This is a genomic window from Pseudomonas sp. SAR267 (genome assembly GCF_052077595.1).
GTDB lineage: Bacteria > Pseudomonadota > Gammaproteobacteria > Pseudomonadales > Pseudomonadaceae > Aquipseudomonas > Aquipseudomonas vlassakiae.
The window spans coordinates 773,187-830,857 of record NZ_JBQIHU010000001.1 but is presented as its reverse complement, the minus strand read 5'-3'; the positions used below and the strand labels follow the sequence as shown (position 1 = coordinate 830,857).

At 63.7% G+C, this 57,671-nt stretch carries 49 protein-coding genes and 1 pseudogene (2 of these 50 cut by a window edge); 20 read left to right on the top strand and 30 right to left on the bottom strand.

Annotated elements, in window-relative coordinates; genetic code table 11:
• Positions 1-1,596 carry the 3' portion of a bifunctional diguanylate cyclase/phosphodiesterase gene (locus ACTORR_RS04230; RefSeq protein WP_313365011.1) on the top strand. Its footprint begins 951 nt before the window's first position, so the window shows 1,596 of its 2,547 coding nt (coding positions 952-2,547); its start codon lies off the left edge, out of view; the stop codon is at positions 1,594-1,596.
• Positions 1,597-1,702: 106 nt separating this feature from the next.
• Positions 1,703-2,869, top strand: a complete 1,167-nt coding sequence (locus ACTORR_RS04225) for a GGDEF domain-containing protein (protein ID WP_054885145.1) — start codon at positions 1,703-1,705, stop codon at positions 2,867-2,869.
• 124 nt (positions 2,870-2,993) lie between these two features.
• On the opposite strand, the gene ppnN is transcribed toward ACTORR_RS04225, so the two are convergent.
• Positions 2,994-4,367 (bottom strand): nucleotide 5'-monophosphate nucleosidase PpnN, encoded by a 1,374-nt coding sequence (gene ppnN / locus ACTORR_RS04220; RefSeq protein WP_441343554.1) that lies wholly within the window; start codon positions 4,365-4,367, stop codon positions 2,994-2,996.
• A gap of 63 nt (positions 4,368-4,430) precedes the next feature.
• Positions 4,431-5,492, bottom strand: a complete 1,062-nt coding sequence (locus ACTORR_RS04215; RefSeq protein WP_313365014.1) for a YeiH family protein — start codon at positions 5,490-5,492, stop codon at positions 4,431-4,433.
• Between the two features lie 110 nt (positions 5,493-5,602).
• Between ACTORR_RS04215 and ACTORR_RS04210 the strand changes: the two genes are divergently transcribed.
• A complete protein-coding gene (locus ACTORR_RS04210; protein WP_054885142.1) occupies positions 5,603-6,496 on the top strand; it encodes a LysR family transcriptional regulator in 894 nt (297 codons plus the stop codon).
• 8 nt (positions 6,497-6,504) lie between these two features.
• Here the strand turns inward: ACTORR_RS04210 and ACTORR_RS04205 are convergent.
• Both ACTORR_RS04205 and ACTORR_RS04200 read right to left on the bottom strand, forming a co-directional pair.
• A pseudogene (locus ACTORR_RS04205) lies at positions 6,505-6,873 on the bottom strand (helix-turn-helix domain-containing protein); the annotation flags it as partial.
• 74 nt (positions 6,874-6,947) lie between these two features.
• On the bottom strand, positions 6,948-7,634 hold the full coding sequence (locus ACTORR_RS04200; protein WP_054885141.1) for a hydrolase: 687 nt from the start codon (positions 7,632-7,634) through the stop codon (positions 6,948-6,950).
• Between the two features lie 205 nt (positions 7,635-7,839).
• Here ACTORR_RS04200 and ACTORR_RS04195 point away from each other — a divergent pair, with 205 nt between their 5' ends.
• Positions 7,840-8,301, top strand: coding sequence for a RidA family protein (locus ACTORR_RS04195; protein ID WP_099813387.1), 462 nt, complete (start codon positions 7,840-7,842; stop codon positions 8,299-8,301).
• A gap of 23 nt (positions 8,302-8,324) precedes the next feature.
• Here the strand turns inward: ACTORR_RS04195 and ACTORR_RS04190 are convergent, their stop codons facing one another.
• From ACTORR_RS04190 to ACTORR_RS04180, 3 genes are all read right to left on the bottom strand, one after another.
• Positions 8,325-9,308 carry a LysR family transcriptional regulator gene (locus ACTORR_RS04190; protein ID WP_313365015.1) on the bottom strand — a complete coding sequence of 328 codons (984 nt, stop codon included), beginning with the start codon at positions 9,306-9,308 and terminating at the stop codon, positions 8,325-8,327.
• Positions 9,309-9,380: 72 nt separating this feature from the next.
• On the bottom strand, positions 9,381-10,583 hold the full coding sequence (pncB, locus tag ACTORR_RS04185; RefSeq protein ID WP_313365016.1) for a nicotinate phosphoribosyltransferase: 1,203 nt from the start codon (positions 10,581-10,583) through the stop codon (positions 9,381-9,383).
• Positions 10,580-11,230, bottom strand: coding sequence for a nicotinamidase (locus ACTORR_RS04180; protein WP_313365017.1), 651 nt, complete (start codon positions 11,228-11,230; stop codon positions 10,580-10,582). The genes pncB and ACTORR_RS04180 overlap by 4 nt, the downstream gene beginning before the upstream one ends.
• Positions 11,231-11,367: 137 nt before the next feature.
• Here ACTORR_RS04180 and ACTORR_RS04175 point away from each other — a divergent pair, with 137 nt between their 5' ends.
• Positions 11,368-12,072, top strand: coding sequence for an NrtR DNA-binding winged helix domain-containing protein (locus tag ACTORR_RS04175; RefSeq protein ID WP_054885181.1), 705 nt, complete (start codon positions 11,368-11,370; stop codon positions 12,070-12,072).
• On the opposite strand, the gene ACTORR_RS04170 is transcribed toward ACTORR_RS04175, so the two are convergent.
• Together ACTORR_RS04170 and ACTORR_RS04165 are read right to left on the bottom strand one after the other, a co-directional pair.
• Entirely contained in the window at positions 12,035-13,066 is a 1,032-nt protein-coding gene (locus ACTORR_RS04170; protein WP_441343553.1) for a DMT family transporter, read from the bottom strand. The two genes, ACTORR_RS04175 and ACTORR_RS04170, sit on opposite strands and share 38 nt — an antisense overlap.
• A 293-nt stretch (positions 13,067-13,359) precedes the next feature.
• Entirely contained in the window at positions 13,360-13,953 is a 594-nt protein-coding gene (locus ACTORR_RS04165) for a helix-turn-helix domain-containing protein (RefSeq protein WP_054885137.1), read from the bottom strand.
• Positions 13,954-14,299: 346 nt separating this feature from the next.
• Between ACTORR_RS04165 and glnT the strand changes: the two genes are divergently transcribed.
• The 4 genes from glnT (at position 14,300) to ACTORR_RS04145 (ending at position 18,648) form a co-directional block, all read left to right on the top strand.
• Positions 14,300-15,634 (top strand): type III glutamate--ammonia ligase, encoded by a 1,335-nt coding sequence (gene glnT, locus ACTORR_RS04160; protein ID WP_313365305.1) that lies wholly within the window; start codon positions 14,300-14,302, stop codon positions 15,632-15,634.
• Positions 15,635-15,700: 66 nt separating this feature from the next.
• On the top strand, positions 15,701-16,606 hold the full coding sequence (locus ACTORR_RS04155; RefSeq protein WP_313365304.1) for a class II glutamine amidotransferase: 906 nt from the start codon (positions 15,701-15,703) through the stop codon (positions 16,604-16,606).
• 26 nt (positions 16,607-16,632) lie between these two features.
• Positions 16,633-17,307 carry a protein glxC gene (locus tag ACTORR_RS04150; protein ID WP_054885134.1) on the top strand — a complete coding sequence of 225 codons (675 nt, stop codon included), beginning with the start codon at positions 16,633-16,635 and terminating at the stop codon, positions 17,305-17,307.
• A gap of 15 nt (positions 17,308-17,322) precedes the next feature.
• The gene (locus tag ACTORR_RS04145) at positions 17,323-18,648 is read left to right on the top strand and encodes an FMN-binding glutamate synthase family protein (RefSeq protein ID WP_054885133.1); all 1,326 of its coding nucleotides are present in this window, start codon (positions 17,323-17,325) and stop codon (positions 18,646-18,648) included.
• A 128-nt stretch (positions 18,649-18,776) separates the two neighbouring features.
• On the opposite strand, the gene ACTORR_RS04140 is transcribed toward ACTORR_RS04145, so the two are convergent.
• Together ACTORR_RS04140 and ACTORR_RS04135 are read right to left on the bottom strand one after the other, a co-directional pair.
• Positions 18,777-20,189 (bottom strand): purine-cytosine permease family protein, encoded by a 1,413-nt coding sequence (locus tag ACTORR_RS04140; protein ID WP_262110439.1) that lies wholly within the window; start codon positions 20,187-20,189, stop codon positions 18,777-18,779.
• A gap of 351 nt (positions 20,190-20,540) precedes the next feature.
• Positions 20,541-20,993, bottom strand: a complete 453-nt coding sequence (locus tag ACTORR_RS04135) for an Lrp/AsnC family transcriptional regulator (protein WP_054885131.1) — start codon at positions 20,991-20,993, stop codon at positions 20,541-20,543.
• Positions 20,994-21,104: 111 nt separating this feature from the next.
• On the opposite strand from ACTORR_RS04135, the gene ACTORR_RS04130 reads away from it, so the two are divergent.
• Positions 21,105-21,719 carry a LysE family translocator gene (locus ACTORR_RS04130; protein WP_099813399.1) on the top strand — a complete coding sequence of 205 codons (615 nt, stop codon included), beginning with the start codon at positions 21,105-21,107 and terminating at the stop codon, positions 21,717-21,719.
• 102 nt (positions 21,720-21,821) lie between these two features.
• Positions 21,822-23,984 carry a hybrid sensor histidine kinase/response regulator gene (locus tag ACTORR_RS04125; RefSeq protein WP_313365303.1) on the top strand — a complete coding sequence of 721 codons (2,163 nt, stop codon included), beginning with the start codon at positions 21,822-21,824 and terminating at the stop codon, positions 23,982-23,984.
• Between the two features lie 31 nt (positions 23,985-24,015).
• Here ACTORR_RS04125 and ACTORR_RS04120 read toward each other — a convergent pair whose 3' ends face one another.
• The 9 genes from ACTORR_RS04120 to ACTORR_RS04080 form a co-directional block, all read right to left on the bottom strand.
• Entirely contained in the window at positions 24,016-24,579 is a 564-nt protein-coding gene (locus tag ACTORR_RS04120) for an NUDIX hydrolase (RefSeq protein WP_099813403.1), read from the bottom strand.
• A gap of 22 nt (positions 24,580-24,601) precedes the next feature.
• On the bottom strand, positions 24,602-25,348 hold the full coding sequence (locus ACTORR_RS04115; RefSeq protein ID WP_054885128.1) for a GntR family transcriptional regulator: 747 nt from the start codon (positions 25,346-25,348) through the stop codon (positions 24,602-24,604).
• A gap of 90 nt (positions 25,349-25,438) precedes the next feature.
• The gene (locus tag ACTORR_RS04110) at positions 25,439-25,828 is read right to left on the bottom strand and encodes a carboxymuconolactone decarboxylase family protein (protein WP_099813405.1); all 390 of its coding nucleotides are present in this window, start codon (positions 25,826-25,828) and stop codon (positions 25,439-25,441) included.
• A gap of 198 nt (positions 25,829-26,026) precedes the next feature.
• On the bottom strand, positions 26,027-26,512 hold the full coding sequence (locus tag ACTORR_RS04105; protein ID WP_054885126.1) for a flavin reductase family protein: 486 nt from the start codon (positions 26,510-26,512) through the stop codon (positions 26,027-26,029).
• A gap of 13 nt (positions 26,513-26,525) precedes the next feature.
• Positions 26,526-28,007, bottom strand: coding sequence for an aldehyde dehydrogenase (locus ACTORR_RS04100; protein ID WP_054885125.1), 1,482 nt, complete (start codon positions 28,005-28,007; stop codon positions 26,526-26,528).
• The gene (locus tag ACTORR_RS04095; protein ID WP_054885124.1) at positions 28,004-28,837 is read right to left on the bottom strand and encodes an alpha/beta fold hydrolase; all 834 of its coding nucleotides are present in this window, start codon (positions 28,835-28,837) and stop codon (positions 28,004-28,006) included. The genes ACTORR_RS04100 and ACTORR_RS04095 overlap by 4 nt, the downstream gene beginning before the upstream one ends.
• A gap of 68 nt (positions 28,838-28,905) precedes the next feature.
• Positions 28,906-29,502, bottom strand: coding sequence for an amino acid synthesis family protein (locus ACTORR_RS04090; RefSeq protein WP_003256068.1), 597 nt, complete (start codon positions 29,500-29,502; stop codon positions 28,906-28,908).
• Between the two features lie 547 nt (positions 29,503-30,049).
• Entirely contained in the window at positions 30,050-31,090 is a 1,041-nt protein-coding gene (locus tag ACTORR_RS04085) for an LLM class flavin-dependent oxidoreductase (protein WP_054885123.1), read from the bottom strand.
• A gap of 75 nt (positions 31,091-31,165) precedes the next feature.
• Entirely contained in the window at positions 31,166-31,651 is a 486-nt protein-coding gene (locus tag ACTORR_RS04080) for a flavin reductase family protein (protein WP_054885122.1), read from the bottom strand.
• A gap of 316 nt (positions 31,652-31,967) precedes the next feature.
• On the opposite strand from ACTORR_RS04080, the gene ACTORR_RS04075 reads away from it, so the two are divergent.
• Entirely contained in the window at positions 31,968-33,374 is a 1,407-nt protein-coding gene (locus ACTORR_RS04075) for a purine-cytosine permease family protein (protein WP_313364766.1), read from the top strand.
• A 135-nt stretch (positions 33,375-33,509) separates the two neighbouring features.
• Here ACTORR_RS04075 and ACTORR_RS04070 read toward each other — a convergent pair whose 3' ends face one another.
• Together ACTORR_RS04070 and metH are read right to left on the bottom strand one after the other, a co-directional pair.
• On the bottom strand, positions 33,510-35,135 hold the full coding sequence (locus ACTORR_RS04070; RefSeq protein WP_313364767.1) for a methyl-accepting chemotaxis protein: 1,626 nt from the start codon (positions 35,133-35,135) through the stop codon (positions 33,510-33,512).
• Positions 35,136-35,605: 470 nt separating this feature from the next.
• On the bottom strand, positions 35,606-39,313 hold the full coding sequence (metH, locus tag ACTORR_RS04065; RefSeq protein WP_054885119.1) for a methionine synthase: 3,708 nt from the start codon (positions 39,311-39,313) through the stop codon (positions 35,606-35,608).
• Positions 39,314-39,482: 169 nt separating this feature from the next.
• Between metH and ACTORR_RS04060 the strand changes: the two genes are divergently transcribed.
• The 5 genes from ACTORR_RS04060 (at position 39,483) to ACTORR_RS04040 (ending at position 45,012) form a co-directional block, all read left to right on the top strand.
• Positions 39,483-41,783, top strand: coding sequence for a fatty acid cis/trans isomerase (locus tag ACTORR_RS04060; protein ID WP_313364769.1), 2,301 nt, complete (start codon positions 39,483-39,485; stop codon positions 41,781-41,783).
• Between the two features lie 231 nt (positions 41,784-42,014).
• Positions 42,015-43,049: an acyltransferase family protein gene (locus tag ACTORR_RS04055; RefSeq protein WP_054885117.1), complete on the top strand. Its 1,035-nt coding sequence runs from the start codon at positions 42,015-42,017 to the stop codon at positions 43,047-43,049.
• Between the two features lie 58 nt (positions 43,050-43,107).
• Entirely contained in the window at positions 43,108-43,692 is a 585-nt protein-coding gene (gene nfuA, locus ACTORR_RS04050; protein ID WP_016393607.1) for a Fe-S biogenesis protein NfuA, read from the top strand.
• Positions 43,693-43,915: 223 nt separating this feature from the next.
• Positions 43,916-44,524 (top strand): SCO family protein, encoded by a 609-nt coding sequence (locus ACTORR_RS04045; protein ID WP_313364770.1) that lies wholly within the window; start codon positions 43,916-43,918, stop codon positions 44,522-44,524.
• Entirely contained in the window at positions 44,524-45,012 is a 489-nt protein-coding gene (locus ACTORR_RS04040) for a copper chaperone PCu(A)C (RefSeq protein ID WP_099813408.1), read from the top strand. The genes ACTORR_RS04045 and ACTORR_RS04040 overlap by 1 nt, the downstream gene beginning before the upstream one ends.
• Before the next feature lie 48 nt (positions 45,013-45,060).
• On the opposite strand, the gene ACTORR_RS04035 is transcribed toward ACTORR_RS04040, so the two are convergent.
• From ACTORR_RS04035 to ACTORR_RS04000, 8 genes are all read right to left on the bottom strand, one after another.
• A complete protein-coding gene (locus tag ACTORR_RS04035) occupies positions 45,061-45,288 on the bottom strand; it encodes a hypothetical protein (protein WP_012313790.1) in 228 nt (75 codons plus the stop codon).
• A 74-nt stretch (positions 45,289-45,362) separates the two neighbouring features.
• Positions 45,363-46,196 (bottom strand): AraC family transcriptional regulator, encoded by an 834-nt coding sequence (locus tag ACTORR_RS04030; protein ID WP_054885114.1) that lies wholly within the window; start codon positions 46,194-46,196, stop codon positions 45,363-45,365.
• A complete protein-coding gene (locus tag ACTORR_RS04025) occupies positions 46,193-46,507 on the bottom strand; it encodes an AzlD domain-containing protein (RefSeq protein WP_313364771.1) in 315 nt (104 codons plus the stop codon). Before ACTORR_RS04025 ends, ACTORR_RS04030 begins: the two co-directional genes overlap by 4 nt.
• On the bottom strand, positions 46,504-47,205 hold the full coding sequence (locus tag ACTORR_RS04020; protein ID WP_313364772.1) for an AzlC family ABC transporter permease: 702 nt from the start codon (positions 47,203-47,205) through the stop codon (positions 46,504-46,506). The genes ACTORR_RS04025 and ACTORR_RS04020 overlap by 4 nt, the downstream gene beginning before the upstream one ends.
• A 140-nt stretch (positions 47,206-47,345) precedes the next feature.
• Entirely contained in the window at positions 47,346-48,035 is a 690-nt protein-coding gene (locus tag ACTORR_RS04015) for a hypothetical protein (protein WP_054885111.1), read from the bottom strand.
• Positions 48,036-48,191: 156 nt separating this feature from the next.
• Positions 48,192-49,277 (bottom strand): hypothetical protein, encoded by a 1,086-nt coding sequence (locus ACTORR_RS04010; protein WP_313364773.1) that lies wholly within the window; start codon positions 49,275-49,277, stop codon positions 48,192-48,194.
• A gap of 35 nt (positions 49,278-49,312) precedes the next feature.
• Positions 49,313-49,942, bottom strand: a complete 630-nt coding sequence (locus ACTORR_RS04005) for a LysE family translocator (protein ID WP_054885109.1) — start codon at positions 49,940-49,942, stop codon at positions 49,313-49,315.
• Between the two features lie 2 nt (positions 49,943-49,944).
• Positions 49,945-50,727: a YqcI/YcgG family protein gene (locus tag ACTORR_RS04000; RefSeq protein WP_054885108.1), complete on the bottom strand. Its 783-nt coding sequence runs from the start codon at positions 50,725-50,727 to the stop codon at positions 49,945-49,947.
• Between the two features lie 161 nt (positions 50,728-50,888).
• On the opposite strand from ACTORR_RS04000, the gene ACTORR_RS03995 reads away from it, so the two are divergent.
• The 3 genes from ACTORR_RS03995 to ACTORR_RS03985 all read left to right on the top strand — a co-directional run.
• The gene (locus ACTORR_RS03995) at positions 50,889-51,809 is read left to right on the top strand and encodes a LysR substrate-binding domain-containing protein (RefSeq protein WP_054885107.1); all 921 of its coding nucleotides are present in this window, start codon (positions 50,889-50,891) and stop codon (positions 51,807-51,809) included.
• Positions 51,810-51,908: 99 nt separating this feature from the next.
• On the top strand, positions 51,909-54,269 hold the full coding sequence (locus ACTORR_RS03990) for a DNA polymerase II (RefSeq protein ID WP_054885106.1): 2,361 nt from the start codon (positions 51,909-51,911) through the stop codon (positions 54,267-54,269).
• 78 nt (positions 54,270-54,347) lie between these two features.
• On the top strand, positions 54,348-57,671 hold the 5' portion of the coding sequence (locus tag ACTORR_RS03985) for an NEL-type E3 ubiquitin ligase domain-containing protein (protein ID WP_441343552.1). Its footprint extends 1,227 nt past the window's final position; 3,324 of the gene's 4,551 nt are visible here — the first part of the coding sequence; it begins with the start codon at positions 54,348-54,350; its stop codon lies beyond the right edge, outside the window.

The window sequence follows — 57,671 nt, the reverse complement described above, 5'->3', positions numbered from 1 at the left end:
ACCGATGTCCAGCAGCACCTGACCTACCTCTCCGCACGGTTCGCCGAGCTGACCGGCCACCCTGTCGAGCAATGGCTGCAGCGCCCCCTCACGCAACTGCTGGCCTGCGACACCAGCCCTGTCGAGACCTGGCTGCATAATCTGGCAGCCACCGAAGCGACCGCCAGCCTGCGCTGCCAGTACCGCGACCGCCTGGGCCAGCAGCGCGAGTGCCGCATCGCGGCGCGGGCGATCATCGAGCAGGGTATCTGCAAAGGCTTCCGTGGTACCTGCAGTGACATTACCGACGAAGTGGCTGCCCACGCCCAGATCCAGCACCTTTCCTTGCACGATGCGCTTACCGGCCTGCCCAATCGCAACAAACTGTTCCGTTTTCTCGAGCAGGACCAGCCCGTGCCCGTGGCCGTGCTGATGCTCGACCTGGACAACTTCAAGCCGATCAATGACAGCCTCGGCCACCCGGCTGGCGATTCGGTGCTGATCGAGGTAGCCCGGCGCCTCGGCGAGGTGACCCGTGAAAGTGACCTGGTGGCGCGCCTGGGTGGGGACGAATTCATCGTCGTGCTGGTGCGGCCTGGTCAGCGAGAGGAAATGGACCGCTTCTGTGCGCGGCTGATCGACACCTTGCGTCGGCCGATCACGCTGGGTAGCCATGCCGTGCAGGTCGGCGCGAGCCTGGGGGTGGTGCTCTCGGCCGAGTACCCCGGCACCCCCGGCGACCTGATCCGCTATGCCGACGTCGCCCTCTATAGCGCCAAGCAGGCCGGCAAAAACACCTGGCGCTATTTCTCGACGCAGATGAACGCGGCGCTGCTGGAAAAACGCACGCTCGAAGGCGATCTGCGTGCGGGCATCTCGCGTGGCGAGTTGCTGTTGCATTATCAGCCACGCTTCAAGGTCGATGGCAACACGGTGGCCTCCGTCGAGGCGCTGGTGCGCTGGCATCACCCGCGCCTGGGGCTACTGCACCCGGACCGTTTCATCCCGTTGGCCGAAGAGTCGGACCTGATCGTGCAACTGGGCAGCTGGGTGCTGCATGAAGCCTGCAGCCGTGCGCGCAGCTGGCCGCTTGACGTGCTGGTCTCGGTCAACATGTCGCCGGCGCAGTTTCGCCGCAGCGATGTGGTACGTGACGTGGCGGAGGCGCTCAGGCACACCGGCCTGCCGGCGCACCGCCTGGAGCTGGAAATCACCGAAAACGTCATGCTCAACGATGTCGAGGGCGCGCTACATACCATGAATGCGCTCAAGGAACTGGGCGTGCGCCTGAACATGGACGATTTCGGCACTGGCTATTCGTCACTCGGCTACCTGCGTACCTACCCGTTCGACAGCATCAAGATCGACAAGCGTTTCGTGCAGTCGCTGGGCAAGAGCGACAGTGACCGCAGCGTGGTTCAGGCCATCATCAACCTGGGCAATGCCATGGGCATGACCGTCACTGCCGAGGGTGTCGAGACCCCGCAACAACTGGCGCTGCTCAGCGATGACCAATGCCACGAGGTGCAGGGTTTCTTGCTCAGCAAACCGGTGGAAAACCAGGCGTTGGTGCGTTTGATGGAGGCGGGGATCGCCACCGGACCTGTCGTACCTTGAACGGTTACACTCATTTGCATGCAGCGTGACCGTTCGCCCCTCTGAAAAGTCATGCCAAGCGCATACAATCGGCCTTTTCCACGTTATCAGACAGGCCAGACCGTATATGGCGCTTGATCCACCCACAATGCTGACGATCACCATCGCCCTGGCCGCTGCCGCTGCGCTGTACCTGGCGATCGAGTGGCGCAGTGTCCGCGAATCGTCGCTGCTGTTCTGGAGCGCCGGTTTCGCCACGATCACCGTCGGTTCGACCCTGGCACTGTTGCGCGGGATCGGCCTGCTGCTGATCGGTATCTGGTTCGCCAATGGCTTGTTGGTGGTTGCCCATGCGTTCTTTCTGCTGGGCGTGGTGCGTTTCACCCAGGCCCGGCTGTCGCGGGCATGGCTGCTGATCGTGGTGATCTGGTTCGGCTTGTTGCTTCTGCCCGTGGGGCCGCAGTGGTCGAAACTGATGCTGATGGTCAACTCGCTGCTGGTAGCGTCGCTCACGCTCAAGGCCAGCTACCTGCTGCGCCCGCATGGCAAGTCGCTGAGTGTGGGGGCGGTGCAACTGCGTTACGTGCTGTTGATCCATGGCCTGTTCTATGTAGCCAAGGCGGCCGTGGCGGTGATACCGGGCACGTTGATCGACCTGGCGACCTTTGGCGGCCTGATCATCCAGGTTTCGCTGGTCGAAGGGGCGATGGCGATCATGCTGATCGCGCTGTCGATGACCGGCACCGAGCGCTATCGCCGTGAAGAACGCATCGCCCGGCTGGCTGCTCGCGATCCGCTGACGGCGTTGTACAACCGTCGGGCCCTGGAAGTGCGGGCGACGCACCTGTTCAAGGCGGTCAGCCCGGCTCAGCCGGGGGCGTTGCTGCTGATCGACATCGACAACTTCAAGCTGGTCAATGACCTGCATGGACATGCGGCGGGTGACCGCCTGCTGATTGCCTTGAGCGAGATGATTCGTGCGGTGTTGCCGGAGCGTTCGTTGGCGGCAAGACTGGGCGGCGATGAGTTCGTCATCCTGCTCAATGGTGCCAGCAGCGAGAAGGTGGTGGCACTGGGCAGCCAGCTGCGCGAACAGTTCCAGCAGTTTGCCAGGGAGGCGATGCCGACCCCGCAGGCGGTGACCTTGAGTATCGGCGCCAACCTGTTCGATCAGCCACCGGCCAGCCTGGCGGCGTTGATCGAGCAGGGGGATGTGGCGTTGTACCAGTCCAAGCGGGGCGGGCGTGACAGCATCCGCCTGGTTGACCGGACCGTGGCGAGTCCGGTCAGATAGATTGATGCTGGCGCCTTCGCGGGCACGCCCGCTCCCACAGGAATACCGCTGGCTTCAATGTCTGTGAAACCCCTGTGGGAGCGGGCGTGCCCGCGAAGGGGGCGCAAAGCGGCCCCCTGCAATCTCAGGTCACGACCTGATAGCAAGGTACATAAGCAGCGCCACCTGGCAGCTTCATCCGGTGCTGGTCGACGAACGCCTGCAACAGGCGCCCCAACGGTTCCAGCACCGCCGCATCACCGCGGATCTGATACGGCCCGTGCTCCTCGATCAGCCGGATCCCTTTGTCTTTCACGTTGCCCGCAACGATGCCGGAAAACGCCCGGCGCAGATTGGCCGCCAGCTCGTGGGCTGGCAGGTCACGGCGCAGGGCCAGTTCGGCCATGTTGGCGTGGGTCGGGTCGAACGGGTGCTGGAAGCCACCGTCGATCCTCAGCAGCCAGTTGAAGTGGAACGCGTCATTGCGCTCGCGGCGGAACTGCTTGACCTGCTTGAGCCCCTCGACCATGTGCCGGGCCACTTCCGCCGGATCATCGATGATGATCTGGTAGTGGCGTTGCGCGGCCTCGCCGAGGGTGGCACCGACGAAGGCATGCAGCTGCTGCAGGAACGGTTCGGCACTGCGCGGCCCGGTGAGCACCACCGGGAAGGGCAGGTCCTGGTTGTCGGGGTGCATGAGGATGCCGAGCAGGTAGAGGAATTCCTCGGCAGTGCCGGCGCCGCCGGGGAAGATGATGATGCCGTGGCCGACGCGGACGAAGGCTTCCAGGCGCTTCTCGATGTCCGGCAGGATCACCAGCTCGTTGACGATCGGGTTCGGTGCCTCGGCGGCAATGATGCCCGGCTCGGTCAGGCCCAGGTAGCGGCTGCCGTGCATGCGTTGCTTGGCATGGGCGATGGTCGCGCCCTTCATCGGGCCCTTCATCACGCCCGGGCCGCAGCCGGTGCAGATGTCCAGTTTGCGCAGGCCCAGTTCGTGGCCGACCTTCTTGGTGTACTGGTACTCCTCGCTGCTGATCGAGTGGCCACCCCAGCACACCACCATCTTCGGCTCCACGCCAGGGCGCAGGGTCCGGGCGTTGCGCAGCAGGTGGAAGACATAGTCGGTGATGCCCTGGGAGCTTTCCAGGTCGATGCGCTGGCTGGCCAGCTCGCTTTCGGTGTAGACGATGTCCCGCAGGGCGCTGAACAGCATTTCGCGGGTGCTGGCGATCATTTCGCCATCGACGAAGGCGTCGGCTGGAGCGTTCAGCAGTTCCAGGCGCACGCCGCGGTCTTGCTGGTGGATGCGGACTTCGAAGTCCTTGTACGCTTCGAGAATGGTCTTGGCGTTGTCGACATGGGCGCCGGTGTTGAGAATGGCCAGGGCGCACTGGCGGAACAAAGTGTTGAGGCTGCCGGTACCGACTTCACTCAGTTGCTGGACTTCACGTTGCGACAGCGTCTCCAGGCTGCCTTTGGGGCTGACGGATGCATTGATGACATGGCGTTGAGGCATCTAAGTCGTTCCTGTGCAGGTAAAAACATCCTTGCAAGACAACACCATACCGATCAAGGCGCGTCAACCTAAAAGGCGTTGCACACCGAGGGTGATTGCCAGGCCACCTGCCACCAGCCACAGGTTGAGGACTGCCCCGGTGATCAGTGCCTTGGGCCCGGCCTGGCGGATCTGGCTCCAGCGGGTTTCCATGCCCAGCGCGGTCATGGCCATGGTCAGGGCGAAGGTGTCCAGGCTGTTGACCGCCTGGGTCACGCTGCCCGGCAGCACCTGCAGCGAGTTCACCAGCACCAGGGCGAGGAAACCGAAGGCGAACCAGGGCATGGCGATGCGGCCGTTGCCTTGCGCCTGGCCGGGGTGGCGCGAACGGCTGATCCACAGGCCCACCACCAGCAGCACCGGCACCAGCAGCATCACCCGGGTCATCTTGACGATGGTGGCGATGTGCGTGGCTTCGGGGCTGACATTACTGGCCGCGCCCACCACTTGCGCCACTTCGTGAATGGTCCCGCCGAGGAACAGGCCGGCGCCCAGGGTGTCCAGGTGCAGCCAGCCGGCGTTGATCGCCAGTGGATAGAGGAACATCGACAGGGTGCCGAACAGCACCACGCTACCAACGGCCATGGCGCTCTTGTGCGGGGCGCTGCGCAGTGCCGATTCGAACGCCAGCACGGCGGCAGCACCACAGATCGCGCTGCCCGCTGCGGTGAGCAGGGCAGTATCGCGGTCCAGCTTGAACAGTCTGGTGCCGCACCACAGGCCGATCAGCAAGGTGCTGGTCACGACCAGCAACGATACCGTCAAGCCGGACCAGCCGACTTCGGCGATCTCCTGCAGGCTCACGCGCAGGCCGAAGAAGGCCACGGCGATGCGCAGCAACCCACGGGCCGAGAAGTTGATACCGGCTGCCCAGCTGGCCGGCACGCCATCGCGCAGGGCATTGCCATAAAGGGCGCCGGCGACAATCCCGACGATCAGCGGGCTGATGCCCAGGCCGGCGATGGCCGGCAGGGCTGCCAACTGGGTGACGGCGAGCGCGAACAGCGCGACGAACAGGATGCCGTTGAGCCGCCCTCGGGTGGAGAGGGTAGGCGCCAACGTGGGGTTGGAAGTTGCCGTGGCCATGTGAGTCCTCCGGAAAATGTTTCGACATGACCTACGTTAATCTGGTTATAAGCTTATAAAAAATCGTAATTTAGGATGGCAAATATCCGTTTGGCTGATATTTTTACTAGATGACCCCAGAACAGCTGATAACCTTCGCCACCGTAGCCGAGCATGGCAACATCAGCCATGCGGCCCTGGCCCTGCATCTGTCGCAACCGGCGGTGTCCGGTCAGCTCAAGTTGCTGCAGGAAGACTTTGGCGAACCCCTGTACCAGCGCGCCGGCCGTGGCGTGCGCCTGACCGCTGCCGGCGAGCAACTGCTGGCCCATGCCCAGCGCCTGCGCGACACCTTCCGCCAGGCCCAGGCCTTGTGCGAGGCCATGCGCGGGCTGGAGCGCGGCACCTTGCGCATCGGCGCCAGCACCACGCCGGCCAGCTACCTGCTGCCGTACCTGATTGCCGATTTTCACAAGCGTTATCCGGACGTGCTGGTCAGCACCTCCCACGGCAACACCACGGAGATCGTCGCGGCGTTGGACAGTGTCGATATCGCCTTGATCGAGGGGCCGCCCGGGCAGGATCTGCCCTTGGGCACGCAAGTGACGGCGTGGCGCGAGGACGAGATCGTGGCCATCGTGCCGAGTGATCATCCGCTTGCCGAGGCCGAGGAGCATACCTTGGCGTCACTCGGCGCCTACCCACTGGTACTGCGCGAAAGCGGCTCGGGGGTCCGGCAGATCGTCGAGCGGGCGTTTGCCCGCTACGGCGTAGCGATGCGCGTGGCGTTGGAGATTGCCGGGGTGGAGGGGGTGAAGGAGGCGGTGCGGGCCGGGATGGGCGTTGGGTTCGTCTCGGCCATGTCGATCCGCCATGAGGACGGGGCATTGCGGCAGGTGCGGATTGCGCCAGCGCCACTGGTCAGGCGCTTTTCCATTCTGTTGCCCCATGCTGCCACGCCTTCGCGGGCGGCGGCGCGGTTCATGGAATTGTGCGTGGGGCGGCTCGATGATGCCGGGCGATGATGGGTCAGCCTTTGCCAGGCCAAAGGTGTCAGCCCTTCAGCCCTCATGAAAGCTCGGCAAAAGTGCGCTTGATCGTAGAACCCACAATCGAGCGCGATATCTGCCAGCAGCATCCTCGCGTCGAGCAGCAGTTGCTTGCTTTTCCTGATCCGTTGCTCGCGCATCCATTGCTGTGGCGGCACCCGGGTGCTTTCCTTGAACATTCTGCTGAAGTGGCTGCGCGACAGCGCGCATGCCTCGGCGAGCTCGGTCACCGATATGCCCACGTCCAGATGCGCCAGCATCATCTGCTTGGCGGTCCGCAATTGCCAAGGTTTGAGCTGCCTGGTCGATTTCAAGGCGACAGTCGCCAGCACAGTGCAATCGCCACTGTTCATGAAGGTCCATTCCTGTTCGCGAGGGAAGAACGCTCAGCGGGCAGCTGTGCCCGCTGAGGGAGGCTGATGCGGGATCAGAGAGGCGCGGCAACCGGCGCCAAGGTGGGGCCATGCTTAACGCGCTCAGGCGCCTTGTGGACCATGGTGTAGGCGTAGTCCACGCCCATGCCGTATGCGCCGGAGTGTTCTTTGACCAGCTCCATCACGGCGTCGTAGGTCGCGCGATTGTTCCAGTCGCGCTGCCACTCCAGGAGCACCTGCTGCCAGGTCACCGGCACGACGCCTGCCTGGATCATGCGCTGCATGGCGTAGTCGTGGGCCTCCTTGGTCGTGCCGCCGGAGGCATCGGCAACCATGTAGATCTCGTAGCCGGCATCGTGCATGGCGGACAGCGCGAATGTGGTGTTGCAGACCTCGGTCCACAGGCCGGAAACGATGATCTTGTTGCGGCCGTTGTTCTTCAGGGCATCACGAACCTTCTGATCGTCCCAGGAGTTCATGGAAGTCCGTTCCAGCAGCGGCGCATCAGGGAATACCGCTAGCAGCTCGGGGTAGGTGTGCCCGGAGAAACTCTCGGTCTCGACCGTGGTGAAGATGGTCGGCACGTTGAAGATCCTGGCCGCCTTGGCCAGGCCAACGGTGTTGTTCTTCAGCGTTTGTCGATCAATGCTCTGGACGCCGAAAGCCATCTGCGGTTGTTGATCGATGAAGATCAGCTGGCTGTTGAACGGGGTCAGGACTTCAGTGTTTGGCGTGCTCATTGCTAATCCCTGTGCTGGTTTGTGGCGAAAGTTTGCTCAGCGGTTGTCGCCGAGTGCCAGCAAACGATAACCAAACCATCAGCGATGCGGTGGCGCACTTTTGCGTCGCTAAAGGCGCATTAATGCGCCACCTGTTGCGCTGGGTACGGTGCTAGCCTCTGCGCTACCCGGATCACTACGATCCGTCATTCACTTGGAGAATGCAGTGGCCGCATCACGACCTTTCAACGACGACACCGCCTACTGGGGCGTCCCCTGGGAAGCAAGCTACGGCTATCCGCAAGCCCGGCGGGTAGGTAACGAGATTTTCGTATCGGGCCAGTTCAACCATGACCAGGACGGCAATCTGGTCGCTCCGGCGCCTCTGGATGCCGACGGCAGACCCAGCGATTTCTCATCGATGGGGGAACAGATGCGTGTGGCCTATGACAACATCTCGTCGTTACTCGCCCTCTACGGCGCCAGCCTTGATGATGTCGTCGAAGAAACCCTTTACGTGCTGGACATGGATGCAGCCTTCGCCGTGGTCGGCAAGGTACGCAAGGCGGCCTATGGTTCGGAACGCCCGCAGGCGGCGAGTAACATCATTGGTGTGTCGAGGCTCGCCCAACGCCCTCAGCTGATCGAAATCGCCTGCCGGGCGGTGATTGGCGCCCGAACCCGCTGACCTGCGTTCCCGCCATCAGCCTGTCAGGCCGGGACCGCCTGCTGCCCTTCGACCAGCGGTTTCAGGTCGGCAACGGCAGCCGCGCAGAATGTCATGAAGGCTTTGACCCGCCAGGACTTGCGTATGTCCTGGTGGGTCAGCAACCACAATTCGTCCTGCAGCTGCGGCACTACCGGGCCGAGGCGAACCAGGCCTGGCGTAATGTCGCCCAGCATGCAGGGCAGGAACCCGTAACCCAGGCCCGCCGCAATGGCTGCACTGGCTGCGGCCACTGAATCGGTGCGATAGGCAATGGACTCGGGCGCAACCCTGGATTCGACATAGCTTGTCGCTTTCAAACCGCACAGCGCCGCGGAATAGGAAACCCATCCGTGGCCTTCGGCAAAGGGGTTGGCAGGTAGAGGCTGCTTGATGCTGGCATAGGGCGCCCAGGCGATGTTGGCCAACTTTCGGCCGACCAGGCTTTGCGCTGGCTTACGGGTCGCACGGACGGCGATATCAGACTCATCGCGGGCAAGGCTCAGCGTCTCGTTCCCGACCAGCACTTCAATGGTTATGCCTTCATTGAGCGCTTTGAAGTCCGCGATGATCGGGGTGAGAAAGTACAGCAGCAATGAGTCGCTCGTGGTGATCCGCAGCTTGCCGAGAGGGCCTTGGCCGGCTCGGGAGACACGCCGCGTCACGCTCACGATGTCGAGTTCGACGCGCTCGGCCAGGGCACGCAATTCCGCACCTTCGGCCGTCAGCAAGTACCCAGCTTTACGGTGATCGAACAGCGCCACCCCGAGGGCTTTTTCGACCTGGGAGACCCGGCGCGATACCGTGGAAACGTTGATGCCAAGTTTCTTGGCCGTGGCGGAGCGATTGCCGCAATCACTCAAGGTCTTGATGATTCGCAGGTCGTCCCAGGACAGCTGGTTGACCGCCGCACCTGCATCCCATTTGGGCCCGGTGGCGTTGACAGGGGTCGGCAGGGCACTTCCAGGTGACGGCTTCACGGCGTTCATTCCAGGTACGGTGTGCAGATGATACGAGAAGGGGCGGGGGCAACCAAGATGGCCCACCCGCTCATCCCGGCCCTATCCATTCACCTTGAACACATGCTTCATGTAGGCCACGAAGTTCGCATCCCGGCACTGGGTCTTGCCCGGGCTGTCCGAGATCTTCGCCACTGGCGCGCCATTGCAGTCGGTCATCTTGATCACGATGTTCATCGGCTCTACCCCGGGGACATCGCAGGTCAGCCGGGTACCAATGCCGAAGCTTACGTTGATCCGCGAGTGCAATGCCCGGTACAGGCCCAGCGCCTTGGCGAAATCCAGGCCGTCGGAAAAGATCAGCGTCTTGCCTTTCGGGTCGATCCCCAGCCGCTCATAGTGGGCGATGGCTTTCTCCGCCCACACCAGCGGGTCCCCAGAGTCGTGACGCAGGCCGTCGAACAGCTTGGCGAAGTACAGGTCGAAATCTTCCAGGAAGGCGTCCATGGTGATGCAGTCGGTCAAGGCGATGCCGAGCAAGCCACGGTACTCGCGCACCCAGGCTTCCAGTGCGGCGGCCTGGCTGTCGACCAGCCGTGGTCCGAGCTGCTGGTGGGCCATGAACCATTCGTGGGCCATGGTGCCGAGCGGCTTGAGTTCGAGTTCGCGAGCCAGGTGCACGTTGCTGGTGCCGACGAAGCGGCCGGGGAAGTCGTGCTTGAGCAGGTATACCACCTCTTCCTGCACCCGGTAGGAAAAGCGCCGCCGCGTCCCGAAGTCGGCGAGCTGGAAGCCGGCCAGCTCGTCGGCACTGGCCTCGGCCTTGAGCCAGTCCATTTTCTGGTACAGGCGCTCGCCCACCTGTTCGATCGTGACATCACGATAGCGGTAGCGATTGCGTACTTCGCTGATGATCGCCAGCAAGGGGATTTCGTAGAGGATCACGTGCAGCCACGGCCCGCGCACGCGGATCGCCAATTGCCCGGCCGCGTCCAGGCCGACCTGCACGTAGCGCAGGTTGAAGCGGAACAGGCTGAGGAAGCGGATGAAGTCCGGCTTGAGGAACGGGATCTTTTCCAGGTAGGCCAGCTGGTCGTGGGTGACGGTGACTTCGCTCAGCTGCTCGATCTGGTAGCGGATCTCCGCCAGGTAAGGAGAGAGGTCTTCATTGTTGCGGCAGCGGAACTCCCACTCCACCTCGGCGTTGGGGTAGTTGTGCAGCACCGCCTGCATCATGGTGATCTTGTAGAAGTCGGTGTCCAGCAGGTTCTGGATGATCCGTGGGCCGAAAACGCTTTCGCTCATGGGCGGTCTTCCTTGATCAGTGAGAGCTGGTAGTCGAGCGCGGCTTCATCGCCGCAGAGGATAACGCCCTCGGCGGCCAGCGCACCGCAGGCGCTGATGGCGCCTTCCTGGGTCAGGGCGCGACAGGCCGGCAGGTACAGCAGCACCTGGAAGCCGGCCTGGCGCAATTGCCGGGCGGTGGTCTTGACGCAGTAGTCCAGGGCCAGGCCGCCGACGATCACCGCGCCTACTTCCTGCACCTTCAGGTATTCGATGACCCCGGTGGAGCGGCGCTCGGCGAGGTCGTGGAAGCAGGCGCCGTAGGGGTGCAAGTCGGGCTCGACACCTTTCCAGACGAAGTAGTCGTAGTCGATGGGGGCGGGCAGGCCGGGCAGCAGCTCGAAGCCGGCGGTGCCGGGGACGCAGTGGCTGACCCAGGTCAGGTCGGCGTTGGCCAGGGTCAGCGGTTGCAGCATCTGGCCGGGCTCGGCCACCACCCAGGCAGCGTTGGCCGGGTGGGCGTCCTTGCTGCCCAGGCGCAGGTCGGCGCGCAAGGCCATGGCGTTGAGGTCCGGGGCGATCTCGTTGCCTTCCGGCACCGGCAGCTCCTGAGGGGCGTTGGCGGTGAAGCCGTTCTGCGCGTCGACATCGAAACTGGCTATCTTCATGGCGGGTCTCCTCGCTGGAATGACCATATAATTCACCTGGTGTATTAAGTATGTCAAGTGACAATTGCTGTGCGTTTGCGGGTTGCCATACTTAGAAGCTCTGGTGGATTATTGCATTGATGAACAAGGAGTCCCCGGTGAGTACAGTCGAAGTTCTGGCCAGTGTCGACATCGTCGCCCTGCGCCTGGCCCCTGATGCCCAGCATCTGCAAGTGTTGTTGCACCGTCGTGAGCGCGAGCCCCATATCGGCCAGTGGGCCTTGCCCGGCGTGATCGTCAATGGCCGCACCCCGGACACCAGCCTGGAGGGCGCTGCTGAGCGTGCCCTGCGCGAGAAAGCCCAGGTACTGCCACGTTACCTCGAACAGGTGGGTACCGAAGGCAATGCTTTCCGCGACCCGCGTGGGTGGTCGTTGAGTACCTACTACCTGGCTTTGCTCGACCCGCAACAGCAGGTCGAAGGTGAGCAGCTGGCGTTTTTCGACCTGGACAGCGTGATTGACCGCAAGGTGTTGCTGCCGTTCGACCATAACCTGCTGGCCGAGCGTGCGCGTGAGCGGTTGGCTTCGAAGACGGTGTATAGCAGCTTGCCGCTGTACCTGCTGGCGGAGAAATTCACCGTGCTCGATGCGCTGGGGGCGGTGCAGGCGTGCCTTGGGCAGGCGGTGAACAACACCTCGCTGCGCAAGCGCCTGGAGCGCCTGCGCGAGCTGGGGTGGGTGCGGGATACCGGGGAGAAGAACCAGCCCAGGCTGGGCCGGCCGCAGCAGTTGTATCAGTACACGCCGCAGGGGGAGCGGGTGTTCATGTTCGACCGGAGCCTTCTACCCGAAGGCCTGTAGGAGCGGCCTTGTGTCGCGAAAGGGGCGCGTAGCGGCCCCAGAATATCAGCGCAAACGCACAGATTGCTGGGGCCGCTACGCGCCCCTTTCGCGACACAAGGCCGCTCCTACAGCGGTCGCGTTCGGTCAGGTCAATGCGCGCCGCCGCCAGAATGGTCGCCAGCACGATCAGCGCAGCACCGGCCGCCATGCGCAGGCTCGGCTGGTCACCGAACAGCCACCAGGCGCCGAGGATCGCATACACCGGTTCCAGCGCGATGATCATGCCGGCGGTACGCGCCTCCAGCCCTTCCAGGCTCTTGACGAACAGGAACTGCGACAACCCGGTGCAGAACACCCCCAGCAGCGCCAGGTTGATCCAGTCATTGCTGCCGAGGCTGGTGTTGCCCAGGTGGGTAAAGGCAAATGGCGCTACCAGCGCGGCCACCACCACGTTCTGCCAGAAGGCCACCTGCATGGCATTCATGCTCGACTGGTTGCGGCGGTTGGCCACGGTCAGCAGGGCGAATGCCAGGCCCGAGCCCAGGCCCCAGAGCAGGCCGATGGTGCCCTTGTCCAGCAGGTCGAAGGTCGGTACCACCAGCACCAGGCCCTGCACGGCGCCGATGCGCTGGCCGAACACACCGCGCTCGATCATGGCGATGAACGCCGGGAAGCTGGCAAAGCCCAGGGTGGCAACGCCCACCCCACCGACTTTCACAGCGATGAAGAAGGTCACCCAGTGGGTGGCCAGCAGCGCGCCGGTCAAGCCCAGCACCGGCAGATTGCGCAGGGTCAGCGCGTCGAGCAGGCGGGTGCCCTTGAGCCCGGCGACGAAGCCCAGGGCGATGAAGGCGAAGGTGGCGCGGCCGAAGGTGATGATGCTGGCGTCGGCGTCGATCAGGTGACCGAGGATACCGGTCAGGCCGAACAGCACCGCGGCGATGTGGGCAACGCACAGGGCGTTACGGTGGCCGGTGGCAGCACCGGCTACGGGGATTGAAGTCGCGATCATGGCAGTCAAGTCTTCACAATGTGGCGCGCAAACACTCCCGATCAGCGCGACGCGGGTCTTTGATTCTGGGAGTTTTATCGTTATGAGCCCGGACGAACTGCCCGGTGCAAAAAGGCGCCACAGCGTTGGAATTGTGAAGCGAGGCTGTTTTACTCGCGACTACCACACCGATCAGCCCACGGCGCGGGGCTGGTCGATGTGTGTATTATTTTTGTAGACACGGTTTGGACGCCGATTGCGGGCGACGTGTGCTTGTCTGATCGCGACGTCGGCTGTTGCCTTGTAGCGCCTTGTTATTCCTCACCGTAATTCATGATCGACAGCAGGCGGATCGGCACCTGCACCAGCTGCTCAGGGCCGTGCGGGGTTTCGCCATCGAAGGTCAGGCTGTCGCCGGCCTGCATGTGGTAGAGCTGGTTGCCGTGGCGGTAGACCAGTTCCCCCTCCAGCAGGTGGAGGAACTCGGTACCGGGGTGGGCGAAGGTCGGGAACTCTTCGCTGGCGTCATCCATGGTCACCATGTACGCCTCGAAATTCTTCTTCGGCCCCCTGGCGTGATTGAGCAAATGGTAGGTATGGCCCTTCTCGGTGCCGCGGCGCACCACCTCCAGCCCTTCACCGGCCTTCACCAGCAAGGCATTGCCATCGGGCTGGTCATACTGGCTGAACAGCTTGGCCATCGGCATGCCCAGCACATCGCACAGACGGCTCAGGGTATCGAGGCTGGTGGACACCTGGGCGTTCTCGATCTTGCTCAGCATGCCCTGGCTGATGCCGGCGATGCGCGCCACATCGGCGAGCTTGAGCGACTGGGCCTGGCGCTGGCGCTTGATCTGCAGGCCCAGGTACTGCTCCAGGCGAAGGCGCGGTGGGGTTTCGGATGGCATCGAATGTCCTGCACGGTTTCAGTTCAAGAATAAAGATTTCGCACTGGGAAAGTGCGAAAGGCAGCTGCGTTGGCGGCTTCTTTCCTCAGATGAAAACAAGTTTCCCATAAACAGAGCATAAAAACCTGCATGGGTTTTGTGTTGTCTGTGCGGGCCTCTTCGCGGGCACGCCCGCTCCCACAGGGACTTTGCGCCGATCTCTGTGGGAGCGGGCGTGCCCGCGAAGAGGCCGGAACAGAAAGCAAACACCAGCCATCAGGCAGAGTTGGCAAGCACGTTGCATTCCTGTGAGGAAAGTAAATTTCTCATGTGGAATTAGTGCCCCTCACCCAGGAGTGATCAACCCATGTTGCCAGCAGAAACCCAGCGCACCCTCGACCAGTACGGCATCAAGTATGTGCTGGCGCAGTTCGTCGACATCCACGGTTCGGCGAAGACCAAGTCGGTGCCGGTATCGGGCCTAAAGATGGTGGCTGAAGAGGGCGCCGGCTTTGCCGGGTTCGCCATCTGCGGCATGGGCATGGAGCCCCATGGCCCGGATTTCATGGCCCGTGGTGACCTGTCCACATTGATCCCGGTGCCCTGGCAGCCGGGCTATGGGCGGGTGGTGTGCGTGGGCCATGTGAACGGCAAGCCGTGGCCCTACGACAGCCGTTACGTCTTGCAGCAGCAGGTGCAGCGCCTGGCCGACAAGGGCTGGACCCTGAATACCGGCCTTGAGCCCGAGTTCAGCCTCTTCCGCCGTGACGAAGGTGGCAAGCTGCAGCTGGTGGACGCCTCCGACAACCTCGACAAGCCTTGCTACGACTACAAGGGCCTGTCGCGCTCGCGGCTGTTTCTCGAACGCCTTACCGAGGCCCTGCAGCCGGTCGGCTTCGACATCTACCAGATCGACCACGAAGACGCCAACGGCCAGTTCGAGATCAACTACACCTACAGCGAGGCGATGGAGTCGGCCGACCGCTTCACCTTCTTCCGCATGGCAGCCGGCGAGATCGCCAACGACCTGGGCATGATCTGCTCGTTCATGCCCAAGCCAGACCCCAAGCGCGCCGGCAACGGCATGCACTTCCACCTGTCGCTGGCCAGCAGCAGCAACAACAACCTGTTCCACGACCCCTCCGACAGCAGCGGCATGGGCCTGTCGAAACTGGCCTACCACTTCGCCGCCGGCCTGCTGGCCCACGGCCCGGCGCTGTGCGCCTTCGCCGCGCCCACGGTCAATTCGTACAAGCGCCTGGTGGTCGGCCGCTCGCTGTCCGGTGCCACCTGGGCCCCGGCCTTCGTTGCCTACGGCGCCAACAACCGTTCGGCGATGGTGCGCATCCCCTATGGCCGCCTGGAGTTTCGCCTGCCGGACGCCGGCTGCAACCCGTACCTGGTCACCGCAGCGATCATCGCCGCCGGCCTCGATGGCATCGACCGCCAGCTGGAGCCGGGTGAGATGTGCAACGAGAACCTCTACAACCTGAGCCTGGAAGCGATCGCCGCACGCGGCATCAAGACCTTGCCGCAGTCGCTCAAGGAAGCCGCCGACGCCCTGGAGGCCGACCCGCTGTTCCGCGAGGTGCTCGGCGCCGAGATCGTCGATGAGTTCATCAAGCTCAAGCGCATGGAGTGGGTGGAGTACTGCCGCCACGTCTCAGACTGGGAAATCCAGCGTTACACCGAATTCTTCTGACCGCCAACCCTATCCCTGGGTAGCGGCGACAGCAGCGGCTACCCACTGCCTGAAAGGAGTATCACCATGTGTGGAATCGTAGGTCTGTACCTGAAAAAGCCGGAGCTGGAAGCCCAGCTCGGCAAGCTCTTCGAACCCATGCTCGAAGCCATGACCGACCGTGGCCCGGACAGCGCCGGCTTCGCCATCTACGGTGACGAAGTGGCCGATGGCTGGGTCAAGCTGACCCTGCAGGCGACGGACATCAACTACCCCTGGGCGGCCCTGATGGGCCAGCTGGAAGGTCGCCTGGGCTGCTCGCTGGACTGGTTCCAGAACGCCAGCGCGGCGGTACTCAAGGTGCATACCGATGAAGCCAGCGCCCGTGGCGCGCTCGCCGAACTGGCACCGGGCGTGCGCATCATGAGCGCCGGGCAGAGCATCGAGATCCTCAAGGGCATGGGCCTGCCGGCAGAAATCTCCAGCCGCTTCGGCCTGGCCGGCATGAAGGGCAGCCACATCATCGGGCATACCCGCATGGCCACCGAAAGTGCGGTGACCATGGAAGGCAGCCATCCGTTTTCCACCGGCGCCGACCTGTGCCTGGTGCACAACGGCTCGCTGTCCAACCATTTCCGTCTGCGTCAGGAGCTCAAGCGCGAAGGCATCAGCTTCGAGACCGACAACGACACCGAGGTGGCGGCCGGCTACCTGACCTGGCGCCTGCAGCAGGGCGACACCCTGGCCCAGGCCCTGGATGGCGCGCTGCAAGACCTGGACGGTTTCTTCACCTTCGCCATCGGCACCCGCAACGGCTTTGCCGTGATCCGCGACCCGATCGCCTGCAAGCCGGCCGTGCTGGCCGAGACCGACGACTACGTGGCCATGGCCTCCGAGTACCAGGCCCTGGCCAGCCTGCCGGGTATAGACAAGGCCAAGGTCTGGGAGCCGGCGCCGGCCACCTTGTACGTCTGGGAACGCGAAAGCGCCTGACCCTCACCGAATCACTGGAGACATCCATGAAGACGATCGACCTTTCCAGCGCCTCGGTGCGCATGCTCAACCAGTCCCTGCATGGTGACGTGCAGGACCGTGAATGGCGGGTGACCCACCCTGACGGCAAGCACAACCTGGCGGTGGGCATCAACGCCGCCGTGTCGGTGGATATCGAAGGCCATGCCGGCTACTACTGCGCAGGCATGAACCAGCAGGCCAGCGTCACCGTGCACGGCAACGTTGGCGTCGGCGTGGCCGAGAACATGATGTCCGGCTCGGTGCGGGTCAAGGGCAGCGCCTCCCAGGCCGCCGGCGCCACCGCCCATGGTGGGCTGCTGGTGATCGAGGGCGATGCCGGCGCGCGTTGCGGCATTTCCATGAAGGGCGTGGACATCGTGGTCGGCGGCAGCATCGGCCACATGAGCTGCTTCATGGGCCAGGCCGGGCGTCTGGTCGTCTGTGGCGATGCCGGCGATGCCTTGGGCGATTCACTCTATGAGGTGCGCATCTACGTCAAGGGCTCGGTGCAATCGCTGGGCTCGGATTGCATCGAGAAGGAGATGCGCGCCGAGCATCTGCAAGAGCTGCAAGAACTGCTGAACAAGGCGGGCCTTGCGCACAAGGCCGCCGATTTCAAGCGCTACGGCTCGGCCCGCCAGCTGTACAACTTCAAAGTCGACAACGCCAGCGCGTACTGATCCAGGAGCATTCCCATGAGCGAACAATTCCCCCCGGTACTGCGTGAGTCGGCCACTTTCGATCGCCTGACCATCCAGGAAATCCAGCGTGCCGCCGAAACCGGCATTTACGATATCCGCGGCGGTGGCACCAAGCGCCGCGTGCCGCACTTCGACGACCTGCTGCTGCTCGGCGCCAGCGTGTCGCGCTACCCGCTGGAAGGCTATCGCGAGAAATGCGGCACCGACGTGGTGCTGGGCAACCGCTTCGCCAAGAAGCCGATCCACCTGAAGATCCCGGTGACCATCGCCGGCATGAGCTTCGGCGCGCTGTCGGCCAACGCCAAGGAGGCCTTGGGCCGTGGCGCGACCATCGCCGGTACCAGCACCACCACCGGCGACGGCGGCATGACCCCGGAAGAGCGTGGTCAGTCGCAGCACCTGGTCTATCAGTACCTGCCTTCACGCTATGGCATGAACCCCGATGACCTGCGCAAGGCCGACGCCATCGAGATCGTCCTCGGCCAGGGTGCCAAGCCGGGCGGTGGCGGCATGCTGCTGGGCATGAAGGTGACCGAGCGCGTGGCCGGCATGCGCACCTTGCCGATCGGCGTCGACCAGCGCAGCGCCTGTCGGCACCCTGACTGGACCGGCCCGGACGACCTGGCGATCAAGATTGCCGAGATCCGTGAAATCACCGACTGGGAAAAACCGATCTACGTCAAGATCGGTGCCAGCCGCCCGTACTACGACGTCAAGCTGGCGGTGAAGGCCGGCGCCGACGTGATTGTGCTCGACGGTATGCAGGGCGGCACGGCGGCCACCCAGGAAGTGTTCATCGAGCATGTCGGTATCCCGATCCTGCCGGCCATTCCACAGGCGGTGCAGGCGCTGCAGGAGATGGGCATGCACCGCAAGGTGCAACTGATCGTCTCCGGTGGCATCCGCAACGGTGCCGACGTGGCCAAGGCGATGGCGTTGGGTGCCGATGCCGTGGCCATCGGTACGGCGGCGCTGATCGCCTTGGGCGACAACCATCCGCGGCTGGACGCTGAGCTGAAGAAGATCGGCTCGGCCGCCGGGTTCTATGACGACTGGCAGAACGGCCGCGATCCGGCCGGCATCACCACACAGGACCCGGGCCTGGCCAAGCGCCTCAACCCGGAGGAGGCCGGCCGGCGCCTGGCCAACTACCTGAGGGTGCTGGTGCTGGAAGCGCAGACCATGGCTCGCGCCTGCGGCAAGTCGCACCTGCACAACCTCGACCCCGAGGACCTGGTGGCGCTTACCGTCGAGGCCGCTGCCATGGCCCGGGTGCCGCTGGCAGGAACTGCCTGGGTACCAGGACAGGCGCAGTACTGACTGGACCATTGGGGCCGCTTTGCGGCCCTTTCGCGGGTAAACCCGCTCCCACAGGGATATCACAAGTTTCAAGTCTTGAGTTTCCCTGGGGGAGCGGGTTCACCCGCGAAGAGGCCGGTGCAGATGAATCAGTGCCCCATTGCCAACTTGGCAGTGGTCTGCCGACGGCGATAGGCACTGTCACGGCTGGCCAGCCACCAGTACAGCGGCGAGGTCACTGCCAGGCCCACCAGCCACGACAGGTCAGCGCCGTTGATGTGCTCGGAGATCGGCCCGACGTACAGCGGCGTGTTCATGAACGGAATCTGCACCACGATACCCACCACATAAGCAATCAGTGCCTGGGGGTTGTAACGGCCGTAGATGCCGCCATCGACCTTGAAGATCGACTGGATGTCGTACTCGCCCTTGTGGATCGCATAGAAGTCGATCAGGTTGATCGCCGTCCACGGCACCAGCACCACCAGCAGCACCAGCACCATGTCGACGAAGTGGCCGATGAAGTCGGCCGAGGCGAACACCGCCACCACGCAGCAGGCGGCCAGCACGATCAGCGACAGCACCGCACGGCTCTTGGCGGTGGGGATCCAGCGGTAGGCGAAGGTCTGCACCAGGGTGATGATCGACAGCACCGCGCCATACAGGTTGAGGGCGTTGTGGCTGATCACGCTGAGCAGGAACAGCACCAGCATCACCGGGCCGAGGGTGCCGGTGGCGAGCTTGACTGCATCCATGGTGTCCACACCTGCAGGGATCGCCAGCACCGCCACGGCGCCGAAGATGAACGACAGGCTCGAACCCAGCGCCGAACCCAGGTAAGTGGTCCAGAAGGTCGAGCTGACTTTCACGTCTGCCGGCAGGTAGCGCGAGTAATCCGACACATACGGGGCGAAAGCGATCTGCCACAGCGCTGCCAGCGACACGGTGGCCAGCCAGCCGGCCAGGTTGAAGCCGCCACGGGTGAGGAAGTCGTCACTTTGCACATGGCTGAAAATGTAGCCGAAGCCGACCACGATGCCGATGCCCAGCACCCAGGTGCCGATGCGGTTGAGCACGTGGATGAAGCGGTAGCCGATGATGCCGATAATGCCCGACCCCAACGCACCGATGACGATGCCCACCGGCACCGGTACGGCCTCGACCACCCCATGCAGCGACTTGCCAGCCAAAACGATATTGGAGGCGAAGAAGCCGATGTACATCACCCCGGCGATCACCACCACCAGCAAGGCGCCGAGCGTGCCGAACTGGGCGCGGCTCTGGATCATCTGCGGGATACCCATCTGCGGGCCCTGGGCCGAGTGCAGCGCCATCAGCACGCCGCCGACCAGGTGGCCGACCAGGATGGCGACGATGCCCCACACCAGGTTCAGGTGAAACAGCTGCACGCCCAGCGCGCCGGTGACGATGGGCAGCGGCGCGATGTTGCCGCCGAACCACAATGTGAACAGATCCCTTACCTTTCCATGGCGGTCTTGCGGCGGTACATAGCCGATCGTGTGTTTTTCTATGAGGGGTGCCGAATTGGCTGCACTGGTCATGACTGACTCCAAGGCAAGGTGGGGCATCGGGTGCTGCCCGGATGCGTGCCGGCGAAGGGCGACGCGTTCTTGTTGGAGCGATGATGCGGGGCGCGGGGATAACGAGAAATTAGTAAATATGTGCCCATAAACCTTAAAAAACCTAAGGCTGACAAAAGGTTAAGCGGTGGACGGTAGCAAGGAGGGTGCCAGTAGGCTGGAGGGCTTGTGATAGAGGGCGTTGCGACGGTGGGCGGCAATAAGGGTGGGCCGTGTTGGTGCACAGCGAGCCTTTACAGGGCAGCTTGAAGGTTTGCCTGTACCGGCCTCTTCCCGGGCTTGCCCGCGAAGAGGCCGTTACAGGAGAAAATGCTACATCGGCAATAACCGGTCCTGAATCACTTCCTTCATCACCAAGGTCGAACTCAGGCGTTTCACATTGGGAATGCTGGTCAGTTGCTCGTCATACAGTTTCTGGAAGGCTGGCAAGTCCTTGGCCACCACATGCAACAGGTAATCCGGGTCGCCGAACAGCCGCTGGGCCTCGACGATCTGCGCAATCTCCGCCAGCGCCGCCTCGAAATCCGCCACCGGCTGGCGGGTTACCTCGCGCAGGGTGACGAACACCAGCGCGGCAAAGTTCAGCCCCAATGCGCTGGGCGCCAGGCGCGCGTGGTAGCCAAGGATGGCGCCAGACTCCTCCAGCGCCTTCAATCGCCGATGGCAAGGTGAGAGGCTGAGACCGACACGGTCGGCCAGCTCAGTCACCGAGAGGCGACCGTCTTTTTGCAGTTCAGCAAGGATCTTTCGGTCTGTTCTGTCCACCGGGAAGAATCTTCCAGAAAAAATGGCTAGAGGGGAAATATACGAAAGAAAATCCCTTGGCGGAATCCGTAGGCTTTCTTCACCCGCAAACTGTGTGAAAGGAAGACTCAAGTGGCAATCAGCCTGCTGTCCGCGTTCTGGGCCGTGTCGTTGTTGTTCGTGATTACCCCCGGTGCCGACTGGGCCTATGCCATCTCTGCCGGGATGCGCGGGCGCTGGGTAATGCCTGCGGTGGCGGGCATGTTGTCAGGGCATTTGCTCGCCACCCTGGTGGTGGCGGCAGGGGTGGGCAGCCTGCTGGCTGGTCACCCGCTGGCGATGACCCTGCTGACCCTGGCTGGCTGCGCCTACCTGTTGTGGTTGGGCGGCAACCTGCTGCTGAGCCCGGCTGCGCCAGAAGCCGCGCAGGCCAGCGTGGGCGAGTCGGGATCGCGCTGGGCATTCAAGGGCTTTTGCGTGAGCGGGCTCAACCCGAAGGTATTTCTGTTGTTCCTGGCCTTGTTGCCGCAGTTCACCGACCCGCACTCCAGCTGGCCGGTGCCATTGCAGATCCTGCTGCTGGGGCTGGTGCACCTGTGCAGTTCGCTGGTCATCTATTCGCTGGTGGGTTACGGCGCCAAGGCGGTGTTGAGCAGCCGACCCGGCGCGGCCAGGTGGGTAGGGCGCGTGTCTGGCATGGCAATGGTGGCGGTGGCGCTGGGGTTGATTGGCGGCCAGCTGCGCTGAACGCAGCACCGCTGATCGCCCGGCAAAATTCAGTGGAACGAACGGCTGGTTGCAGGTCTCCTATCCACAGATGGATGGCAATGTGCCCGGGACCTCCCAGACATGAGATCGCTTCAGCAACACAACACGGACCCCCTGAAACCCCCGTCGAACTTCTTGCTCAACGGCGGCAGCATTGGCAATTTGCTGCAGACAATGGACTGGAGTGGCTCGCCGCTGGGCCCGCCACATAGCTGGTCACCGCACCTGCAGGCGGTGATGGCCATGCTGCTACCGGCACAAGCTCAGTTCGTACTGTTCTGGGGCGAAGCTTATGTGGCCCTGTACAACGATGCCTACGCCCCGACGATCGGCACCAAGCACCCTGTTGCGCTCGGGAGGCCAGCGCAGGAGCACTGGAGCGAACTGTGGGACGACCTCGAGCCGCTGCTGCGCGGCGTGCGTGAAACCGGTCAGACCTTCTGGGCCAAGGATCGCCCCTTCTATATAGAACGCCGGGGCCTTGGCGAAACCGTGTACTTCGACGTGTCCTATTCTGCTGTGCGCGAAGCCGATGGCAGCGTCGGCGGCGTATTGTGCCTGGTCGCCGACACCACCGAGCGGGTGCGCTTCCAGCAGCGCCAGGCGTTCTTGCTGGAACTGGGCCGGACCTTGCCAGGGCTGGGCGAGGCCGAGCGCATCGAGGCCTATGCGGTCAGGCGCCTGGCGCAGGAGCTGGGTGCTGCACGGGTGTGCTTCGGTGAGGATCAGGGCGACGGCCGCAGTTTCCGGGTGGCCCATGACTGGGCCGACGGCTTGCCCTCCCTGGTCGGTCAGCATGACTACGCCACCTTTGGCACGACGCTGCGAGAGCAGTTGGCGGCGGGCCAGGTGGTGCAGCAGGCCTACCAGGCACGCCGCGATGGCTTGTGCACCACGCTGCATGTCCCGGTGTTGCGCGCCGGGCGCCTGGAGGCGATGCTGGGCGTGCACTTCCATACCCCGCGCCAGTGTTTTGAAGACGACTGTCAGTTGGTCGAGGAAGCGGCCAAGCAGACTTGGGCCGCCATCACCCACGCCCGTGCCGAGCGCGCGCTGCACCTGCTCAACGAAAGCCTGGAGGACCGCGTCGCGGCGGTGCTGGCCGAGCGCGAGGCGGCCATGTTGCAGTTGCATGAGGCCCACAAGCTGGAAATGATCGGGCAGTTGACCGGTGGCATCGCCCACGACCTCAACAACATGCTCACGCCGATCATCGCCTCGTTCGAACTGCTGCGCCGACACCCTCAATCCGAACGTGCCCCGCGCCTGATCGAAGGCGGCCTGCAGGCGGCCGAGCGGGCGCGCAACCTGGTGGGGCGCCTGCTCAGTTTCGCCCGGCGCCAGACGCTCAAGCCGCAGCCGGTGTCGCTGGCGGACCTGGTGGTGGACATGCGCGAGCTGATGGCCCGCTCGCTAGGGCCGACCATTGCCGTTCAGGTGCAGATAGACCCGGCACTGCCCTCGGTGGTGGCTGACCCCCACCAACTGGAACTGGCCTTGCTCAACCTGGTGGTCAATGCCCGCGACGCCATGCCCGACGGCGGAGCGCTGCAGATCAGGGCCGGGCTGGATGCCGACGGCCCGCCCCGGCCATCGGGCCTGGCTGCGTCGCGCCTGCTCTGGTTGCAGGTGCGTGACAATGGCTGCGGCATGGATGAAGAGCAATTGCGCCGCTGCATCGAGCCGTTCTACTCGACCAAGGGCGTGGGCAAGGGCACCGGCCTGGGGCTGCCGATGGTTCAGGGCCTGGCATTGCAGTCGGGTGGGGGCTTCGCCATCGATTCGCAGGTGGGGCAGGGCACGACGGCCACGTTGTGGTTGCCGCTCAGCGATGTGGCGGCGCCTTGCAAGGACAGCGAAATACCCGAGGCGCCGCAGGCTGACCGGCCCTACCGTGTACTGCTGGTGGATGATGAGGAAATCGTGCGCCATGCCACCGCCGCGCAGTTGCGCGACCTGGGTTATGACGTGACCGAGGCCGGCAATGCGGCGGCGGCACTGCATCTGCTGGAGCGGGGGTGGCTGCCGGATGTGCTGGTCACCGACCATGTCATGGCCGAGATGACCGGTGTGCGTTTTGCCCAACAGATGCGCGAGCGGCGGGTGGATCTACCGGTGCTGATCATCACCGGTTATGCCAACCTCACGCCGCGGGAACTCAAGGGTTTCGAAGGGCTGCGCAAGCCTTACCGGCAGGCGGAACTGGCGCAGAGCGTCGCACGTTTGCTGGCCAACCCGCGTTAACGGGCGGTGCCGGCGCTGAGGCCGGCACGCCTCAGCGCATGAAATGCACCTTGCCGGTGTCGTCATTGCCCATGTAGATGCCGTACACCCCGGCCTGGCGCTCGAGGATGTAGCGCTCGAGAATCTGCCGGATCGCCGGGTAATAGATGTCGTCCCAGGGAATCTCGTCAGGGGCGAAGAACTGGTACGCCAGCGTCTCCGGCCCATACTGCCCGGTCTCCTCGGTGGCGATGGCGCGGAAGATGATGTACACCTCGCTGATCTTCGGCACGCTGAAGATCGAGTAGGGCGAGACGATGTCGGCGCGCACGCCGCTTTCTTCCCAGACCTCGCGCAAGGCTGCCTGCTCGGTGGTCTCGCCGGCTTCCATGAACCCGGCCGGCAAGGTCCAGGTGCCCGGGCGCGGCGGGATGGCGCGCTGGCACAGCAGGTACTTGCCGTCACGCTCGATAATGCAGCCGGCGATGATCTTCGGGTTGATGTAATGGATATACCCGCAGCGGCTGCAGTGCAGGCGTTCGTGGGTGTCGCCGGTGGGAACGCCCCGGGCCAGCTCCGTGGTGCAGTGTGGGCAGTAGCGCGGGGCGTTGGGCATGGTCAGCGGCCTGTGCAGGGGCTTATATACGTGGGTCCTTCAGGGCCAGGGGCTCGACCATGTCGCGCACCTTGGGGTTGTCGTCCTGCTTCTGGCGCAGGTACTCCAGGGCCACTTTGGCGGCGGCGCGCACGTGATCGACCGATGCCTGGTGGGCCACCAGCGGGTCGCCGCTTTTGATCGCCTCGACGATCTTTTCCATTTCACGGTTACTGGCGCCGCGGCGGTTCTCCTGCGACACCGAGGTAGCCCGCAGGTAGCTGATGCGTGCCTGCAGCTGGCGCAGCTGCTGGGCTGCAACCTGGTTGCCGGAGCCTTCCAGAAGCACATCGTAGAAGCCTTGTACCGAGTCCAGCACCTGCTGCAGCTCGCCTTCTTCCAGGGCTTCGCGGTTGACTTCGAGCGCGCGCTCCAGGGCACGGATGTCCTTGGCCTTGGCGTTGAGGGTAAACAGCTGCACGATCAGGCCTTCGAGCACGCAGCGCAGCTCGTAGATGTCGCGGGCGTCTTCCAGGGTAATGATGGCCACGCGCGGGCCCTTGGCATCGGCGAATTCCACCAGGCCTTCGGACTCGAGGTGGCGCAGCGCTTCGCGCACCGAGGTGCGGCTGACGCCGAGGCGGTCGCAGAGGTCTCGCTCGACCAGGCGGTCGCCCGGCAGCAGGTGGAAGTTCATGATCGCGCCGCGCAGCTTGTCGAGCACGATTTCGCGCAGGGTAACGGGGTTGCGATTGACCTTGAAGCTGTCGTCGAGGGGCTGGCGTTTCATCAAGTGCGCTCTGAATGAGGCTGCACGTCCGCAACCGCAATAGCACCACGAACCATCGGTGCTCCTTGCGTGGGTTCGAACAGCCCGCGGTTAACGGGTTGACTCCGCATCGGCTTCTGCGAACGCTTCGCGGGCCAGGCGGAAGCTGTCCACCGCCGCGGGCACGCCGCAATAAATGCCGACCTGGAGCAGGATCTCGCGAATCTGTTCACGGCTCAGGCCATTACGCAAGGCGCCGCGAATATGCAGCTTGAGCTCGTGGGGCCGGTTGAGCGCGGAAATCATGGCCAAGTTTATCATGCTGCGCTCTTTCAGCGAGAGGCCTTCGCGGCCCCAGACGTGGCCCCAGCAATACTCGGTGACCAGCTCCTGCAGCGGCTGGGTGAACTCATCGGCATTCTGGATCGAGCGGTTGACGTACGCCTCGCCCAGCACCTGGGTGCGGATCTGCAGGCCTTTCTCGTACTTTTCGTTACTCATGCGCAGTACTCCGGATTAAAACAGGGGCCGCAACCGAGGGTGAGACGATTAGCGCGGCCCCTGAAAAACAGGGTCATCGGTGTTGGCTTCTTCGCGGGCAAGCCCGCTCCCACAGGGACTGCACAGGTTTCAGCATCTGTGCGATCCCTGTGGGAGCGGGTTTACCCACGAAGGCCCCAGCATCGACTTGACGGGGGATCAGCCCAGCGGCGGCAGGGCGCCCAGCTTGCCTTTGTGGTAGACCATCGGCGTCACCGGCTCGGCCGGCAGCACCAGGTTCTTCACTGCGCCAACGATGATCGCGTGGTCGCCGCCGTCGTACTCGCGCCACAGTTCGCACTCGATGATCGCGGTGGCCTTGGTCAGCAGCGGGTTGCCCAGTTCGCTCAGCTGCCACTCGATGCCTTTGGCCTTGTCCTTGCCCTTGCCGGCGAAGGCGTAGGCCTCGGCGGTCTGGTCGGCGGACAGCAGGTGAATGGCAAACTGCTTGCTGTCACGCAGGATCGGGTAGGTGTCCGAAGCGTAGTTGGGGCAGAACAGCACCAGCGCCGGGTCGATCGACAACGCGCTGAACGCGCTGGCGGTGATGCCGACGATGCCGCCGTCGGCGTCCAGGGTGGTGACCACGGTGACGCCGGACGGGAACGAGCCCATCACGTCTTTGTAGATGCCTGGTTCGATCATCTCGTGCTACCTCTTAGCGCATCACAAACGGGTCGGGCATCGGCGCGGTGGACAGGTTGATCCACACGGTCTTCAGCTCGGTATAGGCCAGCACCGAATCGATGCCGCTCTCGCGGCCGTAGCCGCTGTTCTTGAAGCCGCCGATCGGCGCCATGGCCGACACGGCGCGGTAGGTGTTGACCCAGATGATCCCCGAACGCACATCGCGGGCCAGACGGTGGGCCCGCCCCAAGTCGCGGGTCCAGATGCCGGCAGCGAGGCCGAACTGCGAGTCGTTGGCGATGGCCAGCGCCTCTTCCTCGGTCTTGAAGCGGATCACCGCAGCGACCGGGCCGAACACCTCTTCCTGCATGATGGTCATCGAGTTGCTGTCGCACTCGAACAGGGTCGGCTCGTAGAACCAGCCGTCACCCTCGACCTCGGCCCGTTTGCCACCCATGTGCAGCCTGGCGCCTTCGGCCTTGGCCGCGGCGACCAGGCCTTCGACCACGGCCAACTGCTGTGCGGTGGCCATCGGGCCCATTTCGCTGGCGTCGTCCTGCGGGTTGCCGATGCGGATGCGCTTGGCGCGGGCAATCAGGCGCTCGACGAATTCGTCGAAGATCTCGTCCTGTACCAGCAGGCGCGAGCCGGCCACGCAGCTCTGGCCGGAGGCTGCATAGATGCCGGCCACGGCGCCGTTGATGGCGCTGTCCAGGTCAGCGTCGGCGAAGATGATGTTGGGCGACTTGCCGCCCAGTTCCAGCGACAACTTGGCAAAGTTCTCGGCGCTGCTGCGCACCACATGGCGAGCAGTGGCGGCGCCGCCGGTGAAGGCGATCTTGCGCACCAGCGGGTGACGGGTCAGGGCTGCGCCGGTGCTTGGGCCGTAGCCGGTGACCACGTTGACCACGCCGGCCGGGAAACCGGCTTCGAGGGCCAGACGAGCCAGTTCCAGGATCGTCGCCGAGGCGTGCTCGGACGGCTTGAGCACGATGGTGTTACCGGCGGCCAGGGCCGGGGCCAGCTTGATCGCGGTCAGGTACAGCGGGCTGTTCCACGGGATGATCCCGGCCACCACGCCGATCGGCTCATGCACGGTGTAGGCGAACAGGTCCGGCTTGTCCAGCGGCAGGGTGCCGCCTTCGAGCTTGTCGGCCAGGCCTGCGGTGTAGTGGAAGAACTCTGGCAGATAACCGACCTGGCCACGGGTTTCGCGGATCAGCTTGCCGTTGTCACGGCTTTCCAGCTGGGCCAGGTGCTCCTTGTTCTCGGCGATCAGGTCGCCCAGGCGACGCAGCAGCTTGCCGCGCGCAGTGGCGGTGATGCTGCGCCATTGTTTGCTGTCGAAGGCACGCTGGGCAGCCTGGACGGCCAGCTCGACATCGGCTTCGTCGGCGTCGGGCAGTTGCGCCCAGGCCTGGGCAGTGGCCGGGTTGAGGCTGTCGAAGGTCTTGCCGCTCTGGGCATCGAGCCATTGGCCATCGATGCACATCTGGAAACGAACGAGGGTCATGCAACAATCCCCTTGGCGGATTCGGTGAGGGTGCGGGCTTGGGCGAGGAAGTCCAGCAGCATCTTGTTGACTTCCCGGGGTGCTTCCACTGGCATCATATGCCGTTGCTCGGCGAGGACCACGCTTTGTGCGCCAGGAATGCTGGCGGCGAGCTGGCGGGTCATGGCCGGAGTGGAGCCCGAGTCGAGTTCGCCGGTGGCGATCAGGGTCGGCACCTGAATGCTGCCCAGGTCGCCGGCGCGGTACATGTCCTGGGTGGCGAACAGCGAATAAGTGGTGTGGTAACCCTGCGGGTCGTTGTTCGCCAGCACTTGGCGAATGGCAGCGACCTGCGCCGGGTTGGCAGCCTTGTATTCACGGCTGAACCAGCGGTCGAGAGCGGCGTCGACGTTGGCATCGGGGCCGAGCTCCGCAGCCTGGGCGGCGCGGGCGATGACGCCGGCACTCTGTTCAGGGGTGCGGTTGAACACGCTGTTGAGCACTACCAGCGCAGCCAGGCGCTGCGGGTAGTGGAGGGCGAATGCACGGGCGACCAGGCCACCCATGGAGAAGCCGATCACGGTGGCTTGTTGAATCTGCAGGTGGTCGAGCAGTTCGGCCAGCTGGGCGGCATAGCCTTCCAGGCCGGTGTCGGCGGCCGGCAGCGCGCTCTGGCCGTGGCCGAGCATGTCGTAGGTGATGACGCGGTAGTCATTGGCCAGGCCAACGATCTGCCCGCCCCACATTTCCTTGTTCAGGCCCACGCCGTGGATCAGTACCACAGGTTGGCCCTGGCCGACGGACAGGTAGCTGGTGCCGGCGGGTGTGCGTTCAGCGACAGGCTGAATCATGGAGGGCGCTCCTTGAAGGTCGGGCGCGGCGGGTAAGCACGCCACGCCCCGGCCCGTCTTGGTTGTTGTTATTGAGCGTTGGCTTTTTCGGCAGCCAGTTCTTCCAGGTCGATGTAGCGGTTGCCGATGCGCGGGTGCAGGCGGCCACCATCGGCGGCGCCCAGGACCACAACGATTTCATCGGCGCGCGGAGCGTCTTCGATCTGCATTTCCAGGGTGATGTAGTGCGAACGCAGGCCTTCGTCGTCCTTCTGCATCATCGGGATCTGGATCGAGGTGCCTGGGCCGCCGCGCTTGTTGGTGAAGCTCAGGTAGCTCTTGGCCTGTACCGCTTCGCGGTAGTGGTTGCCGAAGCGCAGGGTGTGGATCACCGCCGAGGCGTGCTCGATCTCACCATCGGCGCCGACCACTGCGGCCTTGCCGTAGGCTTCGATCTTGTCGGCGCCGCCGATGGCAGCGGTCAGGCGCTCGACCATCAGGGCACCCAGCTCCGAGCAGTTGGCGCGGATTTCCGGCTTCAGATCTTCAACGAAACCGCGACCGGCCCATGGGTTCTTGATCACGACGGCCAGGCCGACCATGGTCACCGGCTTGTCGGTGGCCTTGCCGCCTTCGATGCGGGTCTCTTCGGAGTAGGTGACGATCTTGCGGATTTCGAAACTCATGGGTGGCTCCTGGTGAGGGTTATCAGCTCTTGTTGTCTGATGGTATACCATAATATTTGTTGCGCAAGAGGTGGCTTGAAATTTCTCTTGCGGGGGGACGAAAGGTGGGGTCCGCCTTGAGTTGTATGGCGCCTGTGAGATCGAGCGCCGCCCGCGCGGCGCATCGCGGGCAAGTCGGATCGCCGCACCGCCGCTCCCACATCTGTTTCGGGCCAGTTACACCTGTTCCGCCAACAGGATCCGCCTTGGTGCATGACTGGAGACAGGTGGAACAGCATCAGCGCCCGCCAGGATGCATCGCCATGCCCCTGTTGGCTTCCACCGAGATGCATCGCCATGCCAACAAGGCGGTCCCTGTTGGCTTCACAGGAGAGATTGGCCCGAAACAGATGTGGGAGCGGGCTTGCCCGCGATGCGCCGCGCGGGCGGCGCTCGATCTCACAGGCGCCATACAACTCAAGCGTACACCCCAAAAAAAGCCCGCTCACGCGGGCCACAAGGGCCCACGGGAGCGGGCGCGTCCCGCAATGTCTCAGGCAATGGGAATTCAGGCGAAGGCCGGCACCACTTCCTTGATGAACAGCTCGAGCGACTTTTTCTTCTCGGCGTGGGGCAGGCTGTTGTCGCACCAGAAGCTGAACTCGTCGACACCGAGCTCCTGGTAGTACTTGATGCGGGCGATGATCTCTTCCGGGGTGCCGATCATGGTGTTCTTGCGGATGTTCTCCAGTTGGAACGCCGGCACTTCGGCAAACTTCGACTCAGGGCTCGGCTCGAGGAAGCCGTTGACCGGGGTGGTCTTGTTGCCGAACCAGGCATCGAAGGTGCGGTAGAAGCGCGAGATGGCCTGGGCGCCGATTTTCCAGCCTTCGGGCTCGGACGGGCTATGCACATGGGTGTGGCGCAGCACCATCAGTTGCGGGCGCGGTACGTCCGGGTTGTTGTCGAGAGCGGCCTGGAACTTGTTCTTCAGGTCCAGCACTTCTTCGTCGCCCTTCATCAGCGGGGTGACCATGACGTTGCAGCCGTTGGCCACGGCAAAGTTGTGCGAGTCCGGGTCGCGGGCGGCGATCCACATCGGCGGGGTGGCGTTGAACGGCTTCGGTACGCTGGTGGAGGTCGGGAACTTGTAGACTTCGCCGTCATGGGCGTAGTCGCCTTCCCACAGCTTGCGCACCACCGGGACCATTTCGCGCAGGGCCTTGCCGCCGTCGGTGGCCGGCATGCCACCGGCCATGCGGTCGAATTCGAACTGGTAGGCACCACGGGCCAGGCCCACTTCCATGCGGCCGTTGCTGATCACGTCGAGCAGGGCGCATTCGCCAGCCACGCGGATCGGGTTCCAGAATGGCGCGATGATGGTGCCGGCACCCAGGCGGATTTTCTCGGTGCGCGCGGCGAGGTACGCCAGCAGCGGCATCGGGCTTGGCGAGATGGTGTACTCCATGGCGTGGTGTTCGCCGATCCACACGGTGCTGAAACCGCCGCGCTCGGCCATCAGGGTCAGTTCGGTCAGGTCTTCGAACAGCTGGCGGTGGCTGACCTGTTCATCCCAACGTTCCATGTGCACGAACAACGAAAATTTCATGGGGCTTTCCTCAACGCTTGAAAGTGTCTGTCGCCAGGCTGCGCAGGCGCCAGGTGTCTCGATTCAGAATAGGCTTCAGGCAAAGGCCGGCAGGCTGGCCATCTTGCCGCGGCAGTAGACCATCGGTCGTGGTGCGTCTTCAGGGACGATCAGGTTGTGTACCTTGCCGACCATGATGGCGTGGTCGCCACCTTCATATTCGCGCCACAGTTCGCATTCGATGACGGCGGTGGCGCCGGCCAGGATCGGGTTGCCCAGTTCGCTCAGGGTCCACTCGATGCCGGCGGCCTTGTCCTTGCCCTTCTTGGCGAACGCGTAGGCTTCGGCCTGCTGCCCACCGGAGAGCAGATGGATGGCGAAGCGCTTGTTCTTGATCAGGACCGGGTAGGAGTCGGAGGTGTAGTTGGGGCAGAAAAGCACCAGCGGCGGGTCCATCGACAGGGAGGAGAACGCACTGGCGGTCAGGCCGACGACCGAGCCGTCGTCGTCCAGGGTGGTGATGACGGTCACGCCGGACGGGAAGGAGCCCAGGACGTTCTTGTAGATGCTTGCGTCGATCATCTGGTGTACCTCTAAAGGGCTGCGGTGGTCCGCGGTTTTTATCGTTGATCTGTCTGATGGTATACCGTAATACCTATTTTGCAAGCGGAATTTTCAGCCCTGGTTTTTCACGATGAACGGCTCAAGGCCACGTAAACCGTGGGATTGAGCGGTGAGGCGGTTTGTCGCAGGGGTTGTGCGAGCAGATCAGCGGGCGTTTTTTACTGCGGATCAGTGTTGTCACAAGTTTGGAATACCATAATATGGTCCGCAGCTGAGAGGCCGCCTAGATGCGGTTTCCTTACAAAGATAAAAACGACCTTTCGAGCTGAATCCTATGTCCCAACCGTCGTCGCAACACCAGTTTGTCGAGAATCACACGGTCGATTACGTTCCACCTGCCGAGCGCCATGGGAAGGCGCGCGACCTGTTCACCCTCTGGTTCAGTACCAACATCGCGCCACTGCCTATCGTCACCGGCGCCATGGTGGTCCAGGTGTTTCACCTGAACCTGCTGTGGGGGCTGATCGCAATCGTGCTGGGTCACCTGATCGGGGGCGTGTTCATCGCCCTGGCCTCTGCGCAGGGACCGCAGCTGGGGATTCCACAGATGGTCCAGAGCCGTGGCCAGTTCGGCCGTTACGGCGCGCTGCTGATCGTGTTCTTCACTGCGCTGATCTATGTCGGCTTCTTCATTTCCAACATCGTCCTGGCGGGCAAGACCATCCACGGCATCGCCCCGAGCGTGCCGATGCCGGGCGCGATCGTGATCGGTGCGCTGAGTGCGACGGCCATTGGCGTAATTGGCTACCGCTTCATCCACATCCTCAACCGTATCGGTACCTGGGTGATGGGTTCGGCGCTGCTGGCCGGCTTCATCATGATGTTCGTGCAGGAGCTGCCGGCCGACTTCTTCAGCCGCGGCGCGTTCAACCTGTCCGGCTTTATCGCCACGGTGTCGCTGGGCATCATCTGGCAGATCAGTTTCTCGCCTTACACCTCCGACTACTCGCGCTATCTGCCGCGTGAAGTGGGCATCGCCAAGCCGTTCTGGGCCACCTACTTCGGCGCCACGCTGGGCACCATCCTGTGTTTCAGCTTCGGCACGATCGCGGTGCTGTGCGTGCCGGAAGGCACCGACGCGATGGATGCGGTCAAGCAGGCCACCGGCTGGCTGGGCCCGATCCTGATGGTGCTGTTCCTGCTCAACATCATCAGCCACAACGCCCTTAACCTCTACGGCGCAGTGCTGTCGATCGTCACAGCGATCCAGACCTTCATTGCCGAATGGACGCCGAGCATCAAGGTGCGAGTGATCCTGGCAGTGGTGATCCTAGTGGGCTGCGCGATGGTGGCGCTGAACGCGTCGGCGGGCTTCATCGGCCAGTTCATCGGCCTGATCCTGGCGCTGCTGCTGGTGCTGGTACCTTGGGCTTCGATCAACCTGATCGACTTCTACCTGATCAAGAAAGGCCAGTACGACATCGCCTCGATCTTCCGTGCCGACGGCGGCATCTATGGCCGCTTCAATCACCACGCGATCATTGCCTATGCCTGCGGCATCCTGGTGCAGTTGCCGTTTGCCAACACGTCGCTGTATGTGGGGCCGTATTCGAACATTGTCGAAGGGGCTGACCTGTCGTGGCTGTTCGGCCTGCTGGTGACGGTGCCGCTGTACTACTGCCTGGCAACCCGTGGCAATGCGGCCGAGACGGCGGGGCGGGTTGTGAGCGTCAACGACTGATAGAGTGCTGTTGCTGTAAGGGGCTGCTTTGCAGCCCTTTCGCGACACAAGGCCGCTCCTACAGGGGTATGCGTTTCCCTGTAGGAGCGGCCTTGTGTCGCGAAAGGGCCGCAAAGCGGCCCCAGCCATTTCAGATCAGACCTTGAACTGCGCAACCATGCCATTCAAGTCCACCGCAAGGCGCGACAGGTCCTGCGCCGCTGCGCTGGTCTGGTTGGCCCCCGCCGACGTCTGCATTGCCAGATCCCGAATGTTCACCAGGTTGCGATCCACCTCCCGTGCCACTTGTGCCTGCTCCTCGGAAGCGCTGGCAATCACCAGGTTGCGCTGGTTGATCGAGGCGATCGCCTCGGCAATCACTTCCAGCGCCTCACCGGCACCTTGCGCCACCTCCAGCGTGCCGTTCGCCCGGCCGCGGCTGCTGTGCATCGCCGCCACCGCACGCTCGGTACCGTTCTGGATCCCGGCGATCATCTGCTCGATCTCTGCCGTCGACTGCTGGGTCCGATGGGCGAGGGCGCGTACCTCATCGGCCACCACGGCAAAGCCGCGGCCCGCTTCACCTGCGCGTGCGGCTTCGATGGCGGCGTTGAGTGCCAGCAGGTTGGTCTGGCCGGCAATCGCACCGATCACATCCAGCACGCGGCTGATCTCGTTGGCATTGCTGGCCAGTTGTTCGATCTCGGTGGAGGTGCCCGCCACGTCGTTGACCAGGTGCTGGATGGAGGCCAGCGCCTGGTTGACCTGCTCACGGCCATCGCGAGTGGTCTGGTCGGCACCTTTGGAGGCATCGGCCGTGCTCACCGCGTTGTTGGCCACTTCTTCGACTGCTGCGGTCATCTGGTTGACGGCGGTGGCGGCCTGGTCGATTTCCGCGCTCTGCTGGTGCAGGCCGCGGCTGGTGTCTTCGGTGACGGTGTGCAGCTCTTCCGAGGCCGAGGCCAGCTGGTCGGAGGAGGCGGCGATCTTGCGGATGGTGTCGCGCAGGCTGTTCTGCATGCGGCTCAAGGCGCGCAGCAGCAGAGCCGGTTCGTCACGGCCGATGACACGGATGTCCTGGGTCAGGTCGCCGGTGGCCACGCGCTCGGCCACAGCCACTGCATCGGCCAGCGGCACCACGATGCTGCGCGTGAGCACCGTGGCAATGGCGGCCAGTGCAAGCATGATGATCACCAGTGAGGCGATGATCGCGGTGAAGGCCTCGTCGGCTACATCGCTGCTGCGCTGCGAGGCATCCTCGGCACCTTTGCCGTTGTAGGCAATGAGCGCGGCCATGGCCTTCATCATGGTATCGGCGTACTGGGTCAGCGGGCCGCTGATCTGCTGCTTGGCCTGGTCCATGCGACCGGCAGCGATGTCCTGCACCACCCGCGACTGCAGGTCGAGGTATTGCGTGTAGGCTGCATTGAAGGCAGTGAACAGGGCGCGATCATCTGCGGCGATGATGGTGTCCTGGTAGTCCTTGAGGCCCCTGCTGAGCTGTTCGTTGACGCCCTTGAGCATGTCGATGTTGCGCGCACGCTCCCCGGGGTTGTCGTCCAGCGCGGCGCGCAAGGTGACGGCGCGGGCGCGTCCGAGGTTGGTGCTGATTTCACCGAGGGCAACCACGGCGGGCATCCAGGTGACACGGATTTCGTCCGTGGCGGAGTCCATCTGCCGGGTTTCATGGATTGCGATGAGGCCCATGGCCAGGACCAATGCGCCTAACAGGGCGAAAACGCTGCTGGCGCGAGTGCCGATCTTCATATTCCGTAACTGCATGGAATGCTCCTTGACGTTGGCGTGCAGGCGTCAAGAGCATGGTCGGACGGCCGGGTCACCGGGATGGCGCCAGGCTCTCGATGCGCTGCGATTTAAGTGTGTGCCTCACCCTTTGGAATGCTTTTTGATTTCAATGATGCCATATGGCCATCAATATTGACCAGTCATTCAATGTAACGACATCTTCTGAGGGATCCGTCATTTTTTGATGGATCTGTCAGGAATGTGCCGTTAAAAGATCGAGATCTACGCAATGGCTGTGGCGAGCGGCGAGGCACGACCGGGGGCACCTGCGCGATTCACGCGGCGCTTCGGCGTAAGTGGCCGACCGAGTTCGGGCAGAAGGTCAAGGAATGGATGTGCGTACGGCGCGATGGCAAGCGGGCCGGGGATACCCTGGTCAGCCAGGTCTGAGTGCAGTGCCGAGCTTGGTGCTGTCGCGGGCATGCGCGACAGCACCAAGGCGATGCTTAGCTGTCGTAGCCGAGGTTCGGCGCCAGCCAGCGCTCGCTCACGCTAACCTCCTGGCCTTTGCGCGCGCTGTAACGCTCGATCTGGTCCTTGTCGACCTTGCCCACGGCAAAGTACTGCGCCTGCGGATGGGCGAAATACCAGCCGCTGACAGCCGCCGCCGGGAACATCGCGAAGTGCTCGGTGAGGAACACGCCACTTGGGCCGGTTTCGCCGATGGCGCTGCCGTCGAGCAGGCGGAACAGGGTTGCCTTCTCGGTGTGGTCCGGGCACGCCGGGTAGCCCGGGGCAGGGCGGATACCGCTGTATTGCTCCTTGATCAGCGCCTCGTTGTCCAGCTGCTCGTCGCGGGCATAGCCCCAGTGCTCTTTACGCACCTGCTCGTGCAGCCACTCGGCACAGGCCTCGGCCAGGCGGTCGGCCAGGGCCTTCACCATGATCGAGCTGTAGTCGTCGCCCTTGTCCTGGTACGCCTTGGCCACTTCCTCGGCGCCGATGCCGGCAGTGGTGATGAAGCCGCCGACGTAGTCGGTGACGCCGCTGGCCTTCGGTGCGACGAAGTCGGCCAGGGACAGGTTCGGCTTGCCATCGGGCTTGATGGTCTGCTGGCGCAGGTGGTGCAGGGTGGCCAGGGCCTGGCCGTCTGCGCCGTAGACTTCGATGTCGTCATCGGCGACCTGGTTGGCCGGCCAGAAGCCGAACACCGCGCGGGCGCTGATCAGCTTCTCGTCGATCAGCTTGTCGAGCATCTCGCGGGCATCCTTGTACAGCGCGGTGGCGGCTTCGCCGACCACTTCGTCGGTGAGGATCCGCGGGAACTTGCCGGCCAGGTCCCAGGAAATGAAGAACGGCGTCCAGTCGATGTACTCGGCCAGGGTGCGCAAGTCGATGTCTTCCAGCACCTTGACCCCGGTGAAGGCGGGCACCACCGGCTGGTAGCTGGCCCAGTCGTACTGCGGTTTGGCAGCGATGGCCTGCGCGTAGCTCAGGCGCTCGGTGCGGGCGCTGCGATTGGCGGTGCGCTCGCGCACTTCCACGTATTCCTGGCGGGTCTTCTCGACGAAGCCGGGCTTGAGCTCCTTGGACAGCAGCTGGGTGGCCACACCCACCGCACGCGAGGCGTCGGTGACGTAGACCACGGCGTCGTTGCTGTACTTGGGCTCGATCTTGACCGCAGTGTGTGCCTTGGACGTGGTGGCGCCGCCGATCATCAGCGGCAGGTGGAAGCCCTGGCGCTGCATTTCGCGGGCGACGTGGACCATCTCGTCCAGCGACGGGGTAATCAGGCCGGACAGGCCGATGATGTCGCACTTCTGTTCGCGGGCGGTCTGCAGGATCTTCTCGGCCGGCACCATCACGCCAAGGTCGACGATGTCGTAGCCGTTGCAGCCTAGTACCACGCCGACGATGTTCTTGCCGATGTCGTGCACGTCACCCTTGACCGTGGCCATGAGGATCTTGCCCTTGGCTTCCGGCTTGTCGCCTTTCTCGGCTTCGATGAATGGAATCAAATGGGCCACGGCCTGTTTCATCACCCGGGCCGACTTGACCACCTGGGGCAGGAACATCTTGCCCGCGCCGAACAGGTCACCGACCACGTTCATGCCGTTCATCAGCGGGCCTTCGATGACTTCGATCGGGCGTGCGCACTGCTGGCGGCATTCTTCGGTGTCTTCGACGATGAAGGCGGTGATGCCCTTGACCAGCGCGTGTTCCAGGCGCTTTTCAACGGGCAGCGAACGCCACTCTTCGTTTTCCACTTCCTTGGTCGCGCCGCCGCCCTTGTAGTCGTCGGCAATTGCCAGCAGCGCGTCGGTGCCGTGCGGCGTGCGGTTGAGCACCACGTCCTCGACCTTTTCGCGCAGCGCGGCCGGGATCTCGTCGTAGATCTCCAGCTGGCCGGCGTTGACGATACCCATGGTCAGGCCGTTCTGGATCGCGTGGTAGAGGAATACCGAGTGGATCGCCTCACGCACCGGGTTGTTGCCGCGGAACGAGAACGACACGTTGGACACGCCACCCGAACTCAGCGCGTGGGGCAGGTGATCACGGATGTAGGCGCAGGCCTCGATGAAGTCGACGGCGTAGTTGTTGTGCTCTTCGATGCCGGTGGCGACGGCGAAGATGTTCGGGTCGAAGATGATGTCTTCCGGCGGGAAGCCGACTTCGTTGACCAGGATGTCGTAGCTGCGCTGGCAGATTTCCTTCTTGCGCGCGGCGGTGTCGGCCTGGCCGACCTCGTCGAAGGCCATCACCACCACGGCCGCGCCATAGCGCTTGCACAGCCGGGCATGGTGCTTGAACTGCTCGACGCCTTCTTTCATGGAGATCGAGTTGACGATGCCTTTGCCCTGGATGCACTTCAGGCCCGCTTCGATCACTTCCCACTTGGACGAGTCGATCATGATCGGCACGCGGGAGATGTCCGGCTCACCGGCGATCAGGTTGAGGAAGCGGACCATGGCGGCCTGGGAATCGAGCATCCCTTCGTCCATGTTGATGTCGATCACCTGGGCGCCGGCCTCGACCTGCTGCAGGGCGACCTCCAGGGCTTCGGTGTAGTTCTCTTCGCGGATCAGCCGGGCGAACTTGGCAGAGCCGGTGATGTTGGTGCGCTCGCCGACGTTGACGAACAGCGACTGGCGGTCGATGGTGAACGGTTCCAGGCCCGACAGGCGGCAGGCCTTGGCGATTTCCGGGATTTCGCGTGGCTTGTACTTGGCCACGGCCTCGGCGATCGCCTGGATATGGCCCGGGGTGGTGCCGCAGCAGCCACCGATGATGTTGAGGAAGCCGCTGGCGGCGAACTCTTCGACCACCGCCGCCATCTCTGCCGGGGTTTCGTCATACTCACCGAAAGCGTTCGGCAGGCCGGCGTTGGGGTGGGCAGACACATGGGTATCGGCCTTGGTCGCCAGCTCTTCCAGGTACGGGCGCAGGTCCTTGGCGCCGAGGGCGCAGTTGAGGCCCACGGAAATCGGCTTGGCGTGGCGCACCGAGTTCCAGAACGCTTCGGTGGTCTGGCCCGACAGGGTGCGGCCGGAGGCATCGGTGATGGTGCCGGAGATCATGATCGGCAGTTCGATGCCATCGTCTTCGAACACCTGTTGCACGGCGAAGATCGCCGCCTTGGCATTGAGCGTGTCGAAGATGGTCTCGATCAGGATCAGGTCGGCGCCGCCCTCGATCAGGCCACGGGTGGCCTCGATGTAGTTTTCCACCAGTTCGTCGAAGGTGACGTTGCGGTAGCCGGGGTCGTTGACGTCCGGGGAGATCGAGCAGGTCCGGCTGGTCGGGCCGAGCACGCCGGCGACGAAGCGCGGTTTGTCCGGGGTTTCCAGGGTCTTGGCATCGGCTACCTGGCGGGCGATGCGCGCGCCCTCGACGTTCAGCTCGTACACCAGCGATTCCATGCCGTAGTCGGCCTGGGAAATCTGGGTGGCGTTGAAGGTGTTGGTTTCGAGGATATCGGCGCCGGCATCCAGGTAGGCTTTCTCGATCGCCGCGATCACATCCGGGCGGCTGAGCAGCAACAGGTCGTTGTTGCCTTTCACGTCGCTTGGCCAATCGGCGAAGCGCGTGCCACGATAGTCGTGTTCCTCGAGGCGATAGCTTTGGATCATAGTACCCATGCCGCCGTCGAGGATCAGAATGCGCTCTTTGAGTGCGTGCTGGAGTGCTTGGAGACGAGCGCTGCGGTCGGACATAGGAACTACCTGGTCGGGCAAATATCAGAAGGTGCCGAATCATAACAAAGCTGCGCGGTTTTTAGGCGCATCGCCCTTTTTCATGAATTTTGTTCATGTTGGGTGAAATCAAGGCACCCAGGGCCGACCAGACAATCGTGATGGCTTCACTACCCAGGACTTTTCGCACATGGTGCATCGTATCCTTGCCAGCGTCTTCGCGCTGCTCATCAGTGGCGTGGCGTCAGGGCAAGTCCCCCAGTCGAGCCCGGTGATTTCCTACACCCGGGACATCCAGCCGATCTTCACCGAAAAATGCGTGGCCTGCCACGCCTGCAACGACGCTGCCTGCCAGCTCAAGCTGGAGAGCCCCGAAGGTGCAGTGCGAGGTGCCACCAAGGTGCCGGTGTACCAAGGCGAACGCAGCAAGGCCGTGGCACCCACGCGGTTGTTCTACGACGCCCACAGTGAAGATGAATGGCGCAAGAAGGGCTTCTATTCGGTACTCGACAACCAGGGTAGCCAGGCGGCGCTGATGGCACGCATGCTCGAGCTGGGGCACAAGACCCCGCTCACGCCCAATGCCAAACTGCCTGACGAGATCGTCCTGGGGCTCAACCGCAACAACATGTGCCCGCTGCCGGAAGAGTTCGACGCCTATGCCGGCGCCCACCCCAAGGAGGGCATGCCGCTGGCGGTCACCGGCCTGACCGACAAGCAATACCAGACCCTGCAGCGCTGGCTGGCTGCCGGCGCGCCGGTCGAGTACCAGCCGATCCAGCCAAGCGCGGCCGAGGCCAGGCAGATCGCTGACTGGGAAGAGTTGCTCAACCGCCCCGGCTCCACCGAGGCGCTGGTCGGCCGCTGGCTGTACGAGCACCTGTTCCTGGCGCATATCTACTTCGTCGGCGGCGAGCAGGGCCACTTCTTCCAGTGGGTGCGTTCGCGCACGCCAAGCGGCAAACCGGTCGACATCATTGCCACGCGCCGCCCCAATGACCCGCCGGGCACCGACTTCTATTACCGGCTGATCCCGGTACAGGGCGTGATCGTGCACAAGACCCACATCACCTACCCGATGGGGCCGCAGAAGCTCAAGCGCGTCAAGCAGCTGTTCTACGCCGGCGACTGGCATGCCACCGCGCTGCCGGGCTATGGCCCACGCCACCGGGCCAACCCGTTCGAAACCTTCGAGGCGATCCCGGCCGTGGCGCGTTACCAGTTCATGCTGGATAACGCCGAGTATTTCGTGCGCACCTTCATCCGTGGCCCGGTGTGTCGCGGGCAGATCGCCACCGACGTGATTCGCGACAACTTCTGGGCGTTGTTCCAGGAACCGGCCCACGACCGTTACATCACCGATGCCAAGTACCGCGGCGAAGCCACGCCGCTGCTGGCCATGCCGGGGCAGATCGACGATGTTGGCAGCGTGCTGAACCTGTGGCATGCCTACCGCGACAAGCGCAACGATTACGAGAAATTGCGGCGTGAGGCCTATGCCGAAATGCCGGCTCCGGGCTGGGCAACCCTGTGGGCCGGCAACGACAATGCGCTGTTGAGCATCTTCCGCCACTTCGACAGCGCTTCGGTGACCAAGGGCCTGATCGGCGACGTGCCGTTGACCGTCTGGTTGTTCGACTACCCGCTGTTCGAGCGCACCTACTACCAGCTGGCGGTCAACTTCGATGTGTTCGGCAACGTCTCGCACCAGCTGCAGACACGCCTGTATTTCGACCTGATCCGCAACGGCGCCGAGGTCAATTTCCTGCGCCTGATGCCGGCCGACCAGCGCAGCGACATCCTTGGCAGTTGGTACCAGAACAGCGGCAAGGTGAAGATGTGGCTGGACTACGAGGACATCGACACCGACACGCCGAGCGGCATCAAGCTCGACCCGCGCGACCCCAAGCGCGACTTCGGCTTGAAGCTGCTGCAACGTACCGCCAGCCTCAACGCTGCCCCCGACCCGATCAACCGCTGCACCGGCGCCTACTGCTCGCGGCCGCAGATGAGCGAGGAGTTCCGCAACGTCGAGCAGTCGCTCAGCCGCTTGGTGTCACGCCCGGCCGCCGGCCTCAAGGTGATCGGCCAACTGCCTGAAGCGACCATGCTGCGCATCGAAGGCGAGGGCGGCCAGCGCCAGGTCTACAGCCTGCTGCGCAACCGCGCGCACAGCAACGTGGCGTTCCTGCTCGGTGAGGCTTACCGCTACGTGCCCGGGCTGGACACCCTGACCCTGTACCCGGGCGTGCTCAGCAGTTACCCCAACTTCATCTTCAATATTCCGGCCAGGGATGTGCCGGAGTTCGTCGAGGACATGGAGTACGCCAAGGATGACCCGGCGAAGTTCGAGCGCATCGTCATGCGTTGGGGGGTGCGCCGCAGCCATCCGGAGTTCTGGCGCTACTTCCATGACCTCAGTACCTATATCAAGGAAACCGATCCGGTGGAGGACGGGGTGCTGGACATGAACCGCTACGAGAACCTCTGATCGGGTGGGCTGACCTTTCCGAATACGCTGCGGTCGGAATCGGTGGGTGGTCCTGATCGATTGCTGGGGGCTGCTTTGCAGCCCTTCGCGGGTAAACCCGCTCCCACAGGTACTGCGCTGTTCTTGAAGTCAGCTCCGTCCCGTGGGAGCGGTTTTGCCCGCGAACGAGCGCGCAGCGCTCGCCTGTGCACTCGATGCGGGCCTCAATGCACCGGCAATCGCAGGTATTCCATGCTGTATTCGCTTCAGGCACTGCGGGCGTTCGCCGCCTGGGTGGTGGTCTGCCACCATTTCATGCAAATCTTCTTCGACTTTCATGCCACCGGCCCCATCGGCCAATTGCTCACCGACCGTGGCGCGGTAGGCGTCGACATTTTCTTCGTCATCAGCGGGCTGGTGATCTACCTGTCGACCCGCGACAAACCCATCGAACCTCGCCAGTTCCTGCTCAACCGGGCCTTGCGCATTGTCCCGGCCTACTGGTTCTACACCGCGCTGATGGCGTTACTGTTGCTGGCCTTCAGCCAATGGATGCCGCACCAGGCCTTCGACTGGCATCACCTGTTGCTATCGCTGCTGTTCATCCCGGCGGAAAACCCCGGCGGCTACGGTTTGTACCCGACCCTGAACGTAGGCTGGACGCTGAATTTCGAGATGTTCTTCTACCTGCTGTTCGGCCTGGCCTTCCTGGTTCGCCAGCGTCATCACCTCGTGCTGGTGACCGCTGGGCTGCTGCTGGTCAGCGAAGTACTCGGCCGCATGGGCGTACTCAGCCGTTTCTACAACAACGACATCATCTACGAATTCCTGCTGGGCATCGGCCTGGGCGTGATCCATCGTCGCGGCCTGATCCGCGAAGGGCTGTGGTTGCCGCTGGCGGTGCTGGGCGTGGCGGGTTATGCGATCTATCACCTGGACGCTGCGCAGCGCCTGCTGCACTGGGGCGTGCCAAGCGCGATGATCGTGCTGGCGTTCATCGCCCTGGAGCCGTACTTCAAGGGCAACCGCCTGCTCAAGGCATTGGGTGACTGCTCCTACTCGGTGTATCTGATCCACGTGCTGGTGCTATACGCCGGCTGGTTCGCCTGCCAGCGCCTGCGCCTGAACCCGTACCTGGTGTTCGCCTTGTGCGTGCCGTCCATTGGACTAATGTCGTGGTTCAGCTATCTGTGGCTGGAGCGCGGCCTGTACCGGCGGATGCAGGCGTGGCTGGCCGCGCCACGGGAGCAAAGCCCGGCATTCGTGCTTTCCCGAGTCAAATACTAGGACTTTGTTCAAAGGCCAGGTTGGCGTACACTTGGGCGCAAGTCTGTGAGGAACTTCCATGAGCGCTATAACCATTACTGACGCCGCCCATGATTACCTGGCCGATCTGCTTTCCAAGCAGAACACGCCTGGCATTGGCATCCGTATTTTCATCACCCAGCCGGGCACCCAGTACGCCGAGACCTGCATTGCCTACTGCAAGCCGGGCGAAGAGAAACCCGACGACGAGCCGGTCGGCCTGAAGAGCTTCACTGCCTACCTCGACGCGGTCAGCGTGCCGTTCCTGGAAGACGCGCTGGTCGACTACGCTACCGATCGCATGGGCGGCCAGCTGACCATCAAGGCGCCAAACGCCAAGGTGCCGATGGTCAACGAAGACAGCCCGATCAACGAGCGTATCAACTACTACCTGCAGACCGAGATCAATCCCGGCCTGGCCAGCCACGGCGGCCAGGTGAGCCTGGTGGATGTGGTCGACGACGGCATCGCCGTGCTGCAGTTCGGTGGCGGTTGCCAGGGCTGCGGCCAGGCCGACGTGACGCTCAAGGAGGGCATCGAGCGTACCCTGCTCGAGCGCATTCCGGAGCTCAAGGGCGTGCGTGACGTGACTGACCACTCCCAGAAAGAGAACGCCTACTATTGATCTGGGCGCGGCCGCTCCTACAGCGACCGCGTCAGGTCAAGGCTTAGCAACAAAGTGTTACGGTTTCAACCCCTGCGACAACAGGCCGCAGCCCGTGTTTAAAGGGCTGCGGGCCATCAGCGCCTTGGTCGGGTAGAAGCCCACTGGGTGTCATGCCAGAATGCCCCGGTTTTTCGGCCGGCCCGTCCCGAGGGTCGGCACCTTCCCTGTAAAGGATGGTTCAATGAATGATCAGTTTACCCGGCGCGCGGTTGTCGCCGGGATGGGCGTTCTCGGGCTCGGCCTGCTGGCAGGCTGCAACCCGGCCCGGGGGCTCGAGTTCAAGTACGGCAAGAACATGAGCAATGAAATCCTGGGGCGCAAGTTCAGCCTCAAGGACCCCCAGGGCAATGCCCGTACCCTGTCGAGCTTCTACGGCAGCATGCCGATGATCTTCTTCGGTTTCACCCAGTGCCCGGCTGTCTGCCCGACCACCCTGGCGCGCGCGGCACAGATCAAGAAGCTGCTGAGGGGCCGCGACCGCGAGATCTTCCAGGTGGTGTTCATCACCCTGGACCCGGAGCGCGACACCCCGCAAGTGCTCGATGCCTACGTCAAGGCCTTCGACCCGTCGTTCACCGCCCTGACCGGCACCCCGGAAGAAATCGCCGCGGTGGCCAAGGAGTTCAAGGTGTTCTACGAGAAGGTCCCGGCCGGTGACACCTATACCATCTCTCACTCGTCCACCAGCTACGTCTACGATACACGTGGCACCTTGCGCCTGAGCCTGGGTCATTCGCTGAATGCCAAGGAATGCGCTGAAGACCTGGCAACCCTTATGGAGATTTGCTAATGGCAGTATCCCTGCAACCTATCAAGCGCGGCCTGGCCGCCATCGCCCTGCTGGGCCTGGCCCTGCCGGCCCTGGCGCAAACCACCGTGAGCGACGCCTGGGTACGCGCCAGCGTGCCGCATCAGCCGTCCACGGGCGCCTTCATGACCCTGACCGCCAGCACCGACAGCAAGCTGGTCGGCGTGGCATCGCCAGTGGCCAAGACCGTGCAGGTGCACGAGATGACCATGAACGGCGACGTTATGGGCATGAAGGAAGTCAAGGCCGTGGAGCTGCCTGCGGGCAAGCCGGTGAGCCTCGACCCCAATGGCTATCACGTGATGCTGATGGGCCTGACCCAGCAGGTGAAGGAAGGCGAGAAGGTGCCACTGACCCTGACCATCGAAGATGCCAAGGGCGCCAAGGAAACCGTGGACGTGCAGGCAGAAGTCCGTCCGCTCAACGCCGAGGCTGGCGGCGGGCATGAGCACATGCACATGAATCACTGACCAACGAAAGGGCCGCATCAGCGGCCCTTTTTCATTGTGCTGCGCGCTTTAGCTACGGAAGCGTGGCAGCGGCCTTTCGAGGGTCAGCGAGGTCAGTGTCTTGCGGACCTGGGCCTCATCGGCCTCCAGGGCCTTAAGGCTGGCGCGGATCTTGCCCGCAGCGGGCACATCGCCCTGGCGGTCGATCCAGTCGGCAATTTCCTTGCAGGCACTGCTCAGGCAGGCTTGGCGCTGGTTCATCAGCGATATCAGGGTGGTGAGCTCTCTTTCGGACATGGCGGGATCCTCCGTTCAGCTCTGTCAGTGTAGCAGTGGCTGGCCAGCTTGCCTGAGGCCTGGCGTCGCGGGCGCTAACTGTGCAGGCAGGCGCTGCGATAGGCACCTGGCGTCACGCCAAACGCCTGCTTGAACTGCCGGCTCAAGTGACTCTGGTCGGCAAAGCCCAAGGTAAACGCCACCTCTGAAGCCGCCAGGCCGCTTTTCAGAAACTCCCGTGCGCGCGCCAGTCGCCGTTGTTTCAGCCAGGCATGCGGCGGCAAACCGGTGGCCTGGCGGAACACCCGGGCGAAATGGAACGGCGAGAGATTGACTGCAGCCGCCAGGGCCTCCAGCGATGGCGGGTCTGCCAACTGGGTTTCCAGCAGTTCCCGCGCACGGGCCACCGCCAGCGGTTCGTTGCCCGGGGCCTTGGGCTCCGGGCAATGGCCGTGGCTTTGCACCAGCGCCAGCACCGCCTGGCGCCAGGCGTGCTGTTGTTCCAGGGCGCTGGCACCGGCTTCCGACAGCTGGTGCAACTGGCTGAAGGCCCGCGCCAGGCTAGGGTCCTGGATCACGCTGTCCTTGAAGCGCGGCATGCCGTGCCGGCCCAGTTCCAGTTCGTCCAGCACCCCAGTCACCCGTTCATGCTCCGGATAGAAACCCCGGTAGCGCCAGCCGGCCTCGTGGGCGGTGGCGCCGGTGTGCAGCTCGTCCGGATTGATCAGCACCATGCTGCCGACCGGCGCCAGGTGTTCGCTGCCACGGTGCCAGAAGCGCTGCGCGCCCGATTCGATCACGGTGAATACATAGCCTTCATGCACATGCGGGGCGAAGCGCTGCTGGAAGTAGCGCGCATGCAGCATCTCGACGTCGCCCAGGGCCGGCGCCTGCCAGAGGTGGGTCTGTTCGCGCAGGGGCATGCTCATGCCAGACAGCTGCGCAGCAAGAAGAAGATCAACATGCTCGCCAGCATGCTCAGCAACACGCTGCGGGTCAACAGCACCAGCGCAACGGCCACCAGGGCACCGAGCAGGTAGGGGTTGAGTGGGCTCAGGTCGAGCTGGTGGCCGGGCAGGAAGATGATCGGCCCGCAGATCGCGGTGAGCATGCCGGGCACGGCAAAGCCCAGGAACTGCCGAGCGTTTGAGCTCAGGCGCAGCGGCAGGCGTGGCTCCAGGAAGGCATAGCGGTTGAGGAATACCACGGCGCCCATGGCGAAGATCAGCAGCCAGATCATGGGCGGCCTCCGGTAAATTTCTGGCAGACGAAGCCGGCAGTCATGCCCAGCAGGCCAGCGGCGACCAGTGCGGTCTCCCAATGCCAGTAACTGAACAGCACCGAGCAGAATAGCGACACCGCCACGCACACCACGGTGGCGAGATTGCGTACCAGCGGCGCGATCAGCGCGACGAAGGTGGCGACGATGGAGAAGTCCAGGCCGAGCTGGTCGAGGTGCGGGATATTCTGGCCCAGCACGATGCCGGCCAGGGTGAACAGGTTCCACGCGACGTAGAAGGTCAGGCCTACACCGAGTGCATACCAGCGGTCGAACTGCTGCTGGTCGTAGTGGCTGGTAAGGGCGAAGAATTCGTCGGTGAGCAGGAAGCCCAGGACAAGCCGCCAGCGCAACGGCTGGTTTGACAAGACTGGGCGCATGGACAAGCCATAGAGCAGGTGCTGGGACGTCAGCAGCAGGGTGGTGAGCAGGATCGACAGCAGGTTGGCGCCGCCCTTGAGCATGCCGATCGCGACCAGTTGCGCGGCACCGGCGAACACGATCGCCGACAGTCCTTGGCCTTGCCAGGCACTGAGGTTGGCCTCGATGGCCATGGAGCCGGCGAGCAGGCCCCAGGGAGCGACGGCCAGGGAAAGCGGCAGGATGGCGATGGCGCCGTGCAGGAAAGCTTGGCGGGCAATGGGGGGACTGCTGGGCATGATGGCTGCACTTTTTACTCGGTAGGGCAGCATGACAGAGCGGCGGGGCGGGTGGCTTGAACGATCTTGCTTGTTTGCTGCCTGTGCCGGTTTCTCGCGGCTAAAGCCGCTCCTATCAGGTTTGGCGCCGGGGCAGGTGATTATCGTCTGGTCAACCGCTGCTGCGCCGCCACGCAGCCATTGATCTCCACAGCCTTTTGCAGCAGAGCCTGGCGATGCTGTGGATCGAGGTCACTCAGCAATCGGTAGACCTCGGCCTGGTAGTCGCGCTGGCGCCCCCACTGCATCTGCAACCCTTGCGGGCGGCTGCGGCTGCAGGCCAGGCGTGCGGTGGGTTGCGGGAAGTAGGGCGCATACAGGGTCGCCATGCCCGGGATCGCCTCGAGGGCTTCGCGGTAGGCCGGGCTGGCATTGTAGGGTTGGCACCAGGTAGCAATTGCAACCGCCGGTGGTGCGAAGCCTTGTTTCAGGCTGGCCTGCAGCAGCGGGCAGGCGGCATCGGCGATCTGTGCTGCAGGCAGGTAGGTGGTGTAGTACAGCGCCAGGCGATACTGCGCCACCGGGTGGCCAAGCTCGACCGACTTTTTCAGCAGGGCCACTGCCGTCGGCAGGGTTTGCGCCATCGCCCGGCCCTGGCGGTTAAGCTCCGGGTCGACGCCTATGGCAGTGCGCAGGGTGCTGTTGTCGTCCGGGCTGTCGGCTTGCTCCAGCAGCGGTAGCGCCTGGCGGTAAAGCAGGTCGGCGTGTGGGTCGATACGTACTTCGAGCGCGTGCGCGGCCACCGGTGTCAGCACGATGAACAGTGCCGACGCCAGAACGACGGGGTTCACAGGCGTGCCCCGTTCAATGAACGAGGCCGGCTGGCTGCCAGGCAGGGGGAAACGGCTTGATGAGTGATCACAACTGCGCGTACGCCTCGGGCGAATCGGAACGACGGGGTATTCTATCGAAGCGAGGGTCAAAACCGAAACCCTGTGACTCGTCAGTCAGACGAGCTTGATCGGTGTGACCTTGCGCTGGCTGTGTCGTTCCTGGGCCAGCCCCAACTTGGCGGTAATCACCTTGGCCAGGGCATTGTTGCCCAGATCGTTCAAGTGCAAGCGGTCGACGAACAGATCGGCACCGAATACCGGCGAGCTGCTGAGCATGCTGTTCATGTCGTAGCAGGGCACGGGGTCTGCCTGGCTTTTGATGCGACGGAAGAAAGCCATGTGCAGCTTGCTGTCGAATGCACCGTCGAGCAGGCGGTCGAAATTCCCCGGTTGTTGCTCGAGGGCGGCAAGCATTGCCAGTTCCCCCGCCGGCAGGGTTTCCCGGCACCAGGGCAGCAGGGGCTGGAGGATGAAGGTCAGGGTGGCGTGACTGTCAGCCAGCATTCGTTCCCATTGGCGCAAGGTGCGGGCGATGCTGTCGGCCGCTCGTGCCAGGCGCTTTTCCGGGGCGGACAGCGACCAGTTGGGGGCAGGTTCGTTGCGCCGTGGTGCCAGTGCCTGGCCCAGGCGCTGCCACAGCGACTCACGGCGAGCCGGGCCAGCGGGTGGCATGCCCTCGTTGAAACTGTTCAGGTAAGCCTGGTGAGCCTTGGCCTGCTGCGGGTCATACGGGCCGGCCAGGACCTCGCCGAGCGCTTCATGGGCCAAGGTGTTGAGGCCGCTGAGCAGTACTACATGGCCCACTTCGCCGAAGCGATGCTGGTGGGTCAGGAACAGCAACAGCTCCTGGCTGGCGTTGAGCCCGCAGCCGGCCAGGCTCAGCCATACCTCACCGGTCAGCATCGACAGGTGCGAGGCTACCGTATGTTCGTCGCAGCTGGCGCCGATGCCCAGGGCGGTCGAGCCGCCGACCAGCAGGTTGATGCGCGAGGCAGTACCGCGCTCGGCAACCGAGACGCGCTTGCCGGCGCAATGGCTGTAGCGCAAGCCAAGGGCATCGGTGTTGATGGTGCAGGAGCGGTAGCCGCTCTCGTGCACATGCAGGGTGTGTGGGGCGCGGCGATTGCCCAGCAGCAGAAAGCGCTGGTAATCATGATGCAGTGGCGAAGCGAGACCCTGGACATACGTGCTGGGTGTCATGGGCGCTCCTTCTCGGCTGGTGTGGTGGCGGGCGTTCAGCCCGCCAGTTCCTTGAGGTTATAAGCCAGGCCACCGACGGCAATCAGCAGCAGAACCACCCCCGAGGCCAGGGAAATCAGGCGGTTGCTGCGCTGCGAGGTGATCTTGCCGATGGCGAAGATGTACAGGCTGAGCACGGCGAAATCGATCAGTACCCACAACAGCGACAGCACCACCATGCTCTTGCCGAACGATTCGGTGATCTGGATGAACTGCGGGAAGAAGGCGATGAAGAAGATGATGTCCTTCGGGTTGGAAATACCGACCATGAAGCCTTGCCACAAACCGCCGCGCCCGGCTTTGGCCGGTTGCAGCTCGGCTTCGTCGACGGCAGGCGCCTGCAGGCACTCGCGCAGGGTGCCCACGGCAATGTAGCCAATGAACAGGCAGCCCAGCAGGCTCATGGCACTGAGCCAGGCCTTGTCGATGGCCGCACTGGTGAGGATGACCCAGGCGGCGGCGCCGATCAGCACGAGTGACGCCCAGTTGGTGCCGACGGCGGTGAACATGGCCTTGCGTGAGCCGGAGGCCGCGGCGGTGTTGACGATCAGCGCTACTACCGGGCCGGGGGTGGCGATCAGCAGCAGCACGGTAAGTGCGTAAGTCAGTGTCAGTGCGGTATTCACGGTCAGTTCTCGATCAGAATGTCGGGTGTCGCGTGGGCGTGGGCATGAAACGGGCAGCGCGCCGGATTGAGCGAGCCGGCTTCCTGCAGTTGGTACTGCTTCCATTCGAAGTTGTCATCCTGGCCAAAGAAGCCGAGGGTTTCGGGCATGACCCCTTCGTTGTAGTGACGCACGCGATCACGGATGCGGGCACGAATGCGTTGCCCGCTTTCGGTGCTGGCGTTGGCCACTTCGTCGAAGTTCTCCCGCGGGTTGATGACGAAGGTGATGTGCGGGCCGAGGTTGCGGCTTTTCATCTGCTGGTGGCCGGGGAAGTTCATGTTGATGAACAGCGGCATGCCGGCGTAGCAGAACGACCAGGCGTTGTCGTGCGGGTCGGTGGGAACCGCTTGCGGCCACGGGTGCGGGTCACGGGCATGGACTCCGCGCAGTACTTTCCAGGCCAGTGCCTGTTGCTCGGCCAGGGTGCTGTCGGCGGCTGTCTGCAGAAACACCACCAGTGGGCTGCCGATGCGTTGCTTGATCGGCACAGGGGTTATGGTGCGTACATATTCGGCCAGGCCCTGGGCGATATCATCGGCCAGTTGTTCGGCGCGGGCGAAGAGGATGTGGCAGGATGCGCCGGCTACCGCCTTGCGCCCGAACAGGCACGGGAAGTCGGGGTTGGCGAGCACGCTGCGAAAATGCTGTAAGGTTTGATGCGTCCAGTGCTGAGTGTTCCGTACATGTTCATCGGCCAGCTCTAGCGCGTCCAGGCGATAGCAGTTTCCATAACCCGTAAACATGATTTCCCCAGGAGATTCAAGTAAGAGAGAGTTCCACACTTATGCAGGCAGGTTGGAGACTTATCTTTGTTATTTACCTGCATTTTCTGAGACGCTCTTCACGTTGTAAAACGCGTGGAACTATGACCTACTATTAGTCTTACTCATGATTCGAGGGCATCATGTCGGAACGGATTCAAGCTTTGCACGCCCTGCGTGCTTTCGAGGTGGCCTCGCGCTACGGCTCGTTTACCCGGGCCGCTGAAGAGCTGGCCCTTACCCAAGGGGCGGTCAGCCATCACATCAAGACCCTTGAATCCATGTTCGGCTGCGACCTGTTCGAGCGCCGCGGCCCCAAGTTGAGCCTTACCGAGCATGGACGGGTACTGGCTCAAGAGCTGAAGGTGGGCTTCAAGATCATCGAAAACGCCTGCGCGCTGCTGCGTCAGGACCGTTATGGGTTGCGCTTGAAGGCCCCTTCGACGCTGACCGTGCGCTGGCTGCTGCGGGCGCTGGACGGGTTCAAGAAGCTTGAGGACAACTGCAGCGTGCAGCTGTCGAGCGTGTGGATGGACATTGACTCGGTGGACTTCTACTCCGAGCCTTACGACTGCGCCATCCTCCTGGCCAACGGCCGTTTCCCGGCCGACGTGGAGAGTATCAAGCTGTTCGATGAGTGGCTGATCCCGGTGTGTCACCCGGACTACATGGCACAGGCGCAACCCGAACTGGCCGACCTGCGCCAGTGTGAGTTCCTCCACCCATCACCGGACCGCCGCGACTGGCGGCGCTGGCTGGCGCGCATGGATGCGCTGGACATCAGCATCGACCAGGGCCAGGTGTTCGATACCCTCGACCAGGGCATCTCGGCGGCGCAGCAGGGCCTCGGCATTTCGGTGGTCGACCTGGTACTGGCCAGTGCCGACCTCGCCGCCGGGCGCCTGGTGACGCCGTTCAAGCATGCGGTGTCGACCGGTGACGGATACTACATGACCTGGCTCAAGAGCAGCCCCAAGGCGCGGCAGATGCACAAGCTGCGCGACTTCCTGCTCAGCCAGGTGCCGCCGCTGGGCTACAAGGACATCAACTACCTGTACGGCTGAATAGTTGCGCAGGCTGATCGTGCCGAGCCTGGGTTTGCCGATGGTGTGGAACAGCGCCATTGCAGCGTAGAATCGTGCTTTTCAGCAGAGGTCGACGCGGTGGAGTTGCAGCAGGGCTTTGTCCTGACCCGGCATTGGCATGACACGCCCGAAGGCACTTGCGTGGAATTCTGGCTGGCCACGGATGCCGGGCCACAGTTGTTGCGCCTGGCGCCGCAGGAATCAGTGGCGTTTATTGCGCAGGCGCAGGCTGAACACGCCCGGGTGTTGCTGGCCAAGGAGCAGGGCGCAGAGCTCAAACCGTTGCGCCTGAAAGACTTCGACCAGCGTCCGATGCTCGGCCTCTACACGCGCCAGCACCGCCAGCTGATGCAGTTGGAGCAGCGCCTGCGCACGGCTGGCATCGACGTCTTCGAGGCCGATATTCGGCCGCCGGAGCGCTACCTGATGGAGCGCTTCATTACGGCGCCGGTGCAGTTCACCGGCCAGCGGGACGCGCAGGGCGTGTACTGCGAGGCCCAGCTCAAGCCGCTGCCGGATTACCGCCCGACGCTGCGCCTGGCCTCGCTGGACATCGAGACCAGCGAGCGCGGCGAGCTGTACAGCATCGCCCTGGAAGGCTGCGGCCAGCGCCAGGTGTACATGCTCGGGCCGGCAAATGGCGATGCCGATGGCGTGGATTTCGACCTGCACTACTGCGCTGATCGCGCCGAGTTGCTGACCTGTCTCAACCAGTGGATGGCCGAGCATGACCCGGATGCGATCATTGGCTGGAACCTGATCCAGTTCGACCTGCGCCTGCTGCACGAGCATGCCAAGCTTCTGCAAGTGCCACTGGCGCTGGGGCGCAACGGCGCGCCGATGACCTTGCGCAGCCATGCCGGCGGTGGCCACGTCTTCGCCGAGGCCCCGGGGCGGCTGCTGATCGATGGCATCGAAGCGCTGCGTTCGGCCACCTGGAGTTTCCCTTCGTTCAGCCTGGAGAGTGTTGCCCAGACCTTGCTCGGCGAAGGCAAGGCCATCGACACACCCTACCAGCGCATGGACGAGATCAACCGCCGCTTCGCCGAGGACAAACCGGCGCTCGCCCGCTACAACCTCAAGGACTGCGAGCTGGTCACGCGTATTTTTGCCCACACCCGGCTGCTCGACTTCCTGCTGGAGCGTTCGTCGGTTACCGGCCTGGCGGTGGACCGCAGCGGCGGTTCGGTCGCCGCATTCTGCCACCTGTATATCCCGCACATGCACCGCATGGGTTTTGTCGCGCCCAGCCTCGGCAGCCGTCCGGAGGAGGCCAGCCCCGGTGGCTTTGTCATGGATTCACGCCCGGGGCTGTACGACTCGGTGCTGGTGCTGGACTACAAGAGCCTGTACCCGTCGATCATCCGCACCTTCCTGATCGACCCGGTGGGCCTGGTAGAAGGCTTGCGTCTGCCCGATGACCAGCACTCGGTGGAAGGCTTCCGCGGCGGTCGTTTCTCGCGCACCCAGCATTGCCTGCCAGCTATTGTCGAGCGGGTATGGCAGGGCCGGGAAGCGGCCAAGCGCGAAGGCAATGCGCCGCTGTCGCAAGCGCTGAAGATCATCATGAACGCCTTTTACGGCGTACTCGGCTCCAGCGGTTGCCGTTTTTTTGATCCGCGCCTGGCCTCATCGATCACGCTGCGCGGCCACCAGATCATGCGCCAGACCCGCGCGCTGATCGAGGCCCAGGGTTACGAGGTGATCTATGGCGACACCGACTCCACCTTCGTCTGGCTCAAGGGCGCTCATGACGAACAGGCCGCGGCCCGCATCGGTCGTGAGCTGGTGGCGCAGGTCAACCAGTGGTGGCGTGAGCACCTGCGCACGACCCTGAACCTGGAGAGCGCGCTGGAACTGCAGTTCGAGGTGCACTACCGGCGTTTCCTGATGCCGACCATCCGCGGTACCGACGAGGGCAGCAAGAAGCGTTATGCCGGCCTGGTGCAGCGCACCGATGGCAGCGAGGAGGTGGTCTACAAGGGCCTGGAGTCGGTGCGCACCGACTGGTCGCCGCTGGCCCAGCGCTTCCAGCAGGAGCTGTATGGGCGGATCTTCCGTGGCCAGCCTTATCGCGACTACCTGCGCGAGTACGTGCGCCAGACCCTGGCAGGCGAGCTTGATGAGCTGCTGGTCTACCGCAAGCGCCTGCGCCGGCCACTGGCCGATTACCAACGCAATGTACCGCCGCACGTGCGCGCCGCACGCCTGGCGGACGACTACAACAGTCGTGTCGGGCGCCCCAGGCAGTATCAGCGCGGCGGCTGGATCAGTTACCTGATCACCACCAGTGGCCCAGAGCCCCTCGAGAACCTGCAGGCGCCGATCGACTACGAGCATTACCTGAGCCGCCAGTTGCAGCCGGTGGCCGATGCCATTCTGCCGATGGTCGGCGACGATTTCGCCCGCCTGACCGACCAACAACTGCCGCTGTTCTGAGCCGGGTAGTAGCCGGCCACCGCAGCTGCCTGAGCCGCTGGCACTAACCTGGCGTTTTCTTGTGAAGGAGAAACGCCAGTGCTCAACCTCAGCGAACACCCTGACGGCCAGGGCGAAACGGCGGACCGGGTTTTTCAGGACAAGTTGCTGGCCGAGCGTTTACCCGGCTGGTTGCGTGGCGCCACCCTGCAGCAGCTGCGCTGGCTTGGCGATGCAATGAGTCTGAGTCTGTACTTTACCGAGCAGGCCAGGGCAGTGCTTGGCACTGTCAGCAGTCTTGAGGCATTTGCCCTGCCCAGATTGCAACTGGCGATGGATCAGGCCTTCGGTATCGGACTCGATGCCGCACGCCTGCAGTTGCGTTGGGGGCACCGCGAACCGGTGCTGACGTCGCAGCCAATCGGCTACCCGGTCACTGAGCCGGTCTACCGGCAGATACCGTTGCTGGAAGCAGCACTTGGCAATTTCACCCAGGAACAGGCGAGCAGCGATGGCCAACTGTCAGGCAATCGCCTGGTCGATCCTGACGACCCTGCGCGTACGCTGCCCAGCGCCACGCGCTTCGCCGCAATCTGCCGGAAACTCGACCTCGGCGGGCAATACCAGCGGCACCTGGACGCCTGCCTGCAACCATCCGGGTCTACCGATACGGAGGGTGCGGCCGCTGAGCAGCGCCAGCGGGTGCTCTCGTTGTTCGCGCGAGCCCACCGCTACGGCATGCTTGCCGATGCCCATGTCGGGCTGATCAAAGGGGCGCTGAGCGAAACGGAACATCAGTTGCTGGTGCGCCTTTGCGGGCTCCATCAGCCGCTGACCTTGGACGGCCGCCCGGTGCAGGCCAAGCGTCTGGACCTGCTGGGTTGCCAGATGCAGCAGATACTCGTGCTCGACGTTCGCGACGAGCGCTACAGCCCCTTGTACACCTCCAGCAACCGGATACTCGTGCATATCCCAGGTGACCCACACGCACCCTGGCAGGTATTCGCCGACCTGCGCCATTTCGCCAACGCACTGGGCAAGCGGCTGCGCACGCCAAGCTATCAGCGCTTCTTCGCACGTTTCGTGCGCCGTCGCGACAGCCAGGCCTTTTTCAGCGCGGTCGCGGCTTGCTATGACGGGCTTTCGGACTTGGCCAACGCCGACCTCGAGGAACGTCTGCACAAATACCCGGCTCCGTTGTTCGACACCTGGGCGCAGGCCAGGATCAGGCAGATCAAGGACGATGCTGGTGTGATCGCGATGGCAACTGCGGCGGTCGACCTCGAAGTCCGCCGGGCCCACGAGCAGCGGCTGGCGGCCGAGGGTTGGACCTTGCTGACCCTGGCCGGGCTGTTCGTGCCGGCGCTGGGCCTGGCGATGCTGGCGCTGGCCGCTTGGGAAGTACTCGATGAAGCGTTCCATGGCATCGAGGCCTGGCACGAAGGTAACAGTGCCGAAGCGCTCGAACACTTGGTAAATGTTGCCACCGATGTTGCGCTGGTGGCCGCAACGGCTGCAGGCGTTCAAGGTGTGCGCAGGCTCTGGGCGCGATCTGCATGGGTCGACGGGCTGGTCCCGGCACGGCTCGACGACGGCAGCCGACGGCTGTGGCACGACGATGCGGCACCGTATCGAGGCACCGCACCGGCGTTACAGGCAGTACGTGACGAGGCAGGGGTGTATCGGCACGGCAACGATGCCTGGGTCGAGATGGAGGGGCATCATTATCCGGTCGAGCAACGCCCGGATACTGGCCGCTGGTACCTGCGCAGCCGCTCTGGGTATGGCCCCGAGCTCTGCCACAATGGCGCGGGTGCCTGGCGGCTATGGAGCGAACAGCCGGCCCAATGGGCAGATGCACCGCGCATGTTCCGGCGCTTGGGCGGCGCATTTGGCCAACTCGATGACCGCCAGATCGACCTGGTGATGTTCACCCATGACCTGGATGCCGATCACTTGCGGTACCTGTATGTGCATGGGCAGGCACCTGACGCCGAACTGCTGGACAGCGTGATGCGTTTCGCTCTCGACCGTCGACTGCGCAGGTTTATCGAGGCTTTGGGCGCTGGACACATGACTGACGACCGCGAAGCCTTGCAACAGTTGTTGTACATGGCCGACGGTGCCGTCCTGGATGACGCCGGTCTCGCTGAGCTGGCGACGCATCAACGGCAGTCGCTGTTCCAGGCACTGTACCAAGCTGCCCAACCCGTGCAGACCCCTGCCGAGGAACTGCTACGCCGACAGTTTCCGAGCCTGCACCGGCTGGCGGCACGTGCGCTGCTGCGCGACACCACGCCTGCCGAGCGTATGACAATGGATGAACAGCGACGCGTACCGCTGCGCCTGGCCAGGGCTGCGCGAACCAGGGTCAATCACATCCGCCTGGTCAGGGCGCTCGAAGGCTTGTACCTGGACGCCCCACAGACTGCCGACCTGGCTCGGGTTGCCCTGGGCCTGAGCGAAGCCCTGCCGGGTGCACCATCGGGAATCTACTGGCGTCTGTTCGACAGCTCGGTACAGGGGCCGCTGCTGGCGGTGGCAGGGCCGCAAGGCGCCGGCAAGGCGGTCGATCTTGTGTATGCCGATGGGCAGTTCCGCTTGTTCGATGCGGCGGGTCACCGGCTGGCGGGGCCTGGCGAACTGTTCGAGGTCATGGCCGCAGCCTTTGACCCTGCTCAGCGGCGCACCATGGGCCTGGGGCAGCCATTTGCAGCCAACTTGCGGGCGCAGTTCGGCGCCCTGGCAGGAGCGCGCCGGCAACAGCTCGGGCGCCTGCTTGGCCAGGCCCCAGCGCGGGGCTGGTTCAGGCCACCTCAGCGGCTGGCTTACGGGCGCATCGGCTATCCGCTCAGTGGTCGCGGGCGTGGCAGTTCGCGGGCACTTCATGCCATGGTTCGCACGGTTTACCCAAGCTTTGATGACGCGCAGATTGAAGCCTGGCTGGCCCAGGTTCGCCAGGCAGGGCTGCAGGTCGAGGCCCATCTGGAGCGCTTGCAGGCTGAGTTGGCAGCTTTGGACAGCTGCATGAACCGCTGGTGTGCAACGGCCAGGTCGCGCGTTGAGCGTGCGGATCGGCGCAGCTTCGCCGACGGCTTGCGCAACTGTTGGCAGCGTACCGCGTCCAGAGCTGGCGGCGAGCTGCCGCTCTATTATCGGCTGACCATTCGCAATGTCACCCTGAGCAGCCTGCCGGAATTGCCAGAGTTGGTGAGCTTCGCCCATGTTCGCGAGCTTTCGTTGACGGCACTGGGCATCAGTGATGTGCCGGATGGGTTTCTGCGCGCTTTCCCGACCGTGCGCATCCTCGAGCTTTCCAGTAATCGCCTGACCCGGCTGCCATCGGGCCTGGGACGCTTGAGCATCCTTCGGGAAATGGACCTGTTCGGTAACCAGATCGTGCTCGATGCTGCGCAAAGCCGA

Coding starts and splice junctions, on each gene's coding strand:
- pncB (WP_313365016.1), bottom strand. CDS start 10,583: ATGAGCGAAAGCGTTTTCGGCCCACGGATCATCCAGAACCTGCTGGAC.
- ACTORR_RS04215 (WP_313365014.1), bottom strand. CDS start 5,492: ATGGCCACGGCAACTTCCAACCCCACGTTGGCGCCTACCCTCTCCACC.
- ACTORR_RS03995 (WP_054885107.1), top strand. CDS start 50,889: ATGTCGGAACGGATTCAAGCTTTGCACGCCCTGCGTGCTTTCGAGGTG.
- ACTORR_RS04070 (WP_313364767.1), bottom strand. CDS start 35,135: ATGCAGTTACGGAATATGAAGATCGGCACTCGCGCCAGCAGCGTTTTC.
- ACTORR_RS04140 (WP_262110439.1), bottom strand. CDS start 20,189: ATGACCAGTGCAGCCAATTCGGCACCCCTCATAGAAAAACACACGATC.
- ACTORR_RS04120 (WP_099813403.1), bottom strand. CDS start 24,579: ATGCCCAACGCCCCGCGCTACTGCCCACACTGCACCACGGAGCTGGCC.
- ACTORR_RS04085 (WP_054885123.1), bottom strand. CDS start 31,090: ATGAAATTTTCGTTGTTCGTGCACATGGAACGTTGGGATGAACAGGTC.
- ACTORR_RS04090 (WP_003256068.1), bottom strand. CDS start 29,502: ATGAGTTTCGAAATCCGCAAGATCGTCACCTACTCCGAAGAGACCCGC.
- ACTORR_RS04180 (WP_313365017.1), bottom strand. CDS start 11,230: ATGAAGATAGCCAGTTTCGATGTCGACGCGCAGAACGGCTTCACCGCC.
- ACTORR_RS04035 (WP_012313790.1), bottom strand. CDS start 45,288: ATGTCCGAAAGAGAGCTCACCACCCTGATATCGCTGATGAACCAGCGC.
- ACTORR_RS04025 (WP_313364771.1), bottom strand. CDS start 46,507: ATGATCTGGCTGCTGATCTTCGCCATGGGCGCCGTGGTATTCCTCAAC.
- ACTORR_RS04110 (WP_099813405.1), bottom strand. CDS start 25,828: ATGAGTAACGAAAAGTACGAGAAAGGCCTGCAGATCCGCACCCAGGTG.
- nfuA (WP_016393607.1), top strand. CDS start 43,108: ATGAGCGCTATAACCATTACTGACGCCGCCCATGATTACCTGGCCGAT.
- ACTORR_RS04150 (WP_054885134.1), top strand. CDS start 16,633: ATGAAGACGATCGACCTTTCCAGCGCCTCGGTGCGCATGCTCAACCAG.
- ACTORR_RS04210 (WP_054885142.1), top strand. CDS start 5,603: ATGACCCCAGAACAGCTGATAACCTTCGCCACCGTAGCCGAGCATGGC.
- ACTORR_RS04170 (WP_441343553.1), bottom strand. CDS start 13,066: ATGATCGCGACTTCAATCCCCGTAGCCGGTGCTGCCACCGGCCACCGT.
- ACTORR_RS04060 (WP_313364769.1), top strand. CDS start 39,483: ATGGTGCATCGTATCCTTGCCAGCGTCTTCGCGCTGCTCATCAGTGGC.
- ACTORR_RS04225 (WP_054885145.1), top strand. CDS start 1,703: ATGGCGCTTGATCCACCCACAATGCTGACGATCACCATCGCCCTGGCC.
- ACTORR_RS04155 (WP_313365304.1), top strand. CDS start 15,701: ATGTGTGGAATCGTAGGTCTGTACCTGAAAAAGCCGGAGCTGGAAGCC.
- ACTORR_RS04045 (WP_313364770.1), top strand. CDS start 43,916: ATGAATGATCAGTTTACCCGGCGCGCGGTTGTCGCCGGGATGGGCGTT.
- ACTORR_RS04165 (WP_054885137.1), bottom strand. CDS start 13,953: ATGCCATCCGAAACCCCACCGCGCCTTCGCCTGGAGCAGTACCTGGGC.
- glnT (WP_313365305.1), top strand. CDS start 14,300: ATGTTGCCAGCAGAAACCCAGCGCACCCTCGACCAGTACGGCATCAAG.
- ACTORR_RS04115 (WP_054885128.1), bottom strand. CDS start 25,348: ATGAAACGCCAGCCCCTCGACGACAGCTTCAAGGTCAATCGCAACCCC.
- ACTORR_RS04010 (WP_313364773.1), bottom strand. CDS start 49,277: ATGACACCCAGCACGTATGTCCAGGGTCTCGCTTCGCCACTGCATCAT.
- ACTORR_RS04145 (WP_054885133.1), top strand. CDS start 17,323: ATGAGCGAACAATTCCCCCCGGTACTGCGTGAGTCGGCCACTTTCGAT.
- metH (WP_054885119.1), bottom strand. CDS start 39,313: ATGTCCGACCGCAGCGCTCGTCTCCAAGCACTCCAGCACGCACTCAAA.
- ACTORR_RS04080 (WP_054885122.1), bottom strand. CDS start 31,651: ATGATCGACGCAAGCATCTACAAGAACGTCCTGGGCTCCTTCCCGTCC.
- ppnN (WP_441343554.1), bottom strand. CDS start 4,367: ATGCCTCAACGCCATGTCATCAATGCATCCGTCAGCCCCAAAGGCAGC.
- ACTORR_RS04100 (WP_054885125.1), bottom strand. CDS start 28,007: ATGACCCTCGTTCGTTTCCAGATGTGCATCGATGGCCAATGGCTCGAT.
- ACTORR_RS04000 (WP_054885108.1), bottom strand. CDS start 50,727: ATGTTTACGGGTTATGGAAACTGCTATCGCCTGGACGCGCTAGAGCTG.
- ACTORR_RS04200 (WP_054885141.1), bottom strand. CDS start 7,634: ATGAGCACGCCAAACACTGAAGTCCTGACCCCGTTCAACAGCCAGCTG.
- ACTORR_RS04020 (WP_313364772.1), bottom strand. CDS start 47,205: ATGCCCAGCAGTCCCCCCATTGCCCGCCAAGCTTTCCTGCACGGCGCC.
- ACTORR_RS04095 (WP_054885124.1), bottom strand. CDS start 28,837: ATGATTCAGCCTGTCGCTGAACGCACACCCGCCGGCACCAGCTACCTG.
- ACTORR_RS04055 (WP_054885117.1), top strand. CDS start 42,015: ATGCTGTATTCGCTTCAGGCACTGCGGGCGTTCGCCGCCTGGGTGGTG.
- ACTORR_RS04040 (WP_099813408.1), top strand. CDS start 44,524: ATGGCAGTATCCCTGCAACCTATCAAGCGCGGCCTGGCCGCCATCGCC.
- ACTORR_RS04125 (WP_313365303.1), top strand. CDS start 21,822: ATGAGATCGCTTCAGCAACACAACACGGACCCCCTGAAACCCCCGTCG.
- ACTORR_RS04105 (WP_054885126.1), bottom strand. CDS start 26,512: ATGATCGAACCAGGCATCTACAAAGACGTGATGGGCTCGTTCCCGTCC.
- ACTORR_RS04190 (WP_313365015.1), bottom strand. CDS start 9,308: ATGAACGCCGTGAAGCCGTCACCTGGAAGTGCCCTGCCGACCCCTGTC.
- ACTORR_RS04030 (WP_054885114.1), bottom strand. CDS start 46,196: ATGAGCATGCCCCTGCGCGAACAGACCCACCTCTGGCAGGCGCCGGCC.
- ACTORR_RS04075 (WP_313364766.1), top strand. CDS start 31,968: ATGTCCCAACCGTCGTCGCAACACCAGTTTGTCGAGAATCACACGGTC.